Source organism: Emticicia sp. TH156, assembly GCF_002855535.1.
In the GTDB taxonomy this organism is placed as follows: domain Bacteria; phylum Bacteroidota; class Bacteroidia; order Cytophagales; family Spirosomataceae; genus Emticicia; species Emticicia fluvialis.
In genome coordinates, this window is the sequence record NZ_PKRS01000006.1 from 115,344 (window position 1) to 173,014 (window position 57,671).

Sequence of the window (57,671 nt, forward strand, 5' to 3'; positions counted from 1 at the left end):
TCGTAAAACCACCTAAAAACAAACAGTTGGATGAGCAGCACGAGCGCAAAGCTGATACCGATGTTCACCACCAAAAATATTTATCATAAAAAGGCATTATGTTACAGAAAAGATATAAAACAGTCATAAAGGTTTTTATATGCGGTTTCGCTCTTTTGCAGGGAACAAACAACCTCTTTGCACAGCAGCAGCTAACCCTTGCGCAAAGCAAAGAACTGGCATTAAAAAAAAATAACAGGATAGGCAAAGCCAAAGAAGACGTAATTGCCACCCAATCCGACAAGCTGATTGCGGATGTGGCAGGCAGGCCGAAACTGGATGCTTCGGCGACCGCCTTTTACTTTGGCGAGCCATTAAACACTATGCTGCCTGAATATGGGTTTGCACCAATGGTCAGCGTTACACAGCCGATTTACACAGGCGGTAAGATTAAGTACGGCAAGCAGATGGCAGAAACCAATATACAGATGAGCAACGCTCAACAGCGATTGGTAGAAGACGAAGTATTACTGGCTACCGAAACCGCTTACTGGCTTATGGTACAGGCTAAGGAAGAAATCAAATTGGAACAACAGGTTAAAAAACAACTGGCTTCTCATTACACATTTCTTAACAACCAGTTTGAGGCAGGATTGATTTACAAAAACGATGTATTGCGGGCAAAGGTGCTACAGAACGAAAACGAAGCCCGTTTGCAGGCTGCGGAGAACAAGCTCATCTTAGCAAAAAGAAGATTGAGCCAATTAATCGGGATGGAAGACCCCACTGGTATAGACATAATCGATACATTGAGTACGGGGGACTTTTCTAAGCAGAGCATCTTGGAGGCTCCAGATGCAAACCGTCCGGAAATTGAGTTGGCAACCAATAGCATTAAAATGAGCGAGCTTACCAAAAGTATGCTCAAAGCCGACCAGAAACCATCGGTAGGTTTGTCGCTGAACGGAATGGCTGCCTTTGGAAAAGAGGGCATCAACTTTGGCGACCCGACTAAAAACCATATGCTTACATACTTCGGTATGTTGAGCGTTAAAATCCCGGTTTTCGATTGGGGCAGCAGAAAGGAAAAAGTAAAACAGCAGGAAGCTAATATACGTTCGGCTGAATACGGACTGAAAGAACTGAAAAGTCAAATCACTGTGGAGATCGAGCAGGCAATGCTTAACCTGCAATTGCAGGCTAACAATATTGATTTGATGCAGGCATCATTAATTGAAGCTGACGAAAACCTTAAATTGAGCAATGACCGCTTTAAAGCCGGAACCATTACCGGGGAAGATGTGCTTAGAGCTGAAACACTTTGGCAAAGAGCATACAGCAATATGTTAGATGCGAAAGTACTTTACAAAATTGCTGAAGCTGTTTATCATAAAACCATTGGTCAGATGAAATAGCTTTTTTTTAAATTAGTTAATGCTATGGGAATTGATAATACTCAAAATGTAGGGGCATTAAAAAAGCCCCTGCTTTTTTAATTAATATTAAGATGTAATAATGAAAGAACTTTACTCCAGTGAAGAAAAGGGTTTGTTAATGATACCTGACATATCGGGCTTTACAGATTTCGTTATCAAATCAAATATGTTTGTTGGCAAATACATAACAGAAAGTTTACTTAAAACAATAATGGACAGCAATATTCTTTGTATGGAAATTTCGGAAATAGAGGGTGATGCCATACTGTTTTATAAGTACAAAAACCTACCCACATTTGAGGAAACTTTGGTACAAATAGAACACACATACAAAGATTTTCAAAAAGAGCTACAACGCTTATCTAAACAATTAGCAATTGAAATCCCGCTTTCTCTGAAGACAATCGTCCACTACGGCAATTTTGCTAAATATCAAATTGGCACTTTTGAAAAGCTTTATGGTGCACCTGTTGTGGAAGCACATAAAATGCTAAAAAATCATATTGCTGAATATCCTCCTTACGCTTTGTTTTCTGACGCATTTTTGAAAGCAAATTTCAAAGAGCCTGAACAATCAACTGTTGAATACGACAATTGTGAAGACTGTAAATATTTGCCTGAAATTGGTTACATACATTACCTATAAAGTACAAACAGTAAATATCACAAATCTATCAAAGGAAATTACAATACTTATACAAAAGAACATTTCTAATTTTACAATAGACTTAAATTCAGTAACAAATACTGATAGAAGTAAAATGAAAAGTTTAGAAGAAAAATTATTGAAAAGGGGCATAAAACCCACTTCGGTTAGGCTGTTAATCTTTACAACAATGTCTGGCTTACAAAAGGCTTTCAGCCTGACTGATTTGGAAACCGAGTTAGAAACCGTCAATAAATCTACTATTTTCAGGACATTGAGCCTATTCCATGAAAATTTGCTTATCCATAGTATTGATGACGGCTCAGGATCTATAAAGTATTCTATTTGCAGTGACACCTGTATGTGTACGGTTGGCGAGCTACACGTCCATTTCAATTGTAACCGCTGTAAGAATACGTATTGTCTTGAAAGTATTTCAATACCAGCAATTCAGCTCCCAGAAAAATTTCTTTTGGACAGTGTGAATTTCGTAATGAAAGGTATTTGTAAAGATTGCTCAAGGTTCGTTAAAACAAAATAATCATTTTCATTTTTAATTAAATTTTGAAGCAGCCCTTACCAAATAGGGTTGCTTTAAATTTGCAACCATGTTCCAAAAATTTACTAATAAATTTAGAGAATAAATTATCGAATTAACACTTTCGATATTATAGAAATACTAATATAAAATTAAAAATAAAACCTATGGAAAGTCAATTTGATGTAATTATCATTGGTTCAGGACCGGGAGGTTACGTCACAGCAATACGTTGTGCACAATTGGGATTAAAAACCGCAATAATAGAAAAGTATTCCGTACTTGGAGGTACTTGTCTGAATGTTGGATGTATTCCATCAAAGGCTATGCTGGATAGCTCTGAACGATACCATGAAATAAAGTATAGCAGTGTAAATCACGGTATTGATGTGGACAATACGAGGGTTGATTTAAAAAGAATGATTGCCCGAAAAGCAGACGTGGTTTCCAAAATCAACGGAGGAGTAAGCTACTTGATGAAAAAAAATAAAGTAGAGGTTTTCCAGGGCGTAGGTTCTTTTAAAAATAAGAATACCATCTTGATAAAGTCTGAAACCGCAGAAGAAACCATTACCGGGGCAAACGTAATTATTGCAACAGGCTCAAAACCGGCCTCGCTTCCCGGAATTGATATTGACAAAAAACGGATTATCAGTTCAACAGAAGCTTTGAACTTAAAGGAAATTCCCAAACACCTTGTTGTAGTTGGAGGCGGCGTTATCGGTATGGAATTAGGGTCAGTTTATGGAAGATTGGGAAGCAAAATTACCGTAATAGAGTATGCAGGGAGCATTCTCGCTAATATGGATAAAAAAATGGGGGCAGAACTTCAAAAATCACTAAAGAAAAATTTAGATTTTGAATTTTTACTTGGTTATAAGGTAACGGGAGCAACCAATACCGGTGATAGTATTGCTGTAACTGCTGAAGACAAAAATGGTGATATTGTCACATTGGAAAGCGATTATTGTTTAGTGGCAATTGGAAGAAAACCCTATACTACAGGATTAGGATTAGATAAAGTAGGAATTGAACTCAATTCGAGAGGACAGATTTCTACAGATAAAAATATGGAAACAAATGTAAAAGGAATTTATGCCATCGGCGATGTGGTAGAGGGACCAATGTTAGCACACAAAGCATCGGAAGAGGGTATCTTTGTAGCTGAAATTATTGCAGGACAAAAACCACATATTAATTACAATACTATTCCAAGCATTGTTTACACCAGTCCAGAGGTCGCCAGTGTTGGTAAGACCGAAGAAGAATTGAAAACTTCAGGAATAAAATATAAAGTTGGTCAGTTCCCTTTTTCTGCATCTGGAAGAGCCATTACCAGTGGTAAAACTGAGGGCGTGGCAAAAGTGTTAGCAGATGCAAAGACAGATGAAATTTTAGGTTTCCATATAATTGGAGAGCGAGCTTCTGATTTGATTGGAGAAGCTACGGTTTCAATGGCATATAGGGCAGCTGCTGAAGATATAGCCCGCATTTCTCACGGGCATCCGACTTACTATGAAAACCTGCGTGAAGCTTGTCTTGACGTCGAGAAAATTGCAATCCATATATGATTAAGCTTGAAAATATAACTTTTTAAAAACAGCCATATAACAATATGGCTGTTTTACATTTGCAACCAGGTTCCTAAAATCTACTGATAAATTTGCTGTGTAAATAAAACTTATTACAATGGCAAATAGAAATATTCATACCAGAAGTACCGACACGGCTTACAGAAGCGACCATCCGTTTGAAGTGATTGCATTTGAATGTGCCGTACCCGAAAAAGAAACAGTGGTTACTTACACGGCGGCATTACAATCTCATTCTGTACATCCAATAGCAGGCAGCATTATTAAATTTTTACCACGGATTAATTTGTCTGATTTCAAAATCGAAAAGTTTGAAGCAATACCTGGTTACGGTATCAAAGGTTTCGTAGACGGACACGAAATTATCATAGGCAATTTGGCTCTTATGAAATTGTACGATTTCTATTATGATGAAAGTTTGGACGAATTGCAAGAACCGGTAATAATCGTTATGATTGACGATAGATATTCCGGTTGTTTTATAATGATGGATAATTCAGCCGGATTGATATAGAAGACGAAAGAATTGTAGAGAACAATAAACATAATCAGCAAAGACATATATTTCAAACAGAACAAGTTTATCAGTATAGCAAATCTCATCATAATTGTATTTAGTAAATTCCCTAATTAATCTAATAGTTATTAACGGTATTGAAGTTTAAAATTTAACTGTGAAATTCTTAACATTCATATTTAGTGTCTATATGCTCGGAATGGCAATACTTCCTTGCAGTGATGCTTATTACCGATGTGCCACCAATAATGTATCAGACAGTGTAAATGTTTTGGAACATAACCACAAAACTGAACACAAAGATTTTTGCAGCCCTTTTTGTAGCTGCCAATGTTGCGGTACAATTAATGGAGTTACACTGGATTTTAGGCTACCTGAAATCAATGAACTTGAGTTTCAGTCCACTGATAAAAGAAAAGTCCCTTTAAGAAATATATATATCTTATCCCAATATAACGGGAACATATGGCAACCGCCTAAGATTAATGTTTAAGTAATAACTGCTTAATTCTTTCACAGCGTTTCGATGAAACCGTCTGTATCGTATTTATATGCTGTCATTTTTAGAAAATGGCATCATGCAAGTTTGTATAAACATTAATCATAAATTCAAATGTTAGATAGTATAATTAAATTCAGCATCAAGAACAAAATCGTCATTGGTATAATGACATTGGTTCTTATCATTTGGGGCGTATGGAGTGCCACCAAATTGCCGATAGATGCCGTACCGGATATTACCAATAATCAGGTACAGATTATTACTGCCTGTCCTACACTGGCGGGTCAGGAAGTGGAACAGTTGGTTACGTTTCCGATTGAACAGAGCATCGCCAACATTCCCGATTTAGAAGAAACAAGAAGTATATCCCGTTTCGGGCTTTCGGTGGTTACGGTAGTGTTCAAAGAAAATGTGGACATCTACTTTGCAAGGCAGTTGGTCAATGAAAAACTGAAAGAAGCCGAAGAAAAAATCCCGAAAGGTATCGGCACGCCTGAACTGGCTCCGGTTAGTACAGGGCTTGGAGAAGTCTATCAGTACATCATCCACCCCAAAAAAGGCAGCGAGCATAAATACAATGCCAAAGATCTGCGTACAATGCAGGATTGGATTGTTGCCCGTCAGTTGTACGGCACACCGGGCATTGCCGAAGTAAACAGCTTTGGCGGGGAATTAAAACAATACGAGGTTGCGGTAAACCCCGACCGATTAAGAGCAATGGGCGTAAGCATTCCCGATATATTTAACGCACTCGAACAAAACAATCAGAATACGGGCGGTGCGTATATCGACAAAAAACCGAACGCTTATTTTATCCGTGGTGTGGGCTTAGCTACAACTTTGGAAGACATTAAAAACATTCCCGTAAAAATCACGGGCCATACCCCTATTTTTATTAAAGACGTAGCAGATGTGCGCTACGGTAGTGCGGTGCGTTATGGCGCACTGACCTACAACGGCGAAGTAGATGCCGTGGGTGGTGTGGTTATGATGCTAAAAGGCGAAAACAGTAACGAGGTCGTAAAACGGATAAAAGAGAAATTACCGACCATTCAGAAATCTTTACCGGAAGATGTAACCATCGAGCCGTATTTAGACCGTACTGAATTAGTAGGCAGGGCAATGGGCACAGTGGAAAAGAACTTGATTGAGGGGGCTTTGATTGTAATTTTTGTGCTTGTTCTGTTCTTGGGCAACCTAAGAGCCGGACTAATCGTAGCATCTGCCATTCCATTAGCGATGCTGTTCGCATTGGGAATGATGAACGTATTTGGCGTTAGTGCCAACCTGATGAGCTTGGGAGCTATTGACTTCGGTTTGATTGTGGACGGAGCCGTTATTGTGGTGGAAGCAACCCTGCACCATTTGGGCTTGCGGAAATCCACCAATAAACTGACCCAAAGCGAAATGGACGAAGAAGTATTTTTGTCCGCTTCCAAAATCAGGACAAGTGCCGCATTCGGCGAAATCATTATCCTTATAGTATATATTCCAATCCTGACTTTAGTAGGTGTTGAGGGCAAAATGTTCACACCGATGGCGCAAACCGTAGGCTTTGCCATTTTCGGCGCATTGATTTTATCCCTGACCTATATCCCGATGATGTGTGCATTATTCCTGCCGAAAAAAGGACACGACAAGCCCAATTTCAGCGACAAGTTTATGGCAAAGCTGCAAGGCTTCTACCAACCTTTGTTGCAGAAAGCAATCAGGGTAAAATATTGGTTGGTGGGCATTACCACTGCTGTATTTGTAGTTACCGTTATCCTGTTCAGCAGAATGGGCGGCGAGTTCATCCCGCAGTTGCAGGAGGGAGATTTTGCCTTTCACTGTATTTTACCGCAGGGAAGTTCGCTCAACCAAAGTATAGAAACGTCGATGCAAGCATCCCGTATCCTTAAAGAATTTGACGAGGTTAAAATGGTGGTCGGAAAGACTGGAGCCGCCGAAGTACCTACCGACCCGATGCCGCCTGAAGCTACGGATATGATGATTATTCTTAAACCACAGGACGAATGGAAAAACAAGAAAAGCTACAACGAGTTAGGCGATGAAATGATGGAAAAGCTGTCCGTTATTCCGGGCGTTTTCTTCGAGAAGAACCAACCGATACAGATGCGTTTCAACGAGCTGATGACAGGTATTCGTCAGGATGTCGCCGTAAAGATTTTCGGGGAAAATATGGATACGTTGAGCGTGTACGCCAATAAGGTTAGCGAAGTGGTACAGCAGGTACAAGGCGCCACACCGCCACAGGTGGAAAAAGTAAATGGTCTGCCACAGATCAACATCGACTACGACCGTACCCGAATGGCTAATTACGGGTTGACGATACAACAGGTAAACGATATTGTAAGCACTGCATTTGCAGGTAAAGCCGCAGGTGTTATTTATGAGAACGAAAGACAGTTTGACCTGGTCGTTCGTTTAGATAGTGTACACCGAAGTAGCATCGAAGACGTAAGGAATTTGATGATACCAACTAATACAGGCTATCAAATACCATTATCACAGGTTGCTGAGATCAACTACAAATTAGATGCTGCGCAAATCAGCCGGGAAGCTGGGAAACGACGCATTGTTATTGGATTTAACGTAGCCGGACGTGATGTACAAAGTGTCGTTTCTGACATTCAGCAGCAACTTTCCGAAAAAGTGAAATTACCCACAGGTTACTATTTTACCTACGGTGGTCAGTTTGAAAACCTAAAAAAAGCCAGTAACCGCCTTATGATTGCCGTACCTGTATCACTGTTATTGATTTTCGCATTGCTTTATTTCACATTCCGTTCATTTAAGCAGGCAAGTCTGATTTTTACTGCTATCCCGATGAGTGCCATCGGTGGCGTCTTTGCTTTAATGCTTCGGGGAATGCCTTTCAGTATCAGTGCAGGTATCGGCTTTATCGCTTTGTTCGGCGTAGCCGTATTGAACGGTATCGTATTGATAGGCACATTCAACCAACTGAAAAAAGACGGTTGGGATGATGTCATTAAACGAACAATCGAGGGTACGAAAATCAGGTTACGTCCAGTATTGATGACGGCAACAGTGGCATCACTGGGGTTCCTACCTATGGCAATCAGCACCAGCGCTGGGGCAGAGGTACAAAAACCATTGGCTACGGTAGTAATTGGAGGATTAGTAACCGCTACATTCCTTACACTATTTGTACTGCCATTGCTCTATATCATATTCAATTCTAAATTTAATTTAAAAAGTAGTAAAAGTGTGAAAACAACCGTAATCGTTCTCTTACTGGGCATCGGTGGTATGACCACTGCAAATGCTCAGGAAAGGATAAACATAGATAATGCTATCAATACCGCATTGCAAAGCAATGGACAGGTTAACGTCAATAAGTCGGAGATTGATGCGGCTAAATACAATGTAAAGACCGCTAACGATATACCAATGACACAGGTATTTGTAGAAAATGAAGATTTAAGACCATCGGACAAAACGGGTATATGGAAAATCGGACTTACGCAAAGTATTGCGTGGCCCGGCTTATATGCTGCCCGCAAGGACTATTTAAAAGCACAGCTTAAATATTCCGAATTGAATACAGAGGTTATGAATGCAAATATTAGGAAAGACGTTAGAACGGCTTATTACCAGTTGTGGTTTTTGCAGGATAAAAACCTATTGCTGAAAAGCCTTGACAGCATTTATACAAACCTCTTCAATACAACGCAGGTTCGGGTTAGAACGGGCGACGTGGCAAAGCTCGACCAGATTGCTGCAGATGCCCAACTCAAACAGCTAAAAGCCTACGTGGAGCAGAACAATAAGGAAATCGTAATACAGCAGCAACAGTTAATGGTATTACTCAACCGTAATGAATGGATGCTCCCGGTAGATGAGCCGTTGCAGAAATTGGAAACAGGCTTGTATGATGAAAATAATGTGCACCCAATATTGCAGTTGCAGCAACAAAATGTAAGCGTTGCAGCGGCAAATATCAAAGTACAGAAGAACAGCAACCTGCCCGAATTTTCAGCAAGGGTATTCAGCCAGAGATTGTACGGCGTTTCAGATCCTTTTACGGGCTTTTCGGTTTCAATAGGTTTCCCGTTATTTGGCGCAGGGGCATATAAAAACAAAGTGAATGTAGCCAACAAGGAAAAGGAAGTACAGGAAAACCTATTGTCTTACCAAACGCAGGTAATGGCAACGGACAAGAAATCTGCCATCGCCGAAATGGAAAAGAATATGGCTTTGTTGAGCTTCTATGAAACATCGGGACTGCAACAGGCAAGGGATATTACCGAAGCGGCATCACAAAGCTACCGTTCGGGAGAAATCAGCTTTGCGGAGCTAAGCCAGTTCTTAACGCAGGCAATCAATATCCGCCAGAATTATCTGGACGTTCTGAACAGCTACAATCAATCATCAATTCAATACAATTACCTTAATAACAAATAAGATGAAAAATATATCGAAAATGTTTTTGGCAGCACTCTTTGCAGTTTCCCTGACCGCCTGCGGAGATAGTCAGAAAAAGGAAAGCGAAGACGGTCATAACCACGATCCCAAAACGGAAGAAAAAGCCGATACAGGGCACGGGGACGAGCACGGAGCCGAAGAGGGTTCCGCAACCGTTGCGGCACTTACGCCCGAGCAGATTGAAGCCGTAGGCATCAAATACGGTGTCGTGGAAATGAAAGAACTAACCGCCACCATTAAGGCGAATGGTATTTTAAGTTTACCCAACAGTAGCAAGGCAAACGCTACCTCTTTATACGGTGGCGTAATAAAGTCTATTAATGTGCAGATTGGGGATTATGTGCGCAAAGGACAGGTTATTGCCACCATTGCCAACCCGCAGTTTATCCAGTTGCAGGAAGAATACCTGACCATCAACAGCAAAATAACTTTTGCCGAACAGGAAATGCAAAGACAAAAGGAATTGAACACGGGCAATGCCGGAGCATTGAAAAACCTGCAAAACGCCACCGCCGAACTCAATGCGTTGAGAACACGGAAATCCTCTTTGCATCAGCAGATACAGCTAATGGGCATCAATCCAAATTCGGTCAGCAACAGCTCCCTTAAATCCTCGTTGGTGGTTACAAGCCCCATTAGCGGAGCTATCAGCAATGTGTACGGCAAAATCGGTAGCTATGTAGATGTTTCTTCGCCCGTGGCTGAAATAGTAGATAATAGTTCCCTGCATTTGCATTTGAACGTATTTGAAAAAGATTTGCCTATGATGAAAGCCGGGCAAACCATACATTTTACGTTGACCAATAACCCGGTAAACGAGTATGATGCGGTTATTTACGGTATCGGTTCCGCATTTGAAAACGATAGCAAGACCATTCCGGTACACGCCCGTGTAAAAGGCAATGTAAAAGGGCTGATTGACGGTATGAACATCACGGCAATCGTTAGCTTGGACAATGTGCTCTCCCCGTCAGTGCCGAATGATGCCATTGTAGATGCGGATGGCAAAAAATACATCTTTGTCATTACCGACAAAAAGCCGCAGGAAGCTGAAGAAGAAGAGGGACATGGCGGGCACGACCACGGCGATGAAAAAACAGCACATAAAGAGGAAGCGGCGAACACGGTAAATTTTGAAAAAATTGAAGTAGTAGCAGGCGTTTCCGAAATGGGATATACTGTTATAACTCCTGTAAATGAAGTTACCAAAGAAGCAAGAATAGTCATAAAAGGTGCATTTTTTATTAATGCTAAATTATCAGGTGGTGGCGGGCATGCCCATGCACATTAATAGATTTTCACTTTACTGATAGGTTGTCCTTCCTAACAACCTATCAGTTAAAATATTGCTTTAAATCAGATGATTACTTAATCTTTTTCATTCATTAAAGTTATTTGCATTTGCAACCAGGTTCCCAAAAGCTAAGGGTAATTTTGTTTTGTAAATAACACTAAACAATTAAAAAATATGTCAAAAATATGTTGTAGTACAGATAATAATCTGAACCTTGTAAAGAAAAAAGAGCACAAGCACAAATACGACAGTCATGGAAATCAGTTGTGTTGCGTCACAGAAGAAAAAGTTCATGAAAAAGCGGGAACAAAAGACCTGTTAAAAGACACAAACCATCAACAAAATGATGGGCATGGACATGGCGGAGCAAATTGTGGTGAGGATGACACTGGTGATTGTAAGGATGACGAAGACCATCACGGACACGACCATAGCGAACACGGTCATAAACACGACCATAAGAAAAAGGATAATCATGATCACGGGCACGACCACGGACACGATCACGGGCATGGACACGACCACGGTGACCACGACCACAGCCACGATATAGAGGGTAAAACGGCTTTTCAGCTATTTACACCCTCCGGTATTTCTTTGATTTTATTGCTGATTGCCATCGGGTTTGACAATTATTTTCCACAAGACTGGTTTACGGGTTGGGTAAGAATTGCCTGGTATGTTATTGCTTATGTACCCGTAGGTTTACCAGTAATCAAGGAAGCAATTGAAAGTATTCGTTTTAAGGATTTTTACTCGGAGTTCTTTTTAATGAGTATTGCTACCGTAGGTGCATTTGCTATAGGGGAATATCCTGAAGCGGTCGCAGTAATGTTATTCTACTCCGTAGGTGAGGTATTCCAGACGCTTGCGGTATCAAGAGCTAAAGGTAATATTAAAGCTCTTTTAGACCAACGCCCTGATGAGGTTACGATTTTGAAAGATGGCAAACCTGTTATCATTAAAGCTGAAGACGCAAACATTGGTGATATTATCCAGTTAAAGCCAGGGGAAAAATTAGGTTTAGATGGTGAACTTGTTTCGGAAAGTGCTTCATTCAACACAGCAGCACTAACAGGTGAAAGTAAACCAGACACAAAGGGCAAAGGTGAAACTGTATTGGCAGGTATGATTAATTTGAATACGGTAAGCCAGATAAGAGTAACAACAGACTATTCGGATAGTAAGTTGAGTAAGATTTTAGAACTTGTGCAGGATGCTACATCACAAAAAGCACCAACGGAATTATTTATCCGTAAATTTTCTAAGGTATATACACCAATAGTGGTATATCTATCTATCGCCATTACATTGCTGCCAATACTTTTTGTAGAAAATTATATCTTCAGCGAATGGCTGTATAGAGCTTTAGTATTCTTGGTTATCTCTTGTCCTTGCGCATTAGTTATTTCTATTCCCTTAGGTTACTTTGGAGGTATCGGGGCAGCGAGCCGTAACGGTATCTTATTCAAAGGTTCTAATTTCCTGGATATCCTTGCAAAAGTTCAGAATGTGGTAATGGATAAAACGGGAACATTAACCGAGGGAGTTTTTAAAGTACAGGAAGTGTTTATCAAACCTGAATATAACAAAGACGAAATACTAAACCTTGTTAACGTACTGGAAAGCCAAAGCACCCACCCTGTAGCAACAGCAATCCACAACTATTGGGGTGAAGTTGATACAAAAGTTAGCTTGGAAAATGTAGAAGAAATTGCGGGTCACGGTCTTAAAGCCACGGTCAATGGCAAAGAGCTATTAGCAGGGAATTTTAAATTGCTTGATAAATTCAATATAAGTCACGATGCTGATACAGCAAACATTGTATATACTGTTATTGCAATCGGCTATGGAGGTAAGTTTGTAGGTTATCTGACGATTTCTGACAGCATTAAAGTAGATGCTAAAATAGCGGTAGACAAACTGCATAAAATGGGCGTCAGAGCCACTATGCTAAGTGGCGATAAAAGTACGGTAGTACAACACGTTGCAGAGCAATTAGGAATTGACAGTGCTTATGGTGACTTATTGCCCGAAGACAAAGTGAACAAAGTAAAGGATATTAAATCCCGTAACGGAAGTGTAGCCTTTGTGGGCGACGGCGTGAACGATGCTCCTGTGATCGCATTGAGTGATGCAGGTATTGCAATGGGCGGTTTGGGAAGTGATGCAGCTATTGAAACTGCTGATGTAGTTATACAAGACGATATGCCGTCAAAAATACCAATGGCTATCAATATAGGCAAGCAAACAAAGAAAATCGTTTATCAAAATATTGTCCTTGCATTCGGAGTTAAGGCAATTGTATTAATTCTTGGTGCAGGAGGACTGGCAACAATGTGGGAAGCAGTATTTGCTGATGTGGGTGTAGCCTTATTAGCTATTCTGAATGCCGTGCGAATACAAAGAATGAAATTTTAATTGTTAGGTTGTTGAACTGCCGCCGGATTAATCTTGCGGCAGTTTTTATAAATACGTTTTTTCTAATGGCTAAAAATCAATCACAGGCTTCGTTAAGTGAAGTACACAGTTCCGTAGATACTACAGTTCCGGGCAAATCACGTTGGCGGAGGGTACTGGCGTTTTTCGGACCCGCTTATCTTGTTAGTGTCGGATATATGGACCCCGGCAACTGGGCAACGGGTTTAGCAGGTGGTAGCCAGTTCGGATATTCCCTACTATGGGTTTTGGTAATGAGCAGCATTATGGGTTTATTACTCCAGAGCTTATCCGCGAGGCTGGGCATTGTCCGAAATCGAGATTTGGCACAGGCAAACAGGGAAACTTACCCAAAGAAAATTAATTTTGTACTTTACATTCTTGCAGAGATTGCCATTGTAGCAACAGATCTTGCAGAAATTTTGGGAATGGCAATCGGTTTGCAACTACTCACCGGAATGCCTTTGATATGGGGCGTTGCCATCACAGCATTAGATACATTTCTACTGATGACCCTGCAAAAATGGGGAATGCGCAAGCTCGAAGCCTTCATTATTGGGTTGATATTCGTAATCGGTATGTCATTTCTGGTGCAGATATTAGTTGCAGATCCCAATACTGGGGAAATCGCTTCAGGGCTCATACCGCACATTCAGAACGACACGGCGCTGTATATTGCTATCGGTATCATAGGAGCAACGGTAATGCCCCACAATTTGTACCTGCATTCTGCATTAGTGCAAACACGAAAATTTAACCGGGACGATGCGAGCATCAAAAAAGCAATTAAACTGAATTTTTGGGATAGTGCCATTGCCTTAAATATGGCATTGCTTGTCAATGCCGCAATATTAATCCTTGCTGCAACAGTGTTTTATAAAACAGGGCGTTCTGATGTAGCGGAGCTAAAGCAGGCTTATGAATTGTTGCCACAGCATTTGGGCAGCGATTTTACCGCCAAACTCTTTGCTGTGGCTCTTATAGCCGCAGGACAAAGTAGCACCATTACGGGAACGCTTGCAGGTCAAATTGTAATGGAGGGTTATTTGCGGTTCCGAATGAACCCCTTATTACGCAGGCTCATCACAAGGTTGCTTGCTATAGTTCCGGCAGCTTTGGTAATCCTCATTAACGGGGAGGGAAAGGTAGATAGCTTGCTTATCTTTAGCCAGGTGGTATTGAGTATGCAGTTGGGTTTTGCGGTTATCCCGCTCATCCATTTTGTAAGTGATAAAAAGACTATGGGCAAGTTTGCCATTAAGCCACTGATAAAAATTTCCGCTTGGTTTATTACTATATTACTGGTTTACCTCAATTCAAAACTGTTGGTAGAGGAAGCGATAAATTTCTTTGACACTTCGGGCAATATCATCTGGAAAGGGTTGATAATTTTAGGAGGGATTGGTTTTGTAATCCTGATGGCTTATACCACGTTATACCCCTTGTTCAGCAGAAAGGCGTTTTGTGAAATTACGCCACACGACAAGCCGGAGCCTTTACAGCTACAACCATTCGTGCCGTACCGGAATATTGCGCTTACGGTGGATTTTAAAACCCTTGACCATAAGGTTATCAACCACGCCATTACGCAGGGCGGTAAAGACAGTAGGTACACGCTCATTCATATCGTGGAGAGTGTGGCATCCGCATCGCACTTTCACGACAGTACCGACGAGGAAACGCTAAAGGACAGGGAATTTTTGGACGAATATGCAAAGCAGTTACAGGACAACGGGTATTTTGCTGAAGCAAAACTGGGCTTTGGAAAAACCGCCGATGCCATTGCCGAAATTGTCAATCAGTCCGATGCTGAACTGGTGGTTATGGGTGCACACGGTCATAAGGGATTGAAAGATTTATTGTACGGCGCAACCATAAATCAGGTACGGCATTTGGTAAAAATTCCGGTACTGATTGTCAAAAACGAGGGAGAACAAAAACATTAACTCAATTAAATAATAGGTATTATGAATTATGATGTAATTTTTTTAGGCAGCGGTCCCGGAGGGTATGTTGCTGCCATTAGAGCCGCACAACTGGGGTTGAAAACAGCCATCGTAGAACGGGAAAGCCTGGGCGGTATTTGCCTTAATTGGGGCTGCATTCCCGCCAAAGCACTGATGAAATCGGCAGAAGTTTTTGAATACCTGATGCACGCACAAAACTACGGCGCAAAAGTTTCAGGTGTAGAAGCCGACTTTGAGGCAATTATAAAGCGAAGCCGTGGTGTGGCAGATAAAATGAGCAAAGGCGTTCAATTCCTCATGAAAAAAAATAAGATTGACGTAATTAAAGGCGTTGGTAGACTGAATGCCAGTAAAGCACTGGAGGTTACGGATGCGGATGGCAAAACCACTACCTACCAATCAAAGAACATCGTACTGGCAACAGGTGCTCGGAGCCGTGAACTGCCGAGCCTGCCCATTGACGGAAAGAAGATTATCGGCTACCGGGAAGCAATGGTATTGCCGGAGCAGCCCAAATCCATTATCATTGTGGGGAGCGGCGCAATCGGCGTTGAGTTTGCTTACTTTTTCAACAGCATTGGAACAAAGGTAACTATCGTTGAGTATCTTCCCCGTATAGTTCCGGTTGAAGATGAAGACATATCTAAAGAACTCGAAAAATCATTTAAGAAAAAAGGGATTGAAGTATTGACGGGTACTTCGGTTGAAAGCGCAGATATTAGTGGTAATGGTGTAAAAGCGATGATAAAAAAAGCCGATGGTAGCGGCGACCAGGTGTTGGAAGCTGACATTTTGTTGAGTGCAGTCGGCATAGTAGCGAACATTGAAAACATCGGGCTTGAAGCGTTGGGCATTAAAACAGAAAAAGGAAAAATCCTTGTTAACTCGTATTACGAAACCAATGTATCGGGTATTTATGCAATTGGAGATGCAGTTCCTGGTCCCGCATTGGCTCACGTTGCAATGAAAGAAGCTGTAATTTGTAGTGAAGTAATTGCCTATAAAGCCGGAAAATTCGACCGTCAACCCAATCCGTTGGATTATGGTAATATACCAAGTTGTACCTATTGCTCACCCGAAATCGCTTCAGCAGGTATGACCGAAAAACAGGCTAAAGAGGCGGGTTATGAAATTAAAGTGGGCAAGTTTCCTTTTTCCGCAAGTGGAAAAGCAAGTGCCGCCGGAGCGACAGACGGCTTTATAAAAGTGATTTTTGATAACCAGTACGGCGAATGGTTAGGTACGCATATGATTGGCTACAATGTTACCGAACTCATAGCCCAGACAACTACAGCCCGAAAACTGGAAACCACCTACCATGAACAGCTTGACACTATATTTCCACACCCGACAATGAGCGAGGCTGTAAAAGATGCTATTGAAGCGGCATTAGGTGAAGCGATACATCTATGATGAATTTTTAAATTAGACATAATGCTAAAAAGGGTGTTTCTCAATTGAAACACCCTCGTTAGTAAATATGGAAACTTAAAATGGATATTGTTTATCCCTTTCTTTACAAGCATTTATTGTTTTAGTTCAGCATTTAAAGAAATTTCTAAATTATATGCTTTTCCAACCGGACACATTTCTTTAGCCTGTTCAGCATATTTTTTGAAATCTACTTCGCTTATATTAGGGATTACTGCAATTACATCTAAATCAGAATTGGTAATGTCAAAACTTGTAGCCGTTATTGTGCAAGAAGTTTGTAAAGTTTCAACTTCTATACCATTACTTGTGAGAATGTAATTTAGTGTCATAGTGTAGCAAGCTGCATGTGCTGCTGCCATAAGCTCTTCAGGATTTGTAGCCGTATTTTCTTCTTCCTTTTTATTGTGTTTAAAGACACTTTTACCAATTGTGGAATGTACAGCATCAAAACTTCCACTTCCGCTTTTAAAATTACCCTGCCATTTAGCTGTGATTTTTGCTTTCATTTTTATTAAACTTTTAAATTACTTTGCAAAATTGCAATTCTAATTAAAAGCAGTCAATGCAGATAATTCGCTGTTTATAGCACATTTTTCCCATTTGCAGAGATTTGAGTTGCATTTCTGAAAGAAAGCGGAGAAACCCCAGTTTGCAATTTGAAAAACCGAACAAAATACGAGTAATCTTCATAACCGAGATACGCAGCAATCTCTTTGATACTGAATTGTGTATTAGCTAACATTCTTTTGGCTTGTAGAATAATCCTATTTTTTATAATTACATTCGGTGCGATTTGTCTTTCAGTTACTATTTTCCGGTTAAGGCTTTTCGGAGTAATATTAAGCATCAAAGCATAGTCTGATACATTATGCGCCGTACGGTAATGTAATTCTATCAATTGGCTAAACCTCCTTGTCAGATCCTTATCGTAAGATATTGCTTGATGAGTATCGTCATTTTTTTTTCCAAGTGTGCGTGTCGCTGAAATCACGATTTGCTTTATATATGTTTTAATCATCTCTTCAGCCCAAAAATCTTTCATTTTGATTTCCTTCTGAATAGAAATCAGAAGTTTTTGAAAATATTTTTCCTGACTTAAAGTAAGATCTATATAAGGAAGTTCGAAAACATTGTCAAAGAGAAGTCCATCGCACGCAAGTTCCTTATCATGGAAAGCAATGCAATAAAAATCTGGGCTAAAGTACACAAGACTTCCTTTAGAATTATCGCAGACTTTGAAATATTGCCCAATACTGAAAAAAAGCAAAGTGCTTTCCTCAAAATCATAATCTATAAAATCGACATTAATACGCCCACCCTTATTTATAAATACAATTTTATAGTACTTGTTAAACCAGCTTATGTCACTCTTGATTTCATTGGGCATTCCAAGAAGATCAAAATATCCAATCATTTTATCTCTATTAATATCGACCATTTTTTTGTACAACGATTAAAATAAAAAAAGTCCTAAACTAATTTTAGGACTTTGATAAAAATAAAAAAAATCTACAAGGTTCCTCTTCTTTCCTGCTCTCTTTCAATAGACTGGAACAATGCTTTAAAGTTTCCTGCTCCGAAACCTCTTGCACCCATTCTTTGGATGACCTCAAAGAAGAATGTTGGGCGGTCTTCAACCGGGCGGGTAAAGATTTGTAATAAATAGCCCTCTTCGTCCGCATCAATCAGAATACCCAACTCCTGCAATTCCTTAATATCTTCTTTAAAGCGGTGCATATGTGCTTTTAAACGTTCAGGAATGGCATCATAATATGCCTGTGGCGGTCTTGACAAAAATTCAACCCCTCTTGATTTAAGATTGTTTACGGTCTTTACAATATCGTCCGTAGTTACAGCAATATGCTGAACGCCCTCGCCCTCGTAAAATTCAAGGTATTCTTCAATCTGTGATTTCTTTTTGCCCTCTGCGGGTTCGTTTATCGGGAATTTTATTCTGCCGTTACCGTTTGCCATTACCTTAGACATCAGGGCAGAATATTCGGTAGAAACCTGCTTATCATCGAATGAAAGGAAGTTTTCAAATCCCATTACTTCCTCAAACCATTTTACCCAGGTGTCCATTTGGTTCCAGTCCACATTGCCCACCATATGGTCAATGTATTTCAGTCCCGCAGGCGCAGGGTTATATTCAGTTTCCCATTTTTCATAGCCCGGCATAAATACGCCGTTGTAGTTTTTGCGTTCGGTAAACATAAAAATCGTTTCTCCATACGCATAGATGCCCGATTGTACAACTTCTCCGTTTTCGTCGGTGGTTACGGTTGGTTCCATAAAGGCTTTTGCACCTCTTTTCGTGGTTTCTTCAAAGGCTTTGCGGGCATCTTCTACCCAAAGCCCCACTACTTTGATGCCGTCGCCGTGCTTCTTTACGTGTTCGTTGATTTCGGAATTAGAGCGCATCCCAGTCGTTAATACCAGTCTTACTTTATCCTGCTTTACCACATAGGAAGCCCTGTCCTGTAAGCCCGTTTCCAGTCCGGCATACGCCAAAGACTGGAACCCGAAAGCGGATTTGTAATAGTGGGCAGCTTGTTTGGCATTGCCTACATAAAATTCCACGTAGTCCGTTCCTAAAATCGGTAAAAAGTCCTGTGCACCCTCGAATATCTTATCCAAGCCGTATTCGACGTTCTTTAAATCGTTTGTCATTATAAAGATTTTTAAAAATTATATTATGTGTGATTTTGCAATAAAGGTTGTTGCACAAAGAGGATTTGTGCAATCGTGTTGGGGTTGAGAACCCGGAGCTACAACATAGCCCGATGCAAAACCGAGAGAAAGGTTTTGATAGCCATTTTATAAACAGTTAGCGTTATTCGGTAGTAAATGTATTCCGCTTATTCTGAATGGGCACTATAATCAGTAAAAGTCACAAAACAAAACCGAAATATTACAAGTCGAAGCTATTTTGAAGTACAATCAGTAAATATCATAAATCAAACAAGGAATTTCACAAACAGTATAGCGCATTCTGTCCCGAAATTTGTACTAACAAAAACAATATAAAAGTTCAAGACAATGGAAAGCAAAAATCTTCAATTCAAGACAAACCTTAATTGCAGTAACTGTGTATCAAAAGTGCAGGCAGATTTAGATAACGCAGGCGGTATCTGCGAATGGAACGTTGATACTACGAACACCGATAAAATACTTACTGTAAAAGCAGAGGGTATTACCGAAGACGAGATTGTCGCCATCATCAAGAAAAAAGGGTTTAAAGCTGAACCCATTTCACAATAATATAATCAGCCATTCACTAATCATTAAAAAGGATAAAAATGAAAAATCTAATAGTAGCAATGACCGTAATGTTGTTTGGAGTTTCTGCTTATGCACAGAATACAGGCAACCTGTTGAACAACTACATCAGCGTAAAAAATGCTTTAGTAAGCAGCGATAGCAAAGCGGCAAGCACCGCCATTACCGCACTGAATGAAGCCGTAAAAAGTGAGGGCAATTTTGCACAGAAAGCAGAATTGCAGAAAGCCACAGACAAGTTAAGCAAAGCAGGTAATAACCTTGAAAAGCAAAGAGCCGCTTTCAACGATGTATCTACCGTACTGTGGAAATTGGTAAAAGGTTCTGACAAAGTCACCCAACCTGTTTACTACCAATATTGCCCGATGAAAAAAGCATATTGGTTGAGCAAAGAAAAGGAAATTAAAAATCCTTACTACGGTTCCTCTATGCTTACCTGTGGTAAGGTTGCCGAAACTAAATAATAACCCAGTAAGGCATTGCTCATTGGGCAATGCCTTTTAACTTTTATAACCAATGCGATTTTTAAAATGGATAATCAAAAAAATTTTTACAAAAAGCTGTTGCCGCTAACCCTGTTGGCACTCTTCATATCACAAGTCAGCATTGCCCAAAAGGTAGTTCATTACGACCTGTATGTAAAAGATACGGTGGTAAACTTTGCAGGCAAGGAGAAGAGGGCAATCGCTATAAACGGGCAAATCCCGATGCCCACACTTGAATTTACAGAGGGCGACACGGCGGAAATCGTAGTGCATAACCAGTTAAAAGAAAGTACATCCCTGCACTGGCACGGCTTGTTCCTGCCCAACAAAGAAGACGGCGTACCCTTCTTAACACAAATGCCGATTGAGCCGGGCACAACCTATACTTACCGTTTCCCGATTATCCAGACAGGAACGCATTGGTATCATTCCCATTCAGGTTTACAGGAGCAAATTGGTATGTACGGCAGCTTTATAATGCACAAAAGGGCTAATGATAAAACATTCAGAAAAGGAATTGACGATTTGCCGGAAATCCCCATTATGCTAAGCGAATGGACGAACCTCAATCCCAACAATGTACACCGTATGTTGCACGCTGCAAGTGATTGGTTTGCGATAAGGAAAGGCGCAACACAAAGCTACGCCGAAGCCATTAGAAGCGGTAAATTCAAAACCAAGCTGACCAACGAATGGAAGCGTATGTTGGCAATGGACGTGAGCGATGTGTATTACGACCGTGTAATGATGAATGGTAATCATCATACCGATTTAAAAAGCATTGACGGCAAGCCCTTAAAAGCAGGTGATAAAGTACGCTTGCGCATTTCCAATGGCGGTGCATCGTCTTACTTTTGGCTACGCTACGCAGGCGGTAAAATTACCGTAGTGGCAAGTGATGGTAACGATGTGGAGCCTGTTGAGGTGGACAGACTGATAATTGCTGTATCTGAAACTTACGATGTGGTCGTTACCATTCCCGAAGACGGTAAAGCGTTTGAGTTTATGGCAACCACTGAAGACCGCACCCAATCCACAAGTTATTTTATTGGAAACGGTAAAAAACAGTTAGTAGGGGAAATGCCACGCCTGAAATATTTTGAGGGTATGCAGATGATGAACGATATGATGAAGATGAACGGCGACCTTGACGATATGGGAATGAATATGAGCCTGAACCAAATGGATATGAACGTAGTAATGTACCCGGAGATTACAGGCGAAGAAAAAAGTAAGAAAAGTAAGGATAAAGAGCCAGCTATGGAGCATCACGGCGACCATAATATGAGCAAGGACGAAGACCCCAACCGCTATAATGCCAATGCGTTGAGCGATATTAAAACACTGAATTACTCAATGTTGAAATCGCCGCATAATACCACGCTTCCGGCAGATGCCCCGGTCAAGGAACTGAAATTTACTTTAACGGGAAATATGAACCGTTACGTTTGGAGTATGGATAATAAGGTTTTGACAGAAACGGATAAGATACCTGTTAAAAAAGGCGAAGTATTAAGGATTACGATTTACAATAACTCAATGATGCGCCACCCGATACACCTGCACGGTTTTGATTTCAGGGTACTGAATGAGCACGGCGAAAATGCACCGATGAAAAACATCATCGACATTATGCCGATGGAAACCGATACCATAGAGTTCCTTGCCAATACCGAGGGCGATTGGTTTTTTCATTGTCATATCCTGTATCATATGATGGCGGGAATGAACAGGGTGTTTGCAGTGGACGATTATAAAAATCCTGAATTGCCCAACAAGGCTAAAGCCTACAAGATGTTACAGCGTGAAAGCAATATGCCGCACCTGATGGCGCAGAGCGATTTTGCTACCAACGGTATAGACGGGGAAGCAATGCTGATGAATGCCCGTTACAGCTTAGGCACGGAGTGGCGTTTGGGTTACAACGATATGCACGGTTACGAAGTTGAAACCCATTTAGGGCGTTACATCGGTAAAATGCAATGGCTGATGCCTTTTGTCGGCTTCGACTGGCGATACCGCAGAATGGGAATGGACGAGCACGAGAAAAACCTCTTCGGACAGGTTAATAAAAAGGACAACAGGGCTGCTGTGAGCTTAGGGGTAATGTACACCTTACCGATGTTGGTTAATGTACAGGCAGAAGTTTACCACGATGGTATTTTCAGGGTTTCATTGATGCGGGAGGATATACCTATCTCCAGACGGTTAAGAGCCGGGTTTATGGTCAATACCGATTTGGAGTATATGGCAGACCTGCGGTACATCCTGACAAGGCATATCGGTATCAGGGCGCACTATGATAGTGATATGGGCTTTGGTGCAGGGCTTTCGCTCAATTACTAAAAGAACTATTCAAAGAACAAGTAAAGGTTGTAGCGATTATGCTATGACCTTTTTGCATTTACAATACCGGGCTAAATCAGTAAACCTCACAAATCAAACAAGAAATATCACAATAGACAGCCCGAAGCAAATTGCCAATTTTGTATCATAAATTTTAAGATTATGACAGCAAAAATAAAATGGAACAACGTGTATCTTCTGTTTACCTCGCAGGCGCTGTTTCAGACTGCATCCATATTGGTAATTACGCTTTCGGGTGTGGTAGGCTTACAAATGGCTCCCGATAAAAACCTGGCGACCTTGCCATTGGCAATGATTACCGTAGGTACGGCAGGTATGATGATACCCGCATCCCTCATCATTAGAAAATTAGGTCAGCGCAATGCCTTTATGATAGGTACGCTGATAGGCGTTTTGTCGGGTTTGGTTTCGTGGTACGCCATTATCCAAAATTCCTTTTGGCTGTTTTCAGTAGGTAATATGCTCATTGGTGCTTATCAGGGCTTTTCGCAATACTACCGTTTTGCGGCGGCAGATGCCGTTCCCGACAATGCGAAAAGCAAGGCAATTTCTTTCGTTATTGCGGGTGGCGTTGTTGCGGCTTTCGCCGGACCCAACTTAGCGAGGTTTACACAACATTTAGGGGCGGTTCCTTACGCTTATTCCTACTTTTCCATTATCCTGTTAAGTGTGGTCGCTTTGGGCGTTGTTTCCTTTCTAAAGCTGCAAAGAACATCTGCGGTACAAACCAAGGAAGCAGTTAAGAAAGGTCGCCCGTTAAAAGAAATCATTAAGAATAAAGATACCATCCTTGCAATACTGGCATCATCTACCGCATTTGCCGTAATGGGAATGTCAATGACCGTTACACCGATAGCGATGCATAGTGTAGGACATTCGTCAGATAGTTCAGCAACGGTTATCCAATGGCACGTATTAGGTATGTTCCTGCCTTCGTTCTTTACAGGTATGCTCATTCAGAAATTCGGTGTTTACCGTATCATTATTTCAGGCTTGGCGATTTTGTCCCTGTACATCGTTATTGCCCTGATGGGAACAGGCTTTGTACATTTCGTTTCTGCATTGTTTATTGTGGGCTTAGGTTGGAACTTCCTGTTTATCGGTGGTTCATCCTTGCTAACCAAAGTGTACAGACCTGAAGAGAAAGAAAAAACGCAGGCTTTCCACGATTTCACGGTTTTTGCAGTAATCAGTATAGCGAGCTTCTTCGCAGGCAGCTTGTTTAATTACTGGGGTTGGAACGGCGTAAACATTGCATTGATACCGATGCTTATCATCACATTGATAGTCGTTACCAGGATTGTTATGAGCCAAAAGAACAGCGTTAGCAATCAGTAAAAATCGTAAATCAAACAAAGAATATCACAATAGATACAACCCATTTAATGCGGAAATTTGTATTGTAGTAAGAGAGATAGATAAGTGAATAATTTAAAAACCATATTGCTAAGCACGTTTGTTTCACTGGCAGCCTTATCTGCCTGTAACAATTCGGAAAGTAATAATAAAAAATCAGAGGATATGAATACACATCAGCACGCAAATCACGACAGCGCATACGTTTGTCCGATGCACCCGGAAGTAACAGGAAACAAAGGCGATAAATGCCCTAAATGTGGTATGGCTTTGACACCTGTTAACAATCAGAAAAGCCAGTTTGACGTAAAAGTGGCTGCCGACCCGCAAAATGTCGAAACAGGCAAACCGACAAACTTATCCATTGCCGTTACAGAACACGGTAAAAATGTACCGTTGGAAGTAGTGCACGAAATGAAAATGCACGTTTTGGTAGTGAATGAGGAGCTGACCTGGTTTGACCATATTCACCCCGAAGAACAGGCAGACGGTTCTTATAAGGTTTCAGAAACATTCCCGGCAGCAGGCAAATACCTGTTATTTACGGACTACAAACCGAACGGAGCCGAGGGAGAGGTCAATAAGCAAACCATTGAGGTAAAAGGTACGGCATCAGCCCAAACCACCGAGTTAAAAACAAAGTTGGTTTCAACCGTAGATGGTTTTACGGTAACGCTGCTTAACGGCGAGGATTTCAAAACAAACAGAAATCAGGGCTTGCAGTTTTCAGTAGAAAAGGAGGGCAAGAAATTAGCTGAAGAGGTTATGCAGAACTATCTCGGAGCGACTGCCCATATCGTAATGATAAGCAAAGCCGATAAGGATTTTCTACATATACACCCCGTTTCAAAAGAGAATTTCCCAATCTATGCCGAAACGCTTATCAAAAAAGCGGGGCTTTACAGAGTATGGGTACAATTCAAAATAGACAACGTGGTGCATACGGCAGATTTCACGATTACCGTATCAGAGGGAGAAAAATCGGAAGAAGACCACAGCCATCACGCCCACAAACATTTATAGTCCGCAAAACAGTAAATGTCACAAATTAAACCCAGAATATCACAATAGCAGGCTTAGGGATTATGTTGAATTTTGTGGCAGTTCAAAAAATATTAAATAAAGTTTAAAAATATGGAAAATACAGAATTTCAGTTCAAGACCAATCTTAATTGTGGTGGTTGTGTATCAAAGGTAAAAGCGGATTTGGATAGTGCGGACGGTATCTGCGAATGGAATGTAGATACAGCTAACAATGACAAAATTCTAACCGTAAAATCAGAGGGCATAACACAAGATGAAATAGTTGCCATCGTTAAGAAAAAAGGCTTTAAAGCAGAACCATTAGCGGTTTAATCTCTTAGCCCTATCCTGTTTCTAATAAAGGATAGGGCTTTCTCATACCCTTTCAGTACATATTAAAATGAGGCAATTTATTGTGGGCTATCTGCAATTGCTGCCTCATTTTATACTTTTTAATTGGTTTCACACTTTAAATTCCGGTTCCGATGATAGATTATTGCCAAACTATAATAAGCGAATTAGACGATAGAATAAATGAATTGACCTATGAGCCGAGTAATTCACTGGTATCGTATGAAAATGCTATTGGACTGGTCTTACAGAAACTTGAAGAGATAAAGAAATACATTAAGAAAAATGGCTTTAAAGATGATGAAGAGGAAATACTATTTTTCAAGCAGTTAAAACCGCAGTTGGTTTCTAAGCTCATCTACTTCAATTCGATTTACAAGATTGAAACTAAAAGACCACGTGGAGGGGATAAAACCATCAAGAAATATCTTAATGTAGAGCTTTCCAAAATCAAACGATATTTCGATGCCAATCTGGAATTTTACAAGTATTATAGAACCAACAGCACCCACCTCGACAATAAATTCTTTTTGCGTGGCAAGCACGATATAAAGTTAAGTTTAGACACGTATTATTTTGAAGCCGACCATAATTTCACAACATCCCACGATTACAAGGTTGCCAAGATTATTGCCAACGATTTGATACAGGTTTATCTTGAAGACCAGTTGAGTAATAACAATCAGAGAAAGCTATTTGAAACCACACCTTTGAACTGGACGGGCAGCAAAACTTCACTCATTGAATTGATTTATTCACTGCATTCGCAGGGTTCCATTGACAACGGGAATGCCGACATTAAAATCATTGCCAAGACCTTTGAGAATATGTTTAATATTGACTTAGGGGATTTCTACCATTCCTATTTGGAACTGAAAGGCAGGAAGATAAACCGAACGAAGTTCCTTGATAGTCTTCGGGATGCACTTATCAAAAGAATGGACGAGCAAGACGAAAAATAAAGGTAAAGTTTCAATGCTTTACCTTTATTTTTTATAAATTTGCAATAATGATTTACAAGGTAATTGAATGAAAGCAAGTGCAGTAAGCACCATTACTAAATCGTTACCGATAACTCTTTCGGTTCTTGTAAACTACTCTTTATTAGTCAGTTTTGACTAAATTAATCTTTTTTTGATAAAATAGTTAATCAAGTGTGGTATCATAAATCAAATAATCAATGGAAAATATTTTTCGATTACCATAATTGTCAAGGTGGACAAATTTGTATACTAGGTGAACTAAGAAAAGTTACATTTGTTAAAAAAGTAGCTATTAGAGGGACAACTATTTATAATTTCTTTTTGAAACCTATCAATAGTAAGCAATCTCATAAATCATCATACTTTCTTGATTTAAAAAAAGGAGTTGTTTTTATTAAATCATCTTCGGGAAAAGTATTAATAAGAACAGATTATTTAAATGTTAAATTAACAAATGATGAAGTTAGTTTACTTTAAAGGTACCAAATGCTTTTGAGATCGTGTTATAAATCGTTAGACTTTTTTGCTAAAAAAAGCAGTAAATGGAAAGAGAAAAGAAAGGGGGTAACCGATAATATCTTGCTGGGTGGTGTAAACTAAACTGTGTCAAGTAAAAAGTTTCAGCAAATTTATAACTTTACTTAAACACAGTTTAATTTTTGGTCTCATACTTACTTACCTATCAGCGCATTGATATCTGAAATGGCCAGAATGTAAGCCAGTCTGGCTGAATACACATCGGCTTCTGCTTTGGCTGCCAATGCACGGGTGTTTAGTACATCTGTTTTTAAATTCATACCGGCAGCCAGCCTGTCGTTTTGTAGTTTCAGTTCTTCTCTGCGGTATTGAAGCGCTTTCTCTGCTACATTTACCAATGCCTTACTTTGCCTCGCCTTCCGGTAGGCTTTTTCTATATCATAGGCAAGTTGATGCCGGGTGTTCATTATGTTTTCTTCTGCCTGCTTTAATTGATATGTTCTTTGTTGTAGCACCTGCTTGTTGGCATACAGGTCCTGAATATTCCATTTCAGGCTTAGGCCTACAAAGGGGTTATTCATAGGCATAATGGGGTTTCCACCCTGTACCACATACCCTGCCACCAAACCCACATCCGGTCTGTTGCTTTGTTTGGCTGCTTTAATACCCAGCTCGGTTCTGGCTCTGGTAAGTTCTGTCAGTTGCAAGTCGGGGTTATTGGGTATCTCGCTTGCAAAAGAATCCATAGTGGGCAGGTCGGGTAAAGTATCCGAAATGCCGTCAACATTAAAATCTTCCGCCTTTATACCGGTCAGCTTTGCCATATCGGCCTTGTAATTCTGAATCTGAAAGTCCAATTTCAGCATATTCTGCTCTTCATCAGCAATACCGGCCATCAGGCCTGCCTTGTTTACATCAATGGTTTTTCCGCTTAGCAGGGCATTTTCAACATCTGCCAGCCTTGCCTGTGCCAATGCCAGTTTAGCCTGCGCCTCTTCCATCTGTTTCTGGCTTATCAATATGCCAAAATACAGTTGCTCAATGCCATGCTTTATCTGCAAAGCTATCTTCTGTTTTTCTTTTTCTGATACGCTCACATCCAGCTTACTTAACTCAATGCCTGTTTTAATTTTTGCCTGCTGAGAAATCGGCTGATAAACAGCGGCGCCGCCATTATACGTACTTTTTTCGCCTACTTTAAATGTCCGGTCTTCGTTAGGTAAAAGCACCTGATTGGTGGCGCTTAAGGGTATTACACCTATTGTTCCTGCCGGGATAGTTATATCGGCCAGATTCAGGTTATACTGATACGTTCCGCTCAGGCTCACAACAGGCAGACGTTTTATCTCGTCTTCTTTAATTTTAGCTTTCTTCTCCTCTACCTGCCATTGCTTAATGGCCAGTATATGGTTGTTCTTTAAGGCGGCATCAGTCAACTGCTGAATAGAGTAAGTTTTCGCGTTTTGTGCTGAAACCAACTGAATACCTACTAAAAAGCCTACAAATACACTCGTTGATATTTTGAAAGTTTTCATATTTCAGGGCTTTATTTTTTCGTTAACACATCTTTTTTATCGCCTGGATTAATCCAGCCGATGTAGAGAATCGGCACTGTCAATAAGGCCATAATCATGCTCCAGACCACCCCGAAAGCCAGCACACTGGCCAATGGCGCCCACATGGGCGACCCTGAGATAATCATGGGCAGTACACCTATGGCGGCTGCCATGGCGGTCAGGAAAATCGGGCGCAGACGTCTCTTTCCACTCTCAATAGCGGCCGTTCTGATATCCATACCATGTTTCAACAGTTCGTTGGTGTGGTCTACTAATATAATGGCGTTTCTGACCACAATACCCGACAAAGCAATGAGCCCTATAAAAGCCGTGAAGCTAAAGTTATTGCCGGTTACAAATAAGCCCAGAATTGCGCCAAACAAACTCAAGGGGATGGTCAGCATCACAATGGTCGTTTCTTTCAGGTTTTTAAACTGAAACAGCAGAATAAAGAAAATAAGTACCAGACTAACCACCATAGCCGTTACCATTTCACTCAGGGTTTCTTCCTTGTTTCCATGTTCGCCACCATATTCTATATGGTACCCATTCGGCAAAGCCAGTTTATCAATGGTGGGTTGCACCTGTTCAAGCAGTTCGGCAGGTAGCATGTTATCTGATAAATCAGATTGAACCGTTAAGGTGCGAACACCATTTCTATGCATAATTTTACCTGTCTGCCATTGCGGAATAATATCGGCAATTTGTCTTAATGGCACGTTGACACCTGTAACCGGCGACTTCAGGTAGACTTTTTGAAGGTCGTCTGTATTTTGTCGTTTTACATCGTCCAGCCTCAACACTATACCAATCTGGTTGTTGCCTTCGTACATGGTAGAAATTGATGCTCCGGTAAAACCGGTATAAACCGTTTGCGAAATACTGGTGGTAGTAAAGCCTAATCTGCCGGCTTCGGGTTTCAGGTTAATACCTATGCCGTAGTAGTCTTCGGCAAAATCGCTGCGCACATACCTGCTGCCTTTGGTATTTCTAATTATGCCGGCTACCTTATTGCCAATGTCTTTCAGTTTCACAATGTCATCACCAACTATTCTTACTTCAACCGGCGCTTTCAACGGCGAGCCCTGCTGCATCAGTTTCACAAAAGTGGTGCCTTCGGGTATGGCGGCGTCTACTTTCCGGCTCAGTTCTTCAGCCAGTTCTTCGGCAGTTTTGTCGGTGGTTGTATTCACCAGAATCTGTGCGTAATTAGTAGTTGGAAATTCAGGCGAAAAGTTATAATAAAATCTGGGTGCAGCGGTACCGGTAAATGTAGCATAAGAGCTCACGCGCTCATCACTCTTCACCAGGTTTTCAGCCTTCTGAATCGCCAGTCTGGTTTTCTCAAGTTTGGTGCCTGTTGGTAACCATACCTCAATTACAAACTGGTTTCTTTCGGCAGTAGGAAAAAACAATTGTCGAACACCCTTCGTCAACAATAGCCCTGCCAGTGCAATAGGAATCAAACTGGCCAATATGGTGGTCTTCGGATATTTTACACAAACTTCAAGCAATCGGTTATAGCCCGTCTGCATGTAGTCGAGCAACGATTTACGCTTTCTACCCTTGTTTTCTTCTGCTTCAGCCTGGTGCAGCCCTTTCTTAATAAAAGTGTAACACAGCATAGGCGTAAGCAGCATGGCTACCACAAAAGACGACAATAAGGCTATTGCCACAGTAATAGGCAGGGCAAAGATAAACTCGCCTATGCTGCCATCTAACAATACCATGGGCATAAAGGAGGCAATAATGGTTACGGTGGCCACCAGCACAGGCATAACCAGGTCGCTGGCACTTCTCCATGCGGCCGTCCATCGGTCAACACCTTCATCCAGTAGCTCTACATAATTATCTGCTATCACAATGGCATCATCTACCACCATTCCCAGAACCAGAATCAAAGCGGCCAGTGAAACCTGATGTAACTCTATACCCAGGGTGTGCATGGTAGCAAAGGTAACTGCCACCGTAACCGGAATGGCCGTAGCTGCCACGGCAGCAATGCGAAAAGGAAGCAATAAGATAACTACTATAATTACCGAAACAATTGCCAGAAAAAACTCTTTGATAAAATGCGAGATGTTTTCCTGCACCAGGTGTGGCTGGTTAACAACGGTAGTAATTTTGACATTACTGGGAATAACCCCTCTGGCCTGCTCAATTTTTTGCTCAATTGCGTCACCAAAATGAACAATATTATTACCCTCATGCATTTGTATGGCAAGCAGAATAGCAGGGTGGCTGTTTACGGTAATTATACTTTGGGGTTCGGCATACTCACGTTTAAGAGTGGCAATATCGCCCAGCTTAATTACTGAACCCGTAGACGACGTACCTACAATCTGGTTAGCGAGGTCTTTTTCTGTGTTATAGTACCCGTTGGTGTATAGCGGCGCTTCGCTGTTGGCTGTTTTAATGTCTCCGGTTGGGTTAATGGCATTTTGTGACTGCAGCACCTTTACAACCTGCTGCATGCTGATACCATACTGCGATAACTTTTCTGAGCTGGACGAAACCACAATTTCTTCTTTCTGCTCACCGATGCGCTTAACTTTTGAGGTAGCCGGTATGGCACGTAAATAATCTTCCAGCTTCTGCGCGTAATTTTTAAGCTCGGTTGGTGAGGCGGTCTCGCTTTCAAGCGCAATTACCATAGCCTCCGTATCGCCAAAATCTGAATTCACTATCGGCCCCATTACGCCTTCAGGCAAATCTATCTGCCTGGCCACCAATAACTGGTTCCGCAGCTTGCTCCAGAATATATCCGGCTGTTTTACTGACTCTGTCAGTTCTACATTAATTACCACTACGCCGTCTTTGGTGGTCGAAAAAGTTTTGGCTTTGTTTACCTCTTCATATTGAAACAGATACTGCTCCAGCTTTTTGGTGAGCTGGTCTTCTACCTGAACAGAATTAGCGCCGGGATAATAGGCTATTACCAGACCCGTGCGGACCACAATTTTGGGGTCTTCGCGACGTGGCATATTCAGAAGCGACTGAATACCCACTGCAAATAGCATTAACAATACCGATAACGATATTTGCTTATATTTTAATGATGCCTGAATAATGTTCATGTCGGTAATTATTTATAAATGACAGCAGTGCCATCGGTTATTTTATTCTGACCGGCCACAACCACCAGGTCTCCTTTGTTCAGCCCGTTGATGATTTCAATTTTGTTTTCAATCATTTTGCCGATATTTACTTCTCTTCTGTAGGCCTTGTTTCGGGCTTTATCTACCACATATACATAGGTTTGGTTATTGATGTCATGATTGATGGCCTCAGCGCTTAAAACAATGGCCTCTGTGGTGGTATCAGCGTCAATTTTAGCCTCGGCTATCATACCCGGCCTGATAACAAGCCCCGGGTTGTTTACTTCAATTTTAATGGTAAAAGCTCTGGTCGACGGGTCAGCTGCCGACCCTACCTCTATTACTTTACCGCTGAAGGTTTTGGCAAGCGCAGAAATGGTAATGCTGGCAGGCTGCCCAATTCTGATATAATGCAGTTCACCTTCGGGTATATACGCCAGCACTTTTACTTTACTGATATCAGACACCACAAATGCGGGCATACCAACACCCACCATTTCGCCGGTTTCACTCATTTTCTTGAGCAATACCCCGCCAATTGGCGTGTATAGTTTGCAATCTGCCTCATTTTTTTGCTGAAGCTGCAGTTGTAACCTGGCCTGTTGTAATGAAAAACTAACTTTCGAAAAATCGCTGTCGGTTACGCTTCCACGCTCATGGAGGGTTTTCAAACGGTTGTATTCATCGGTTACGGCATTTACCTGTACCTCTGCCAATTGTCTGGCTATGGCATAACTGCTGGGGTCCAGGCTGGCCAGTAACTGCCCCTTCCTGATGGTTTGTCCCTCCCGGGCGGTTATCAGATTAACCTTACCTCCTACCATAAAACCCAGCCTTACAGTAGTGTTACCCTCAATATTCCCACTTACAGAAACATCATTGCTGAGGGCCGTGGTTGATATTTCTTCAACACTTACAGGTATGGCTGTGGTAGTGGCGGTGGTGGCCTCCGTACTTTTTGTATTGCATCCTGCCAGACCTACAAGCAGCGTCAGCAGAATATAAATGCCTGATTTTTTCATTTTAGAATTAGTTATTTTTAAAAAATTGTTCTTGGAAGACTATTTCTTTGATATCCAGAAATTGCAGGGTTTCTTCTATCACCAGGTTAAACTCTTCGCAGCCTGAAACCAAAAACCTGATTTCACGACTGGTATTGGCATTAATCACGTTTTCAATAATGGTGGTATCAAGCTCAAAATCGCTGGCGGCTAATCCAACCTCATAAAATGCTATAAACTTACCCGGATAATGATACTTTAAAATTTCAATCTCTTTACTGAAACTAAATTCATTGTTCCATGAGTAATAAACCAGCGTAATAAACGAGATTGCTTCTTCATGAAACATATCTTTCAGATTCGGAAAAACAGAAGCTATTCCGGCATTGTCTGCCACTATTACCCAATGTATGCCATTTGTTTCCATTATTTTGGTGTATTAATATGGCACAAAAGTAGAGGGGATGTTTTTGTATATTTTTAAGATAGATTAAAAAATGCAGGCATCAGTTAAGAATAAAAACATTTAAAAACCCAGTCGAACTATATAGCTTAAATACTTGGGTAAATTATGAAACCGGGTGTGGATGGTTGAGAAGCTGGCAACGCTGCGGCGTTAGTTTATCACGGCAAAGAAAAAACAAACCAATTGAACAACACCAAGAAAAACGTATGCTCAGAGCTGCGCTCTTATTACGCTGAGTGTCTGTTGGGTAATACCCAGATAAGAGGCCACATGACCCAAAGGCGCACGTAATAAAATATTCGGGTATTCTTTAATCATTCGTTCGTAACGCTCTTTGGCCGAATGAAACTTCAGATAATAATTGTTGTCAGATAATTTCTTTACCACATTATACAATACCAGTTTTTCAAGCTGATTGATTTCAGTGTTTTGACTACTGAGCCGGGCAAAATCATTAAAATTACAGGTCGTAATGGTACTTGTTTCAAGCACTTCAATGCTGTAGCGCGACGGCCGTCCGAAAAGAGCGCTTTCTATCGTGGCCGTTACGCTTTGTTCTGGAAAGAAATCTTCAGTTACATCTTTATCATCTTTCATGTAATAAGACCTGATCAGGCCGGTTTCTACATAAAATACCCGGTAAGAATGTTCACCTTCTGTTACCAACGTATGGCCTTTGGGGTAAACCTTGGTTTTTGTGCTGTTATTCAGCCAATCGGTTATGGAGTCTGTCTCAATTGACTGAGACCTGAGATAAGTTGATAAATTCATACGCCTGATAAGAAAACTGGCTTAATGTAAATATTATTTGGGCAATTTGCAACAAATGCCATTCGGGGAAAGGCTGATTACCTGCTGAAAACATAGATTTCAACTATGCACCTGCCAACACGTATAGACAAGACCGATATACGCTGACTAAACAACAATTGTGGACTTTTATGTGCCTGAATGCCGCTTGAATGCAGAAGTAGATGATAAATGGCGACCGTATTTTTCGTGTACAGGTGTGGCCGCCTGCAAGACACAGGCGGCATGAAGAGAACACAGGCCACCAATAAGCATCAAGCCTTTGTGATAAGCCCTGTGGATAATAATACCCTTATGGGAGTTCAAACCTGATGGTGATGTTATCAGAACCTAAAACCTCCGCAAGTTCTGAAGCATCATTGATTCGCCCTATCCGTGTATAACTGTATGATGTTGAAAATGTCTTGTAAAATAATACAAGCGTATTTGACCCGAACAACATGAGGTCTCCGTTTTGGATTATCGGAGGAACTGCCGGATTAACCGGCAGATTCTTTGACAACCTGTAAAACTTTTCATTGGCGTTCAGTTCTGTCATACTTATTTCAAGTGGCAGCATGGCTCTGAATGCCCCCGCTGTTGGGCTGTCGGCCAAGGTGCCACCGAAAGTTCTGCCTCCTGCTTTTATAATTATTTGGGTTTTCATGGCTATAGCTGAGTTATAAATTTTATCAGGTTTTACCTCCTGATAAACAAATATGTCTTTTGTACACGAAGCCGAACCGGCCATACAGACAAGCACGGACAGTTCAGAAAGTACGCATCATTCGTATTGCATTTAGCCAGATGTGCCGGCATTGCAAAACTAATACACCTGTATAAGACAAATCTTATACATTTTACGGTATTGCTTACCAATTTCAACGGCAGCGATATATTTTTAGAAATTTCAGGGTATTTTTGATTAGTAAAACATGACCAGCCAATGCTCATCTACGACACCATCAGGAAATACAGTGTAATGTTCAACAACCCGATATTACATCCGCTAATTAATGTGGTTGATCTAAGCAAGTCTCCCCTACTGCCTAAAACCAGATTTATGTTAGCTTTTTATGCGGTTATCATCAAAGAAACCAGATGCGGCGATATCAGGTATGGTAATCAGTACTACGATTATGACAACGGAACCATTGTCTTTTTTGGCCCGGGTCAGGTAATTACCCATGAGCCAGAAGGGGAAATGCACCAGCCTTATGGCACAGCACTTATTTTTCATCCGGATTTAATCAGAGGTACTTCACTGGTAAAGTACCTGCACCAGTACTCGTTTTTTAGCTATCAAACAAATGAGGCATTACACGTCTCAGAAAAAGAAAGAACCTTAATAGATGGCTGTCTGGCTAATATAGAGGCTGAGATAAGCCAGAATCTTGATAAACACAGCCGAACCCTTATCGTTGCCAATATTGAATTACTACTGAAATATTGTTCAAGGTTTTATGACCGGCAGTTTTATACCCGCGAAAATGTAAATCGTGGCCTTATAGGTAAATTTGAGCAGCTACTGGCCGACTACCTGACAGGCGAAAAACTGAAAACCAAAGGCTTGCCTTCTGTAGCCTATTTTGCAGATTTGCTCCATCTTTCGCCTAATTACTTTGGAGACCTGGTAAAAAAAGAAACCGGAAAAACAGCGCTTGAATTTATTCAGTTGCGCCTGCTTGAAGTAGCCAAAGAACGAATACTTGACCACGGCAAATCGCTCAGTGAAATTTCTTATGAGCTGGGGTTCAGGTATCCGCAGCATTTTACCCGTTTTTTCAAACAAAAAACAGGTGTAACCCCTATTCAGTACCGGATGCATTGATATCAAACCCTCCCCCTGTCAACCGGCAGGTGGCAATAGTTTTCTGCCTGCCGCCTGGCATCTGATCTGTATTAAGAAATCGCTTTTTCAGTACTATAGAGTTACAAATGGCCCCTTTGCTGATATAAATGCACATATCGGTAATGAAATAATTTTCCTGAATCCTGAAAATGAACGGCCTTCCTATGATGAAAACCCTTTTAACTGACCAGCAAAATCCAATTAAGGTTCTTTTGGCAGAGGACGATGAAGACGACCAATTCTTTTTTTCCAATGTGTTGTCTGAATTACCATTTGCCACAGAACTCACAATAGTGAATAATGGTGAGGCTGCCGTTGAAAAATTAAAATGCCCCGAAAGCCAACCAGACATCATCTTCCTGGACCTTAACATGCCCAAAATGAGTGGCAAAGAGTGCCTGAAAATGATAAAAACCAACAATTTATACAAAACCATTCCCTGCGTCATTCTCAGCACTTCTTCTTCAGGAGCAGAGATTGAAGAAACCTATTGCGCCGGTGCCAACCTTTACCTGCTTAAACCCAATGAGGTAAGCAACCTTCTTAAAATGGTTGATACGGTGCTGAAAATTGATTGGAAAGAATACATAACCCCTAAAAGAGAATTGTATTTTCTATCAGAACGCTCACTTCAAAGAGCCTGAATTACATCACATGTTATTTATATTTCTGGTACCAGCTTAGACTATCCGCCGTGCTTACGGCTCGTCGGGCAGCAAATGTCTGAGCACTTGCTTACTGTTGACGCCTCATTGAATTGAGTGGATGAAGATTCTGAAACAGGTTACCCCGTTGGTGCATAGGTTTTCCATAATCTGTTTCTGAATCAGATTTATGGAAACGCATTAGCGTTTACTGTTAGATTCGTTCATTTTGAATTAATGATTAAACCTCAGGTTTTCATGTAGGTTATTCTGCGCTTTTTATCTAATAACTTACCCTAACGATTGCTTAACCATTTTGTGGTGATTTTCTTACCCGTCAGTTGAACAATTAATGAAATCTTTTGCCAGCTTAAAAGTACTCCCCTGCCCTTTCTACCTATGGAATGGTTATTTGCTTATACTATTCAGTATTATCAACTAAATCTTTTACACAATGAAAACTTCAAAATCGAAACGTAGTGTTGATGTTTCTGAAAAGGAAAGTGAAAAGCTGAAAGAGCTTTTTACAGATGGCCTGAAAGATATTTACTGGGCAGAGAAAAATCTGACAAAGGCTCTGGGCAAAATGGCAAAGGCCGCCACTTCTGAAGAGTTGAAAATGGCCTTTGAAACGCATTTGACAGAAACAGAAGGACAGATTGCCAAAGTTGAGCAGGTGTTTGAAATGATTGGCGAAAAAGCCAAAGCCAAGCACTGCCCGGCCATGGAAGGACTTATTAAAGAAGGGGAAGAAATAATTGAATCAACCGAAAAGGGCACTTTCGTTCGTGACTGCGGCTTAATTCTGGCAGCCCAGAAAGTAGAACACTATGAGATAGGTTCTTACGGTGGGTTGAGAAGCCTTGCCCAGACTTTAGGATACGTAGAGGCAGCAGGTTTATTACAGGAGATTCTGGACGAAGAAGGTGCGACCGATAAAAAGCTGACCGAACTGGCAGAAGCTACCATTAATGTGGAAGCTGCGCAGGAATAAGGTTTATTAGAAATGATAAAGGTAGTATAGGCATCTGCCAGATGGCCATATACTACCTTTATGTTATTCACGAGCTGTAAGTCTTTAATCTATTTAAGTTAAAGTATTGTTGGATGTCTCTTGGTAATACTTGCAACCTTTGCAAAACTTGTTCCACTAAAGATTGAGACTTAAACAGCTGGTAAAGTATCTGGTTTTATCTATACAATTACCAATATATTTACGCTTGATGTCAAGATACACTGGCAGAAATGGTTGTGTCTTTCTTAGACATTAGCGTAAACTTTTTATGAACGACCGGGCTGCTCGGTAACCGCACATACCGTGCACACCACCCCCGGGCGGAGTAGAACCGCTGCATATATAAATCTTTGGATTCGGTGTTGAATAAGGATTTAGCCTTGCCACCGGCCTTGTAAATAGTTGTGTTAGGTCTGCTGCGCCTCCGGCAATAGTGCCGCCGAAAAAATTCCTGTTATAATTATAAAACTGAGTAGTATTGATAGTTTTTCTTTCCAGAATGGTGTCTCTGAAACCCGGGGCAAATCTTTCAATCTGTTTTTCAATCGCAAGTGTCATGTCTTTTGTGCTTCCGTTAGGCACATGGCAATAAGCATATCCGGTTTGCATACCTGACGGAGCCCGGCTGAAATCAAACTCACTTTGCTGGCATACCATAACAAATGGCGACTCGCTATGCCTGCCATTCCAGGCATCTTTTTCGCTTTGCGCAATTTCCGGTAATGTTCCGCCAACATGTACCGTCGATGCTTTTAGGCAGTTGGCATCTTTCCAGGGGATGGATGAACGCAATGCCCAATCAATTTTAAATACCCCCGGGCCAAAATTGAATTTCCTTAACCTGTTTATGTAGTTGGCCGGCAAATGCTTTTCAGCAATATCTGAAAGCTGAAGTGGGTCGGTATCAAAAAAGTAGTAATCTGCTTTGGGTAAATCTTCCATACAGCTTATAAAGCAGTTAGTAATAATTTTACCCCCAGCCTTAATAAAATAAGAAGCCAATGCATTGGTTATGGCTATTGAGCCTCCTTTTGCAACGGGCCAATCAACTACATGGCCTGAAATGGCAAATACCAGACCAACTGCCGACGAGAAGCTCATGTCTAAAGGCAATATGCTGTGCGTTGAGCAACCTGCAAATAAAGCCTTTGCCCTGGTGTGGCTAAACAAACTACTGGCAAGATAACTGGCAGGAAGCATTCCTTTTAAGCCAAAATTTGCTAAGGTGAATGGCGCATCAGGCCAACCCAAAGGCCCCAGAATATCTTTAAAAAGTACATCTGCCTTTTTTACAAAAGGTGTTAATGTTTTCTCCCACTTAACTCCATCTCTACCCCCAATTGAAAGCTTTGTATCTTCAATTGACCGATATTGAATCACTGCAGGTTCATTATCAAGCGGATGCGCAATTGAAGCCTTCGGAAACGCCCACTCAAGGCCATGTTCCTGCAATGACAGACTCTGAAAAAAAGGTGACAGATAGCCCATTGGATGAACCGCCGAACAATGATCATGATTAAAACCTGGCAAGGTAAGTTCTGATGTACGGGTTCCACCACCAATGGTATCAGCCCCTTCAACTATTACAACCTGCAAACCATTTTTTTGTAATTCAATAGCGGCTGCAAGACCATTCGGCCCAGAACCGATTACTACAACATCCGGATTACCCATTTTGCGCAATCCTGTTTATTAATTTTTCAAAACCTGATTTTGCTCCTGCTACTTTACTTCTAAGATTCTCTATCATTGAGGTATAATCCAATAAAAGAAAAAGTAAAAGCATGTTTTCAAGAAAAAGAATATTCATTAGCAGATATATACCTAAATGAAACAGAAAAAGTAAAACCACAAACCCCAAACGTAGCTTATTACTTGCAAATAAAGCAAAAGGTGCAATGATTTCAAGAACAGTTGAGACAGGCAGCATTGGCGCTACTAAATAATTCAGCCACGGATAATCTAACACCATTTTACCATATTCAAATCCCCATTCGCTAGGGTTATAAGCATGAAAAACTAACCATTGGCGCATAATATCAGGATGAAACGTGATTGGGAAGCCTTTGGCAACTCGGGCAATTCCGATAACCGCGTAATCAAAAGTAATTATAATACCCAAAGCGAGCATTCCTGCCTGGTAAACCGACTGAGGCTTGTCGCTTTTGCCATTTTTGGTATCATAACATGGTAAAAGCAACAATAAATAAGTACAATATAGCAAGGTAAGCTCACGGTGATTGACATGATTGCCCCATCCGCGAATATACCCCATATAAAATGTCAGCAATACAGCTGCAATAAAAATGTTCCATTTAGACCTGTTAATTCCAAAAATAACTGCAACTATAAAATACAGAGTTACACATTTAACTGTGAGCATCACACCCGGAGATATAGCCCTCAGAAAATCATCACTTAACATATTCATCAGGCCATGCTTAAAGAAAATGCTATATTCGGCATTAGCAACCAGATAGCTGCTATCTGTAGAAACCCATATAAACCAGATAAAAAATATCCATATTCTCGCAAAAGAAAGCGTATCTGCATTTGCACCGTTGTGTATAGTTAACTTCATTGCTTAAAGGGATTTTTAACAGACATTTGATAATCTTTAGATACTGCGTCTTTTGTAGTTTTAGTTAAGTCTATATTCACAATTTGAAAATCTAAGCTGTCGGGTAAATCTTTCCCCTGAAATTGAAGCACATTATAAATTGATTTGCCATACTTACCTATCTCTGCTTTTGCCCAGGAAACTTTTTCCGAATCTCCAGAGCTTAGAGCCGATAAGATGATATTATTTATTTTAGTAGACATCGTTGAAACTCCCGCTCCTCTAAGAATATCTGAAGGTGCATAGTATTCTGTTCTACCATCTGAAAACCTTCCGGCAAATTCGTAGGTTTGAACAGTTTGTATTCTGCCACCTCCTTCAAACATAGCGAATCTCGCAATCGGAAAAAACTCAACCTTCTTATCAGGGAATTGATATTGCCAGCGGTCAATAAGCTGTACAAACATCCAGAATCCAAAAAATAACATAAAAATACCCAGTTTAAATGCACCCAGGCTTCTTAAGGCATTTAGTACCCTTAATCTTAAAAAAATTACATAAAGTAATCCAATTAAGAATACTGCTTCAAAAACTATACGTAGATATTGGACCATCGTTTTTTGGTAAGTAGTTCAAATAAAAAACTAAAAACCAATGCCACATCTGCTTATTACTGTTATTCTGTCTTAATTGAAACCAATTTCATAAAGTGTTTAATTAATCAAAGAAAGTGCTGAAATTATATAGGAAATTTTTCCCATATAATTTGAATATATAGTAAGTAATTCTACTCATGTAGAATTATAACCACGATAATTTAAAATTTGATTTTTTGGCAATAAAACGCAATTATTATGCATTAATGGCGCATAAGCATACTAGGCAAAGCTATTTTAAAAGAAGGATTTAAGATTAAAAACACATCTTGTGTATTTACTGTCAGTGGCACAATCATTTACTTACTTCAGCCCACTTTAATCAGCCCGGCAAGTCAATTTTCCGATTTTAAACCTTAAATAGTTTTGATAAAGCATGAACTACAAGCTACCATTTAATAAATTGAGAATGCCCATCAGGTTTAACTGACTCATGCACCAAATACTTTTACAGGCCGACCTGTATTCTAAAAAAAAGCCAACCGCAACAGCAGACTACTGTAGGGGTTGGCTTGTGATTTCATAGAGACTTTCAAACCGCTTGAAATGCCTTGTGAGTTATAATACTAATTAGACCACCGAGGGTCAGACACTATTTAATCACATTTAAAATAAGTACAAGCGTGGTTACTATACCTGTAAATATTGGAATCAACTGAATGGTCTGTATTCTCTGATCGGTATAAGTAACTTTACCTTTACTGATGTCAATATAAATTACATCGTTGTTTTTAATGTAATAATACGGCGAATTAAAAAAGTCTCTTTTGGTTAGGTCCAACTTAACTATCTCGCGTTTTTCACCTGTTGTTCTAATCAACATTACATTCTTACGCAAACCGTAAATTGTTAAATCACCAGCCATACCAATTGCGTCTGGCAAGGTGGTATGGTCATCCAGAAGATTGAAAACAGACGGTCTGTTCACTTCACCAATAATTGTAAACTTATGGTTTAGGAAACGAACATTTACAGTAGGCTCTTTTAAAAATGTAAGGAGTTTTGCCTTTATACTATCACCGGCCTCTTTCAAGGTTAGACCCTCTAACTTTACACTTCCAACCAGTGGCATGTCAATATTGCCCTGCGGATTAACCAAATAACCAAGTGGTTGATTTCTTGCCATACCTCCACCTGTTGACCCCGGAAAGTTAGTAGTTGTAAGGGCATTAACGTTCGGGAAATTAAAAATAACGTTAGACTCTTCACTTAAGCTGCTCACGGTTACGGCCAGGATGTCATCTGCCTGAATGCGGGTTACAGTGGGAAGGTTGGGAGGTAGTACCTGATTGGACACCGAATCTGTGCCTTGAAAATAGGTAATATCTTTTGTATTTACCCGCACACACGAGGACGCAACAAACACGATACCAGATAGACAAAGCAAAGCTCTGTATAATTTCATTAACTTCTTGGGGCTATTGTTAAACATAAAATAATAGATAAAAATTGCTGATAGTTATGGCTAGTTAATTAAACTTCAATAATGTCATAAAAGTATTTAATTGCTATATTTCTTGTGCAAATTCACTGTATTATCCTTCTCCGGTTCTTATCACGCTTCTTAAGTTCTCATTTAATTAATCAACCAGCAATACTCAAAAAATTAACAACAAAGAACTGCTGTGAGAATACTTAAAATAAGACCTGAAAATATCGATTGGATTTGTGCACACGGTAGGCAGGTAAAGGGCTGTTCATTTTCTTTGTTTGCTACTCAAAAAATACATTTTTAATATCATGCCAAACTTTAACCGAAACAAGGAAAAACTAAGCTAGTAAAAGTACGTAAAAATTTAAATTCTGTTTTCAATCAAAGCTTTATTTACATCAGGCACTTCAAACTTTAAGTTAATCTCAATTTAAATTAAACCCAAGTGAAGCATTCAATTTTAAAGAATAGACCAGATATTTAAGAATCCTAAAACGGAAAAACTTTTTTCTTAAAATTGTACCCTACAAAAATAAAAGAAAGTTTTAGAATTTAAACAGTATATTTTAATGCCAAACCGTATTTTTTAGTTTTTTATAGAATCTTCATATAAAAGTATTTAGAAATACAATAAAAAATCATTTGATGCCAGTAACCCTCTAAACCAGATTAATAAAATATTGAAGGCCTGTTTACCATTTATAGTGCCTGACCCAATGAACATAAAAATTTGAAACGCATACCGGAGGGGCTTTGTTGTTTAACTAATCATTACCCGACAGCCCGTTTTTTAATCTTTAACAGGTAAAATATGAGATTACGAGTTTCTGTCGTAATTTTGTTTAAATTCTCTAACGTACAAGCTAGTAATTATCTAAATTGATTGGCATTTACTAAAAAGGTATAGTGCTTCAAGAAAAACGATAAGTTAAAACACAATTCTTATGCTCTCAATTTTTAATTGGAAAAAACCTGCTGCTGATACACTTTCATTCTTAAAAACCGATATTCATTCTCATCTGCTTCCGGGAATAGACGACGGCTCAACGGATATGGAACGAACCATTAACTATATTGAAGAGCTTCATAAACTAGGTTATAAAAAGTTTATTACAACACCTCATGTTAAGGCCGGCATTTTTCCTAATACACCAGCTATCATTAACAATGCGCTCAATGAAGTAAGAGAAGCGATAAAGCCGCTTAACCTTGATATAGAAATTGAAGCCGCTGCTGAATATCTGCTGGATGAAGAGTTTGAAAGCATCCTGCAAAGAAATGAGTTATTAAGCTTCGGTACAAAGCGTTACCTGCTCATTGAAATGTCGTTCATTTCTCCGCCACCCAACTTATCTCAGCTTATATTTAAACTAAAAACCAGTGGTTATTCGCCTGTTATGGCTCACCCTGAGCGTTATCCTTATTGGTGGGAAAGTCTTGATAAAATAGCTGATTTGAAACAGGCAGGGTGCCTGCTTCAGCTTAACTTGTTGTCGTTAGCAGGCTACTACGGTAAAAAGACTAAACAAGTGGCAACCAAATTGCTGGAATCCGGCATCATTGATTTTGTTGGAACCGACCTGCACCATGAAAGGCACCTGGCCGATATCCAGTTATTAACGAAGGATTCGAAGTTGATGAAGCTATTAAAAAATAAAGCATTTCTTAACGAAATGCTTTAGTAGAAATTCTTTTGATTTGCTTCAGATGTAGACTGATTAATAGGCCATTTTTTCGCCTTTCACCATATTATAAACAGTAGCAACTATTATTTTTATATCCAGCCATATACTCCAATGGCTGATATACCAGATATCAAATTTCACACGTTTTTTCATCAAAGAAATATCCTTGGTCTCACCTCTGTATCCATTTACCTGAGCCCAACCTGTAATACCCGGTTTAACCCAGTGTCTGATCAGATAATTATCAATCTGCTCTTTACTTTCTATGTTGTGCTGCACAGCGTGAGGTCTTGGCCCTACAACTGACATATCGCCAAACAATACATTGAAAAACTGTGGCAATTCATCCAGGTTAGTTTTACGCAAAAACCTTCCTACTTTGGTAATTCTTGGATCATCTTTTTCAGTTTGCCAGAAACCACCATCTTTTTTGCGGGTAGAACTGTCTGAATACATGGACCTGAATTTAAAACACACAATTTTCTTATTGTTTTTTCCCCAACGTTCCTGAAGGAAGAAAATAGGGCCTTTTGAATCAATTCTGATAATTAATGCCAGAATAGGTATCAACCATGAAAACACTAATACTATCACTACAAGGCTGAAAACTATATCAAAAACACGTTTCAGGACTCTGAAATGCCATTCTTCTAACGGATTTTTCCGCAAAGTAAGAATAGGGTTACCGCCAAAGAGTTCAAGTTTATATTGTTTTAAACCATATTGCGAGTACTCAGGTATAATTCTGGTTTTTATTCCCTCTTTTTCAGTTACCTGAATAATCTTCTCAACATACTCTTTGTCAAAAGAAGGCAAGGCAACTATTACTTCTTCAATACGGCTTTTTTTGATGACACTCTCAAGATTGGCCAGATTACCCTTATACTGTCCATTCAGATATTGCGGCTTCGATTCATCAATAAAACCTGCTACTTTATATCCAAACTGAGGGGTATCGCTAAATATTTTATAAAAAGACATGGCGCTGTCGCCCGTACCTACTATTAGAATATTCTTTATTTTATATCCTCTTTCATACAACAACAGACTTATCTTCTTGAACAGATACTTCTGTATTGTCATCACAACAAAAACAAAAATGATGTTGAGCAGCACCAGCGTTCTTGAATAGAAGCTATCGTTAGATAGAAAAAGATATACCATTAAGGCTACCCCCTGGGCAATTATATTGGGAATGAGCACAAGAAACTCATCTACGTACTTTACCGTACGAAATTCGTCGTACAATTCAGTATAACGGCTGGTAAAGTACCAGATTACCAATAGAAGAAACATTAAAAATATATCACTATTGCGAAAAACCCGGCCACTTAATATCTGTGCTATGCTATAGCAAAATATTAAACAGAGAGAATCTGTCAATAATCTTATATGATATACCTTTTTTAGATTTGAGACCATATAATTTAAAAACTAGAACTGTAATTATATGCTATGTTTGAATATAGAATTCGAAGCAACTACTTTTTGGGTATAATTTCTCCGTGACACGCTTATGCTAACTTAAAGCCTACTGACAGTTTAGTACTGTGCTTAAAAGAGAGATAACTGGCAATAACTCAACATTATATTTTGCAGCAAACAAAATAAAAAACAACCTACGCAAAAGTAAATTTTCACCTATCATTAGCAATAATCGTTGTGTAAATCTTCAATTATATCTACAATTATTGTAATCATGTTTTTAACAGCAGCGTTTCCTGTTACAAACTTAGAAAATATAATTTACTTATAATAGCGGAGGGCGTGAAAAATGCAAGAAGTCCTTTTTAAGTTTATATAAATACAGTTAATTTTTTACTTCTGACATCCGCGCAACTCACTATACGTATATATACCATAGAATACGTACCGATGTTGCAAATCTTACAAGCCTCTTTTTAGCTGGTTATCCCAGTAACTGCTATGATAAGTCCTTAACTTTTCATCCAGTTGGTAACCTGTTCTGTATCGCTCGGCAATCTGATACCCTTTTACATATAAGTATTCCCACCTGAACTCATCTGCTGTTCTAAGCCGGACACGCTTGCCCTGCATGATAACACCGGGCGGAATTGGTATAGCAAAATTGAAACCTACTGATGTGCCATTGGTAGTTTTTAATGCGTAGAACCCGATTTCTACATTTGAGAACTGGCGTATAAAATCAAACCTTACGCCTCTATCTTTATACAGGAATTGCCCCCCCGAAAGTTTTAAGGTTATATCATTCTTAAAAATACGGTAGCTCACATCACCTAACACCATAAGATGCCTAATGGACTGGTATTCAAAATAATCGCCTGATATTCTGTAATAGCCGCTATAAGAACCCTCCAACCCGAACGACCAAGGACTGTTCACATCAAAATACCTGTACTGCGCATTGAGGCCGTACTGGTCTTTATAAAACAATCCGGCAGAAAGGCTCATAAAGTTAAATTTTCTGAATGTCAGAAATTTATTAATAAAGGTAGGAGCCAGGCGCAACCTCAACGATTGCTGGTCTAAATCATTCACAATCGGTATAGTAAGACCAGTTGTAAGAGCAAGGCCTCGTCCTAAAATAAGCTGAGTATTAAGAGCTACACTAAACTTGGCCTCTACAGGGTTATCAAAGTTACCGAACTTAGCTGTAAGGAGGGGAAGTAAAGAAAAGTCAAGTTTATAATCTTTCTGCGGAAACCATTTGTTAACCCCAACTTGCCGGGAAGCTGATGCAGAAAGCGGTTTGGAATAAATACCCGAACCTATTTTCTGGTAGGATGCGATAGGCACTCCCTGAAACAACGGAATATACCTCTGGTTACTGGTGTCTGAAAGAGAATAGCGCAACTCAACGAACCCGTTAAACGGATTCCGGTAAATGCGCTGTTCATAACTAACCCCGAGGCTATCTTTATTTACACGCTCATAGGTAAGAAGTGTCTTCTCCTTCTTACCAGACTGCGCATAACCCAAACCGGTTATGCACAAAAAGCATAGTAAACTATTAATTAAGTGTTTCATCCAGCTTGGCAATGCTTTTCTTTGGTTTAAGCAGTTGAAAATGAATTGAAGAACCAAATATGAACCTGTCTCCGTTAAGTAGGCCGCCCTGAACAGTCCATGTCTTCCAGAGTGTTAAATAGGCTCCAACATTCAGATGCTGCGAGTCCCACTCGGTCATCAGTCCGGCTTTATTCCGGTATCCTAACTTAACGCCTGCAAAAGGCCCAACAAGGTAACCGTTATTGAAGATGAAATCACTTTTTTTCTGAAACTTTAAATTTGAAAAAATATTCGAATTCGCAAGATTCAGTTTGAAATCGCCTTCTCTTGAAAGAATATACGGGCTACCATACCCGGCTGTTGTTTCCAGTTTCAGGTCTTTGTTCAGATTGAAGTGCTTGGTAGCCACTAAAACATTGGTCAGCATGGCTGTTTCAATCATAAACGGCGAAGAAATAATAACAGCCACTGAAGGAACCCTGGGTTTTTCTTTTATCAGAAGATAGCTTATATCCAGTTGCCTGTCTCCCAGGCCCTCACGTATTTTTGTATCGGTTGTAACCGGTTGTAGCAGGCTTAAGGTAATGGTAAGGCGCGGCAGTAAGGTAAGATTGGCAAATAAAACACGCTCGGCATTTCTTTGCTTACTTCGCAACGAATATTTAAGCGGATTGTAGTTGTAGCCGAAGCTGAGGCTGGCGTCTTCGTAGGCAGTTGCATTAGGTATATACATCAGGCCCGATTTGCCAGACAGATTCACCTGCGCCCAAACAGATTGCGAAGCAAAAACAAAAAGGCAGACTGCTACGGTGGAGCGAAAAATCAAAAAAGAGCTACCCTTACATCTCCTTTTAAAAGAAATAAACGATAGCGCTTTTTTGATTTTCATATTTTTAAAAGACGTTTGAATTAAAATTAACCCTGGCCCTGGTCATGACAAGTCTGGAAAGACGCCGTCAGAGTGGCCTGCATATTAGTAATGGTTGTATTATAAGCGGTAGCAATAGCGGCAAGGTCAGTATCTCGCGCTGAAGCTGCAGCGGCTATTGTAGCTGTAGTTGTTAAATTACAAGCATTTACTTCTGCTGCATATAAATTACCTGACAACTCAATAGTCTGAACAAAATTAACATATAAAAGTACAGTTAGCAAATTATAATTTGCTTCTCCTAGTGTATCTTTTACAGAAGCCAAAGCAGTAAGGCCCGCCTGAAGCAAATTGTTGGCAGTTGTGTTTCTGGTACTAAACGATGTACCTGCGGTGGCAATACATGCCGCACTGTTGGCTGCCGCAACACGGCTGGCATAAGTAGCATTTACAGTTTGCTCCTGGGTTGCTCTGGCTGCATCTATGGTTGCTTTGGCACGATTAAACGCCAACTGCGCCGAGTCGGTACAAGCGCTGTTTACTGCGGCCAGTGCATAATCAGGAAACTTGATTAATGGCTCATTTTTTGTAATGGAAGACTCCTTTACAAGACCCGTTACAACTGTACCGTTAACCGATGGCAGGGTAATCTTTGGGAGATAGGCGGCCAGCGCCGGATTCAAAGCAATCGCTTGTACTGACGCTTTCAAATCTGCCGGTAAAGTACCTGTAGACACCAGATTGCTGACTACCGCCGGAGTGAAAGCAGCGGAGATTTTGCCTGCTTCCGAGGGCGCAATCACCTTCTCCACATTGGCAGCAGCTGTAGTAACATCAGATGTAACTGTTCCGGTGGCCAGAGCAGTGGCCACCGCCGTTGTTGTGGCTGATGCAGTCACTGAACCCTGCGTAGTGGTTACGGCTGCTGGTGTAGTTGGCTTTACATCTGGCAGTTTTACATCTTTGTACTTTTCCTCAAATTTAGGAATCTCAGGCTCTGCGTCTTTCGACTTACAGTTGTACATACTAACTGCCAACGCCATAACCAAACTCAGGCTGGCAAACTTAAATTTTCTTCCAGTTTTCATGATAATTTAAATTAATAAGAAAAATTGTATTGGGGATTTACTTAATTACGCTGCTAAAAAAACCAAGATTTCTTGTCTTAAGACCTTGAATTGTACTAAATCAATTCAAATTGCCTATAAAACATAAAGAAATCTTGTGATTCCTGACAAATTATCCTTTAAGGTAGTGGCGAACTTTTAGTGTTGCAGTAAAAAAGATGTAAAACGAAGGGCGGCCCAGAAACAAATCAAACGAGCTCAACAATAGCAAACTTACAAAAGACACATAATCTGTATGAGGCGAATTAGGATAATAAACCTCTGATGTAACAACTTAACCGAAACAACAACTCTAAAATATTGGTAAATGCAATTATTACCAAACAATATTCAAACTTTTTGGCATATTACCTCTAAAAAAGCAAAGTTTCTTTGTTATAGACAATTCTATGCAAAGTAAATCCAAAAATACCTGACCAATAATTAGGTATAATTTGGTGCCTATGCCCTCATATACCTAATTATTAACCAGTAATAAAGTGATTGTTACTTGCCTTTGCTAAACAAAGCCACATCTGCCTGCATCATATCTTTTACCAATGCCGGTAAATCATATTTAGGCACCCAACCCAATTTGGTTTTAGATTTTGTTGGGTCTCCTATCAACAATTCAACCTCTGTTGGTCTGAAATATCTTGGATCTACAAAAACAACTTCTTTACCGATTGGCAATTGATAATCAGGATTGCTACATGCAGTTACATATCCGATTTCATCTACGCCTTCACCTTTAAATTCTACCGAGATTCCCACTTCAGCAAAAGACATTCTTACAAATTCTCTAACGCGGGTAGTGATTCCCGTTGCAATTACGTAATCTTCCGGTACATCTTGTTGTAGAATTAACCACATGGCTTCTACGTAGTCTTTGGCATGCCCCCAGTCGCGTTGTGCATCCAGATTACCCAGATACAAAGCGTCTTGTTGACCTAATGCAATCTGAGACACTGCACGGGTAATTTTTCTGGTAACAAATGTTTCTCCACGTAGTGGCGACTCATGGTTAAACAAAATACCGTTTACGGCAAACATATTGTAGGCCTCTCTGTAGTTGACTGTAATCCAGTAGCCATACAATTTGGCAACTGCATAAGGAGAACGCGGATAGAAAGGCGTAGTTTCTGATTGAGGCACTGCCTGTACCAAACCATATAGTTCAGAAGTTGAGGCCTGATAGATTTTAGTTTTCTCGATTAATCCTAAAAGCCGAACAGCTTCCAGAACTCTAAGCGTACCAATACCATCTACCTGTGCAGTATATTCAGGCTCGTCAAAAGAAACTTTCACATGAGACATTGCACCCAGGTTATAGATTTCGTCTGGTTGAACTTCCTGAATAATTCTGATGATATTGGTAGAGTCAGACAAGTCACCATAGTGCATTATAAATTTAACACCTCTTTCGTGTAGGTCTTCATACAAATGGTCTACCCTTTGAGTATTGATTAACGAACTTCTGCGCTTAATACCATGAACTTCGTAGCCTTTATTTAATAAAAAATCTGCCAAGTAGGCTCCGTCTTGACCTGTGATACCTGTTATCAGTGCTTTTTTCATTGAGTAACAATCTTTGGTTTATAATAAGTGTATAATGATATTTAATATGTCAACTAAAATATAAGTTTTACTTTCCGGGCTTTTCAAGAATGTTACCAAACTGTCTTAATTTGTACCCAAACGGAGCGTGTCATGATGCTCCAGGAAATCCTGATAAGCCAGCCCTATACCTTCTTCCAACTCTATGGTATGTTTCCAACCACAATTATGCAATTTTGAAACATCCATCAGTTTTCTCGGTGTTCCATCCGGTTTACTTGTATCCCAGATTAACTCACCCTCAAAACCAACAATTTTCTTTACTGTTTCTGCCAACTCCTTAATGGTAACATCCACTCCGGTTCCTACATTGATTAATTCAGGCTCGCTGTATTGTTCCATTAAATAAAGGCAGGCTGCTGCCAGATCATCGGCATGCAAAAACTCTCTCATCGGAGACCCCGTACCCCATAGGGTTACCGTGGCCAAATGATTGGTTTTAGCCTCATGAAACTTCCGAATCATGGCCGGCAAAACGTGAGAATTCTGTAAATCATAATTATCATTAGGCCCATACAAATTGGTTGGCATGGCCGATATAAAATCACAACCATATTGGCTTCTGTAAGCCTCACACATCTTAATGCCAGCAATTTTAGCAATAGCGTATGGCTCATTGGTAGGTTCAAGATAGCCGCTCAAAAGATATTCTTCCTTAAGAGGCTGAGGCGCCAGTTTTGGATAAATACAAGAAGAACCTAAAAACAGTAATTTTTTAACACCTGTTTTATATGAACTATGAATAATATTATTCTGAATTGCCAGATTTTCATACAAAAAATCTGCTCGGTAGGTATTATTGGCAATAATACCACCCACTTTGGCAGCAGCCAGAAATACATATTCAGGTTTTTCGGTCTGAAAAAAGTCTTCGACCGCCTGTTGGTTTCTTAAGTCTAATTCTTTTGACGTGCGAAGTACAAAATTGGTATAACCATCCTTTTGTAACTTCCTTAAAATTGCCGAGCCAACCATTCCCCGGTGACCAGCGACGTATATTTTGGAATCCTTGTGCATTTAATCAGTTATAGAATTTAAATTTTAAAGGTCAGCTTTAATTTTTCTTTGGTTAGCAAGTAGATATAGTAACTGTTGGTTACAAAATACCTTTTAAACAAACGCTTGGGGTCTTGCATTAGGCGATACAGCCACTCCAGCATATTTTTCTGCATCCAGAGCGGAGCTCTTTTCTCCTCTCCCACTAACATCGGGAACGCCCCCCCTACTCCAATCATGACCGCATTTATTCTGCCTTTCATAGCTGCCATCCAGCGTTCCTGTTTCGGGCAGCCCAGTGCCACAAAAACCACATGCGCACCTGATTGATTAATTATTTGGACATCCTGCTCGATTTCCTCATCAGATAATTTCCTGAATGGAGGAGAAACAGAGCCGGCAATAGTAAGCCCAGGAAAGTTATCTTTGCACCACCCGTTCAGTTTTTCTAAAACCCCAGGAGTAGACCCGTAAAAAAACGCAGCCAGATTTTGCCTTTCCATTTCTTTTAGCAGAGAAGGCATCAGATCAGGACCAGAAACCTTATCCTGCTGTATTCCATACAACCACTTTAACCCTTTTACGAGCGGCATTCCGTCAGGCGTAACAATATCTGCATTATTAACTACCTCTGAAAAATCTTTAAAGCGAAACGCTTCTATACAAACATGCACATTTGAAACGCAAACATAAGAAGACGTATGGTTCTTGCCCAAACCAAGTATATTATCAACAAACTCCTGATATTTACCAAGAGAAATGTTAATACTTATGAGCTTTTTTTTGTGCATCTTACTGATTAGATTTTTTTTCAACTACATCATTATAAATATTCAGAAGCTGTCTCTCGTTCGTCTCTTTAGAATACTTTTCTAAATAAGATTGATACGCATTCTTGCCGAACTCTTCAAATTTTCCTTCCTCCTGAATTTTAGAAATTGCTTCTCTTAATGCCATTGGATTATTAGCTTCAAAATGCAGTCCGTTTATCTCATGTTCTATAATAGATGCCATTGCACCCATCTTACTCGCTATAACCGGAGTGCCTACTGAAAAGGCCTCAATAATCACCAGACCAAATGGCTCGTGCCAAATAGAGGGCATTATTAAAGCTTTAGCGGTTTGCATATACTCTCTTACTTTCGGCGCTTGTGCTATTCCGATATACTCTATATTAGAGTATTTCTCACTATATCTTATAACTTCACTTGCTAAAGGCCCATCACCGATGATTTTTAGAGGCGTGGATAAATTCTCAAATGCCTTCAGTAATACTAAAACTCCTTTCTCTTCTGTCAATCGGCCCACAAAAAGAAAAAAAGCACCCTTTTCATTTTCTGTTATATCAAGCTTTGTTACAAAATTGGGCTTAACCGTAATTTGTTTTTCGTTCAAACCTAATGAAGATGACAAAAACAATTCCTTTGCAAATTCCGAAAGAGCTATATAACTATCTACTTTTGCCCAGGTACCTAAAAAACGGTGAAACCATACAACAAATGCTAACCAAAATGTAAGTTGAAATGAATTTCTATAAACTTTACGCTTTACTGCCTCCCATGGAAAATTTTGCTGTAAACTAGCAGTGAATAATTTATCACGATACATCAAACTACCAGAAGGGCAAAGTAATCTATAATTATGTAATGTAAGCACTACCGGGACTCCCAGTTTTTTTGCTGTTCTTATAATAATCGGACCAGAACCAAAGTGCCAGTTATGAATATGTAAAACATCCGGATTAAAACGTTTTATAACTTTCTTAAGCTTCCATGCGGCTCCTATATTCCATACTGAAAACAAAAACTGGAATAATCCTTTAAAACTACTACCATTTCTAAATACTAACGATTCAACATTATTCTGTTCTGAAAGCAATGCTTTTTCCTGCTCAAACACCACATCTTCGCCGCCTCTACTTAAATAATACGAGTGAACAATTAAAATTTTCACCAAATTAGAATTTAGATTAGTAAATTTTACAACATAATAAAAACTCCTTTGAAATCAACAGCTATACTTTTTTTCGTATTTTTCTAATAACATAAGAAAATATATGCGGAATACTATTCTCTCTGAATAATCTTAATAGCCTGCTGAGCGAATGGCTAAAAGTATTTTCAAAGGTATAATTATCTGCTTTTTTATTAATTTCTACCTTGGCAGGATGAACCAGAGGGAACTCTATAGACTCCAACTTCAAGCCAGACTTATAAGAGTCTTCTAAAAAAAAGTGAGTTGAATTATTTTGAAAACCAAGATTAATTACCAGATTTTTTGCCGGGGTTATAGAAATACCCTTATTCTTCCATATGGCATATGTAATCTGGTAATCCCAGGTATTCTTTTCACCAGCACTTGTAGATTCAAATACTTTCTTCCAATATTGCTCTTCTGATTTGGAATTCAAGCTTGGTAAAATACTTGTTTCAAATAAATTGTTATTATAATCGGCCATCTCTACATCGTATAATTCCCAAACACGCCTCCAGCTGGCCCACCCCCAAATATGTGGATATTTTGAAAAATAATAACTATCGTTCCCATTAACAGGCTCTTTAAGAAAACAGTTACCACTTATAAATGTAATGGACTTATTAGATCTATATTTTTCTAAAAGCTCTTCACAAAAACGGAAAAAACTTAGATCAGGTAAGCAATCATCCTCTAAAATAATCCCTTCTTCAACTTGACTAAAGAACCAGGAAATGCCGGAACTAACCGCATATTTGCATCCTAAATTTTTCTCCCGAAACAAAGTAACAACATTACAATCCCAATCAACTTGATTTATAATTTCTCTGGTTGCATCTGTCTTTTCTTTTTCATTAGGCACATGCTCACGTGGGCCATCAGCAGCAACATAAAGATACTTAGGTTTAATTCTTCTAATTTGATTAAAAACGCTCTTAGTAGTATCAGGCCTATTGAAAATCAAAAATAGAATGGGGGTATTAAGAGTGTAACTCATAACTGAATAATTTTCATTAAGTATTTCTTAAATTAATACAGATATTAAACCTTTCAACTTATTCAGAACTTTAAAGCTTATCGTTGATCTTTCTCAATTCTCCTTTCAAGATTCTATTACTTAATCTCATGAATCTTTCAATTTTAAACCAAAAGAACAAAGATGTCTTCGGAAAATTACTAGTAATCCACTTTAAGTTAGGATGGATTTGTTGTATGATTATTATTACCTCCTCATGATAACGTTTTTGTGCTTTTGTATGCATTCCCTGAGAAGATTTGCTATCCGTATGCCATCTAAATTTAGCTATATCCTTATCAATAATATGAACCGGGTACTTTTGGGCAATTCTACTATACCATTCTAAATCCATTGTCATATGGAAATCTTCACGGAGAAATCCTATGGTAGTTAAAACCGACCTTCTCAAAAAAACATTAGGCTGATAAAGCGACATCATAGCATTTTTTTCAAGCCAACGAGATGTATTAGGATGTTTCCTAATATATGTTTGTCCTTCCTGATTCATAAATAATTCACTTCCTGCCACCCACATACAATCCGGATAATTTTTAAAATAATCTGCAACTGTATGAAACGCCCCTTCACAATAAACATCATCACTATTTATCCAGGCAATTATATCACCGGTTGCCATAGCGAAACCCTGATTTATGGCATCTGTTTGACCTTTATCTTTTTCACTTTTCCAGAAGCTAATTCCACTTTTATATTTTTCTATAATTTCAACAGTATTGTCTGATGACCCTCCATCCATTATTATGTATTCAAGGTTATCATATCCTTGATTCAATACTGATAAAATTGTTTCTTCAATGAATCTACCTTGATTATATGATGGAGTTATTATTGAAATTTTTAAATCTTGCATTTTTCTTGAATTTATATTAATTCTCTTATTACTCTACATGGATTTCCTGCAGCGATAACATTTGCGGGAATACTCTTGGTAACAACACTACCGGCTCCAATAACTGAGTTTTCTCCAATTGTTACTCCTTTTAATATAATAGAATGTGCTCCAATAAATACATCGTTCTTTATAAGAATTGGCTTTGTTTTTTTATTTTCTCTATCTAATTTACTATCCCGTCTGAATTCATGATTTAAAGAATGAAAATCTGTATCAAAAACATGTACACCAACACCAATATTCACATTATCTTCTATTGTTATTTGTTCATGACATATTATGGTTGTAAGTGTCAACCCTACTGAATTTCCTATTCGTAGGACGGCTCCATTCCTCACTTCAATTTTACACTTACCTTGTAGCCCCGATACATAGCTATCTCTAGAGTTACCTAAAACAAAATTCTTTCCGGCTTCAAAAACTCCATTTCGAGATATATGTATAACTGGGATACCACTTGAATGAACCGAGCTAAATTTAGCCCCATTCAGCTTAAGCAGTATTTTGGTAAATAAGGTTGTAATTGGTGGCCAAATGTGATACTTTAATTCTCTTATTGATTTAAAAGCCAGTATCAGAATCTTATTAAGCATTCCAGAATTAAATTGATTAATTTAAATAATTCTCTTAGGGTATATAATTCAAAACTCTAAAACAAATAAATTAAAAGTTATTCTGTAAATTATTAGCCTTATCCATAACTTCATTATATGTTAATATAAGTGAATTTACTATTTCTACAGGGTCATGACGCTTATGAGCTTTTTCTTGAGCTTTCCTGGCAAATTGAAATATATTAGCAGGGTCGTTGATTAAACTTACGATTGTTCCTGCATAAGAATACGGGTCCCCATCCTGTATTAATATCCCTTCACTCTGATTCTTCAACATTGAGTCTGTTCCACCAGCAAAACTAGCGATGATTGGCATACCCAGTAACATAGCTTCACAAACACTATTAGGGCTATTTTCTATATGACTTACCTGACAGTAAATGTCAGACTTGATGAGAATATCTACAATCTGACTTTCATTCTTACTTCCAACAAAGTTTATATTCAATTTTTTATAATCTGCCTTGAGCCATCGCTTTACAATCTTCGGGAAAATATCAGTTTCTTTTTGACCAATAATAGTCCAAGTAAAGTTTAGATTATTATATTCATTTAAAACACCAGCCGTTTTAATAATAGTTTCCAACCCTTTATATAAGCCGCTGCTCATAATAGTAACAATCTGTAACGGGTCAGAAAATTCTGATTTATTCCATTGATTTTTATAAAAGGATTTACGAAGAATTTCATTATTCACAAAATATTTAGCATTTGGCGCGAGAATTCCTGATATACGTTTATCCCAATTAGTTCTACCAAATACATTTCGTGCTTGAGATAATATTTTCCTCTCACGGACCGCATTTCTCTTAATTCTTTTAGCTAATAATAATTCAGAATTAAACAATATTTTCTTCTTAAGTCCCTCAAACAAAAAGGCTGATATAGCAGGAATCCCTGAAAAGTATTTCTCCGCATACGGTGAAAGAATGCCTTGTAAAGAAATCATTACAGGCACTTGTGTAAATGCTTGAATCAAACCAAAATTTTCTTCAGTTCCGTGAATATGAATAACATCAGGGGCAACTTCTCCTATTACTTTTAGAAGTTCCTTTATATTCTTATCATCTTCTGTATAATTAAATATTCTATTAGCAATGTAATAATATATCGAACGATGAACTGGATAATACGATGTACCTTTATGTTTAAACGGGGGAATATCCTCTTTCCAATAAAAGCAAACACTTAATTCTATACCTTCCCTCTGCACTAACTGCTCTTCTAATGATCTAAGCCATCCCCCCAAATTCATTTCTGGACTTAAAATCTCAGCTGCCCCACACGGGGTATTAGCAAACCAAAGTACTTTCATATTGCAGTTTTTTTAGTAGAATCCTTAGGGATAAAAACTCTCTTTATTGCTTGATCATTAATGGATCTAAATTTACTAGATTGACAAAATGCAATAAAAATCCATAATACAACATATTCGAAGCTAAATGATGGTAAACCGAAAGGAATCAATGCAATAAATCTCATAAAAATATAAAATGCCATTGCTCTAGTCATAGTATTCTTTGACTTGAAAAAACCCAAATACATCGAAAAAAGCAAAAACAATATAAAAGTTAAAAGATAAATAAGTCCTCCTTTTAAAATCATATGTAAATAGCCTGTTTCTATTACATCCCTATTTGGGTTTCTAAAAATTGGACAATAATATGTCCCATTTATTCCACGGCCAACAAGCCAATCTAATTCTT

Annotated in this window: 50 protein-coding genes (2 of these 50 cut by a window edge); 24 read left to right on the forward strand and 26 right to left on the reverse strand. The window is 39.5% G+C overall.

From position 1 onward, the window contains the following. From C0V77_RS12605 to lpdA (C0V77_RS12655), 12 genes are all read left to right on the forward strand, one after another. A protein-coding gene (locus C0V77_RS12605; RefSeq protein WP_051230734.1) for an efflux RND transporter permease subunit crosses the window boundary here: on the forward strand, nt 1-89 show its final stretch. It extends 3,043 nt beyond the left edge of the window; only the last 89 of its 3,132 coding nucleotides appear in the window; its start codon lies off the left edge, out of view; the stop codon is at nt 87-89. A 9-nt stretch (nt 90-98) separates the two neighbouring features. Next, entirely contained in the window at nt 99-1,394 is a 1,296-nt protein-coding gene (locus C0V77_RS12610) for a TolC family protein (RefSeq protein ID WP_027384321.1), read from the forward strand. Between the two features lie 100 nt (nt 1,395-1,494). Then, nucleotides 1,495-2,061, forward strand: coding sequence for a DUF2652 domain-containing protein (locus tag C0V77_RS12615; RefSeq protein WP_027384322.1), 567 nt, complete (start codon nt 1,495-1,497; stop codon nt 2,059-2,061). A 115-nt stretch (nt 2,062-2,176) separates the two neighbouring features. After that, a complete protein-coding gene (locus tag C0V77_RS23590; protein ID WP_027384323.1) occupies nt 2,177-2,602 on the forward strand; it encodes a Fur family transcriptional regulator in 426 nt (141 codons plus the stop codon). Between the two features lie 164 nt (nt 2,603-2,766). After that, nucleotides 2,767-4,170 carry a dihydrolipoyl dehydrogenase gene (gene lpdA, locus C0V77_RS12625; protein WP_034671907.1) on the forward strand — a complete coding sequence of 468 codons (1,404 nt, stop codon included), beginning with the start codon at nt 2,767-2,769 and terminating at the stop codon, nt 4,168-4,170. Nucleotides 4,171-4,288: 118 nt separating this feature from the next. Continuing rightward, entirely contained in the window at nt 4,289-4,705 is a 417-nt protein-coding gene (locus tag C0V77_RS12630; protein WP_027384325.1) for a hypothetical protein, read from the forward strand. A gap of 160 nt (nt 4,706-4,865) precedes the next feature. Beyond that, the gene (locus tag C0V77_RS23595) at nt 4,866-5,201 is read left to right on the forward strand and encodes a DUF6660 family protein (protein WP_394330690.1); all 336 of its coding nucleotides are present in this window, start codon (nt 4,866-4,868) and stop codon (nt 5,199-5,201) included. Nucleotides 5,202-5,321: 120 nt separating this feature from the next. Further along, nucleotides 5,322-9,638 carry a CusA/CzcA family heavy metal efflux RND transporter gene (locus C0V77_RS12635; RefSeq protein ID WP_091520422.1) on the forward strand — a complete coding sequence of 1,439 codons (4,317 nt, stop codon included), beginning with the start codon at nt 5,322-5,324 and terminating at the stop codon, nt 9,636-9,638. A gap of 1 nt (nt 9,639) precedes the next feature. Then, nucleotides 9,640-10,950, forward strand: a complete 1,311-nt coding sequence (locus tag C0V77_RS12640; RefSeq protein ID WP_027384837.1) for an efflux RND transporter periplasmic adaptor subunit — start codon at nt 9,640-9,642, stop codon at nt 10,948-10,950. A 177-nt stretch (nt 10,951-11,127) separates the two neighbouring features. After that, a complete protein-coding gene (locus C0V77_RS12645; RefSeq protein WP_051230782.1) occupies nt 11,128-13,374 on the forward strand; it encodes a heavy metal translocating P-type ATPase in 2,247 nt (748 codons plus the stop codon). A gap of 65 nt (nt 13,375-13,439) precedes the next feature. Then, complete coding sequence (locus tag C0V77_RS12650; RefSeq protein WP_027384835.1) at nt 13,440-15,338, forward strand: Nramp family divalent metal transporter; 1,899 nt, start codon at nt 13,440-13,442, stop codon at nt 15,336-15,338. A gap of 21 nt (nt 15,339-15,359) precedes the next feature. Then, nucleotides 15,360-16,772, forward strand: coding sequence for a dihydrolipoyl dehydrogenase (lpdA, locus tag C0V77_RS12655; protein ID WP_034672041.1), 1,413 nt, complete (start codon nt 15,360-15,362; stop codon nt 16,770-16,772). Between the two features lie 113 nt (nt 16,773-16,885). On the opposite strand, the gene C0V77_RS12660 is transcribed toward lpdA (C0V77_RS12655), so the two are convergent. From C0V77_RS12660 to hppD, 3 genes are all read right to left on the reverse strand, one after another. After that, entirely contained in the window at nt 16,886-17,299 is a 414-nt protein-coding gene (locus C0V77_RS12660) for an OsmC family peroxiredoxin (protein WP_027384833.1), read from the reverse strand. A gap of 74 nt (nt 17,300-17,373) precedes the next feature. Next, complete coding sequence (locus C0V77_RS12665) at nt 17,374-18,231, reverse strand: AraC family transcriptional regulator (protein ID WP_051230781.1); 858 nt, start codon at nt 18,229-18,231, stop codon at nt 17,374-17,376. Nucleotides 18,232-18,302: 71 nt separating this feature from the next. Next, nucleotides 18,303-19,463 carry a 4-hydroxyphenylpyruvate dioxygenase gene (gene hppD, locus C0V77_RS12670; RefSeq protein WP_027384831.1) on the reverse strand — a complete coding sequence of 387 codons (1,161 nt, stop codon included), beginning with the start codon at nt 19,461-19,463 and terminating at the stop codon, nt 18,303-18,305. A 369-nt stretch (nt 19,464-19,832) separates the two neighbouring features. Here hppD and C0V77_RS12675 point away from each other — a divergent pair, with 369 nt between their 5' ends. From C0V77_RS12675 to C0V77_RS23175, 8 genes are all read left to right on the forward strand, one after another. After that, nucleotides 19,833-20,054: a heavy-metal-associated domain-containing protein gene (locus C0V77_RS12675; protein WP_095073082.1), complete on the forward strand. Its 222-nt coding sequence runs from the start codon at nt 19,833-19,835 to the stop codon at nt 20,052-20,054. 38 nt (nt 20,055-20,092) lie between these two features. Beyond that, nucleotides 20,093-20,536, forward strand: a complete 444-nt coding sequence (locus tag C0V77_RS12680) for a DUF3347 domain-containing protein (protein ID WP_091520433.1) — start codon at nt 20,093-20,095, stop codon at nt 20,534-20,536. 66 nt (nt 20,537-20,602) lie between these two features. Further along, nucleotides 20,603-22,903 (forward strand): multicopper oxidase family protein, encoded by a 2,301-nt coding sequence (locus C0V77_RS12685; protein WP_095073080.1) that lies wholly within the window; start codon nt 20,603-20,605, stop codon nt 22,901-22,903. A gap of 162 nt (nt 22,904-23,065) precedes the next feature. Beyond that, nucleotides 23,066-24,262 (forward strand): MFS transporter, encoded by a 1,197-nt coding sequence (locus C0V77_RS12690; RefSeq protein ID WP_101726716.1) that lies wholly within the window; start codon nt 23,066-23,068, stop codon nt 24,260-24,262. A 183-nt stretch (nt 24,263-24,445) separates the two neighbouring features. Then, complete coding sequence (locus tag C0V77_RS12695; RefSeq protein WP_216824435.1) at nt 24,446-25,303, forward strand: heavy metal-binding domain-containing protein; 858 nt, start codon at nt 24,446-24,448, stop codon at nt 25,301-25,303. Between the two features lie 111 nt (nt 25,304-25,414). Then, nucleotides 25,415-25,636 (forward strand): heavy-metal-associated domain-containing protein, encoded by a 222-nt coding sequence (locus tag C0V77_RS12700; RefSeq protein WP_091520439.1) that lies wholly within the window; start codon nt 25,415-25,417, stop codon nt 25,634-25,636. 152 nt (nt 25,637-25,788) lie between these two features. Then, the gene (locus C0V77_RS12705) at nt 25,789-26,616 is read left to right on the forward strand and encodes an RteC domain-containing protein (RefSeq protein WP_095073077.1); all 828 of its coding nucleotides are present in this window, start codon (nt 25,789-25,791) and stop codon (nt 26,614-26,616) included. A 192-nt stretch (nt 26,617-26,808) separates the two neighbouring features. Then, nucleotides 26,809-27,114 carry a hypothetical protein gene (locus C0V77_RS23175; RefSeq protein WP_101726717.1) on the forward strand — a complete coding sequence of 102 codons (306 nt, stop codon included), beginning with the start codon at nt 26,809-26,811 and terminating at the stop codon, nt 27,112-27,114. 194 nt (nt 27,115-27,308) lie between these two features. On the opposite strand, the gene C0V77_RS12715 is transcribed toward C0V77_RS23175, so the two are convergent. The 6 genes from C0V77_RS12715 to C0V77_RS12740 form a co-directional block, all read right to left on the reverse strand. Next, the gene (locus C0V77_RS12715; protein ID WP_101726718.1) at nt 27,309-28,649 is read right to left on the reverse strand and encodes a TolC family protein; all 1,341 of its coding nucleotides are present in this window, start codon (nt 28,647-28,649) and stop codon (nt 27,309-27,311) included. Between the two features lie 11 nt (nt 28,650-28,660). After that, a complete protein-coding gene (locus tag C0V77_RS12720) occupies nt 28,661-31,747 on the reverse strand; it encodes an efflux RND transporter permease subunit (RefSeq protein WP_101726719.1) in 3,087 nt (1,028 codons plus the stop codon). 8 nt (nt 31,748-31,755) lie between these two features. Next, nucleotides 31,756-32,790: an efflux RND transporter periplasmic adaptor subunit gene (locus tag C0V77_RS12725; protein ID WP_101726720.1), complete on the reverse strand. Its 1,035-nt coding sequence runs from the start codon at nt 32,788-32,790 to the stop codon at nt 31,756-31,758. A 7-nt stretch (nt 32,791-32,797) separates the two neighbouring features. Then, on the reverse strand, nt 32,798-33,196 hold the full coding sequence (locus C0V77_RS12730) for a hypothetical protein (RefSeq protein WP_101726721.1): 399 nt from the start codon (nt 33,194-33,196) through the stop codon (nt 32,798-32,800). A gap of 249 nt (nt 33,197-33,445) precedes the next feature. Further along, nucleotides 33,446-34,006, reverse strand: a complete 561-nt coding sequence (locus tag C0V77_RS12735; RefSeq protein WP_101726722.1) for a Crp/Fnr family transcriptional regulator — start codon at nt 34,004-34,006, stop codon at nt 33,446-33,448. Nucleotides 34,007-34,337: 331 nt separating this feature from the next. Further along, nucleotides 34,338-34,691 carry a cyclophilin-like fold protein gene (locus C0V77_RS12740; protein WP_143706087.1) on the reverse strand — a complete coding sequence of 118 codons (354 nt, stop codon included), beginning with the start codon at nt 34,689-34,691 and terminating at the stop codon, nt 34,338-34,340. A 279-nt stretch (nt 34,692-34,970) separates the two neighbouring features. Between C0V77_RS12740 and C0V77_RS12745 the strand changes: the two genes are divergently transcribed. The 3 genes from C0V77_RS12745 (at nt 34,971) to C0V77_RS12755 (ending at nt 37,514) form a co-directional block, all read left to right on the forward strand. Next, on the forward strand, nt 34,971-35,855 hold the full coding sequence (locus C0V77_RS12745) for an AraC family transcriptional regulator (protein ID WP_101726724.1): 885 nt from the start codon (nt 34,971-34,973) through the stop codon (nt 35,853-35,855). 185 nt (nt 35,856-36,040) lie between these two features. Beyond that, nucleotides 36,041-36,520: a response regulator gene (locus tag C0V77_RS12750; protein WP_158237953.1), complete on the forward strand. Its 480-nt coding sequence runs from the start codon at nt 36,041-36,043 to the stop codon at nt 36,518-36,520. A gap of 454 nt (nt 36,521-36,974) precedes the next feature. Next, nucleotides 36,975-37,514, forward strand: coding sequence for a ferritin-like domain-containing protein (locus tag C0V77_RS12755; RefSeq protein ID WP_101726726.1), 540 nt, complete (start codon nt 36,975-36,977; stop codon nt 37,512-37,514). A gap of 273 nt (nt 37,515-37,787) precedes the next feature. Here C0V77_RS12755 and C0V77_RS12760 read toward each other — a convergent pair whose 3' ends face one another. The 4 genes from C0V77_RS12760 to C0V77_RS12775 form a co-directional block, all read right to left on the reverse strand. Beyond that, a complete protein-coding gene (locus C0V77_RS12760; protein ID WP_101726727.1) occupies nt 37,788-39,209 on the reverse strand; it encodes an NAD(P)/FAD-dependent oxidoreductase in 1,422 nt (473 codons plus the stop codon). Continuing rightward, complete coding sequence (locus tag C0V77_RS12765) at nt 39,202-40,116, reverse strand: hypothetical protein (RefSeq protein WP_101726728.1); 915 nt, start codon at nt 40,114-40,116, stop codon at nt 39,202-39,204. The genes C0V77_RS12760 and C0V77_RS12765 overlap by 8 nt, the downstream gene beginning before the upstream one ends. Further along, nucleotides 40,113-40,709, reverse strand: a complete 597-nt coding sequence (locus C0V77_RS12770; protein ID WP_101726729.1) for a hypothetical protein — start codon at nt 40,707-40,709, stop codon at nt 40,113-40,115. Before C0V77_RS12770 ends, C0V77_RS12765 begins: the two co-directional genes overlap by 4 nt. Nucleotides 40,710-41,343: 634 nt before the next feature. Further along, nucleotides 41,344-42,156: a polysaccharide biosynthesis/export family protein gene (locus tag C0V77_RS12775; protein WP_101726891.1), complete on the reverse strand. Its 813-nt coding sequence runs from the start codon at nt 42,154-42,156 to the stop codon at nt 41,344-41,346. A 971-nt stretch (nt 42,157-43,127) separates the two neighbouring features. Here C0V77_RS12775 and C0V77_RS12780 point away from each other — a divergent pair. Then, complete coding sequence (locus C0V77_RS12780) at nt 43,128-43,865, forward strand: tyrosine-protein phosphatase (protein WP_101726730.1); 738 nt, start codon at nt 43,128-43,130, stop codon at nt 43,863-43,865. A gap of 36 nt (nt 43,866-43,901) precedes the next feature. On the opposite strand, the gene C0V77_RS12785 is transcribed toward C0V77_RS12780, so the two are convergent. The 13 genes from C0V77_RS12785 to C0V77_RS12845 form a co-directional block, all read right to left on the reverse strand. After that, on the reverse strand, nt 43,902-45,290 hold the full coding sequence (locus tag C0V77_RS12785; RefSeq protein ID WP_101726731.1) for an undecaprenyl-phosphate glucose phosphotransferase: 1,389 nt from the start codon (nt 45,288-45,290) through the stop codon (nt 43,902-43,904). Between the two features lie 465 nt (nt 45,291-45,755). Then, nucleotides 45,756-46,877, reverse strand: a complete 1,122-nt coding sequence (locus C0V77_RS12790; protein WP_229236273.1) for a YjbH domain-containing protein — start codon at nt 46,875-46,877, stop codon at nt 45,756-45,758. After that, nucleotides 46,861-47,748: a YjbH domain-containing protein gene (locus C0V77_RS12795; RefSeq protein WP_101726733.1), complete on the reverse strand. Its 888-nt coding sequence runs from the start codon at nt 47,746-47,748 to the stop codon at nt 46,861-46,863. Before C0V77_RS12795 ends, C0V77_RS12790 begins: the two co-directional genes overlap by 17 nt. Nucleotides 47,749-47,774: 26 nt before the next feature. Beyond that, nucleotides 47,775-48,815, reverse strand: coding sequence for a hypothetical protein (locus tag C0V77_RS12800; protein ID WP_101726734.1), 1,041 nt, complete (start codon nt 48,813-48,815; stop codon nt 47,775-47,777). A gap of 525 nt (nt 48,816-49,340) precedes the next feature. Continuing rightward, entirely contained in the window at nt 49,341-50,411 is a 1,071-nt protein-coding gene (gmd, locus tag C0V77_RS12805; RefSeq protein WP_101726735.1) for a GDP-mannose 4,6-dehydratase, read from the reverse strand. Between the two features lie 105 nt (nt 50,412-50,516). Beyond that, nucleotides 50,517-51,467, reverse strand: a complete 951-nt coding sequence (locus C0V77_RS12810; protein ID WP_101726736.1) for a GDP-L-fucose synthase — start codon at nt 51,465-51,467, stop codon at nt 50,517-50,519. Nucleotides 51,468-51,484: 17 nt separating this feature from the next. Then, the gene (locus tag C0V77_RS12815; RefSeq protein ID WP_101726737.1) at nt 51,485-52,237 is read right to left on the reverse strand and encodes a WecB/TagA/CpsF family glycosyltransferase; all 753 of its coding nucleotides are present in this window, start codon (nt 52,235-52,237) and stop codon (nt 51,485-51,487) included. Nucleotide 52,238: 1 nt separating this feature from the next. Continuing rightward, the gene (locus tag C0V77_RS12820) at nt 52,239-53,399 is read right to left on the reverse strand and encodes a glycosyltransferase (RefSeq protein ID WP_158237954.1); all 1,161 of its coding nucleotides are present in this window, start codon (nt 53,397-53,399) and stop codon (nt 52,239-52,241) included. A gap of 61 nt (nt 53,400-53,460) precedes the next feature. Next, a complete protein-coding gene (locus C0V77_RS12825) occupies nt 53,461-54,417 on the reverse strand; it encodes a hypothetical protein (protein ID WP_101726739.1) in 957 nt (318 codons plus the stop codon). A 70-nt stretch (nt 54,418-54,487) separates the two neighbouring features. Next, nucleotides 54,488-55,309, reverse strand: coding sequence for a glycosyltransferase family 2 protein (locus tag C0V77_RS12830; protein ID WP_101726740.1), 822 nt, complete (start codon nt 55,307-55,309; stop codon nt 54,488-54,490). Between the two features lie 11 nt (nt 55,310-55,320). Further along, the gene (locus C0V77_RS23515; protein ID WP_101726741.1) at nt 55,321-55,944 is read right to left on the reverse strand and encodes a DapH/DapD/GlmU-related protein; all 624 of its coding nucleotides are present in this window, start codon (nt 55,942-55,944) and stop codon (nt 55,321-55,323) included. 70 nt (nt 55,945-56,014) lie between these two features. Beyond that, entirely contained in the window at nt 56,015-57,280 is a 1,266-nt protein-coding gene (locus C0V77_RS12840; protein WP_101726742.1) for a glycosyltransferase family 4 protein, read from the reverse strand. Further along, on the reverse strand, nt 57,277-57,671 hold the end of the coding sequence (locus C0V77_RS12845; RefSeq protein ID WP_101726743.1) for a hypothetical protein. It continues 853 nt past the right edge of the window; only the last 395 of its 1,248 coding nucleotides appear in the window; its start codon lies beyond the right edge, outside the window — the gene reads right to left on this strand; the stop codon is at nt 57,277-57,279. Before C0V77_RS12845 ends, C0V77_RS12840 begins: the two co-directional genes overlap by 4 nt.

Bases quoted from the DNA above. Each gene is read 5' to 3' on its own strand.
- C0V77_RS12705 (WP_095073077.1), top strand. From the start codon at position 25,789: ATGATAGATTATTGCCAAACTATAATAAGCGAATTAGACGATAGAATA.
- C0V77_RS12750 (WP_158237953.1), top strand. From the start codon at position 36,041: ATGATGAAAACCCTTTTAACTGACCAGCAAAATCCAATTAAGGTTCTT.
- C0V77_RS12725 (WP_101726720.1), bottom strand. From the start codon at position 32,790: ATGAAAAAATCAGGCATTTATATTCTGCTGACGCTGCTTGTAGGTCTG.
- C0V77_RS12635 (WP_091520422.1), top strand. From the start codon at position 5,322: ATGTTAGATAGTATAATTAAATTCAGCATCAAGAACAAAATCGTCATT.
- C0V77_RS12780 (WP_101726730.1), top strand. From the start codon at position 43,128: ATGCTCTCAATTTTTAATTGGAAAAAACCTGCTGCTGATACACTTTCA.
- gmd (WP_101726735.1), bottom strand. From the start codon at position 50,411: ATGAAAAAAGCACTGATAACAGGTATCACAGGTCAAGACGGAGCCTAC.
- C0V77_RS12665 (WP_051230781.1), bottom strand. From the start codon at position 18,231: ATGGTCGATATTAATAGAGATAAAATGATTGGATATTTTGATCTTCTT.
- C0V77_RS12775 (WP_101726891.1), bottom strand. From the start codon at position 42,156: ATGAAATTATACAGAGCTTTGCTTTGTCTATCTGGTATCGTGTTTGTT.
- C0V77_RS12790 (WP_229236273.1), bottom strand. From the start codon at position 46,877: ATGAAACACTTAATTAATAGTTTACTATGCTTTTTGTGCATAACCGGT.
- C0V77_RS12630 (WP_027384325.1), top strand. From the start codon at position 4,289: ATGGCAAATAGAAATATTCATACCAGAAGTACCGACACGGCTTACAGA.
- C0V77_RS12830 (WP_101726740.1), bottom strand. From the start codon at position 55,309: ATGCAAGATTTAAAAATTTCAATAATAACTCCATCATATAATCAAGGT.
- C0V77_RS12770 (WP_101726729.1), bottom strand. From the start codon at position 40,709: ATGGTCCAATATCTACGTATAGTTTTTGAAGCAGTATTCTTAATTGGA.
- lpdA (WP_034671907.1), top strand. From the start codon at position 2,767: ATGGAAAGTCAATTTGATGTAATTATCATTGGTTCAGGACCGGGAGGT.
- C0V77_RS12800 (WP_101726734.1), bottom strand. From the start codon at position 48,815: ATGAAAACTGGAAGAAAATTTAAGTTTGCCAGCCTGAGTTTGGTTATG.
- C0V77_RS12680 (WP_091520433.1), top strand. From the start codon at position 20,093: ATGAAAAATCTAATAGTAGCAATGACCGTAATGTTGTTTGGAGTTTCT.
- C0V77_RS12715 (WP_101726718.1), bottom strand. From the start codon at position 28,649: ATGAAAACTTTCAAAATATCAACGAGTGTATTTGTAGGCTTTTTAGTA.
- C0V77_RS12650 (WP_027384835.1), top strand. From the start codon at position 13,440: ATGGCTAAAAATCAATCACAGGCTTCGTTAAGTGAAGTACACAGTTCC.
- C0V77_RS12755 (WP_101726726.1), top strand. From the start codon at position 36,975: ATGAAAACTTCAAAATCGAAACGTAGTGTTGATGTTTCTGAAAAGGAA.
- C0V77_RS12840 (WP_101726742.1), bottom strand. From the start codon at position 57,280: ATGAAAGTACTTTGGTTTGCTAATACCCCGTGTGGGGCAGCTGAGATT.
- C0V77_RS12795 (WP_101726733.1), bottom strand. From the start codon at position 47,748: ATGAAAATCAAAAAAGCGCTATCGTTTATTTCTTTTAAAAGGAGATGT.
- C0V77_RS12810 (WP_101726736.1), bottom strand. From the start codon at position 51,467: ATGCACAAGGATTCCAAAATATACGTCGCTGGTCACCGGGGAATGGTT.
- C0V77_RS12675 (WP_095073082.1), top strand. From the start codon at position 19,833: ATGGAAAGCAAAAATCTTCAATTCAAGACAAACCTTAATTGCAGTAAC.
- C0V77_RS12690 (WP_101726716.1), top strand. From the start codon at position 23,066: ATGACAGCAAAAATAAAATGGAACAACGTGTATCTTCTGTTTACCTCG.
- C0V77_RS12740 (WP_143706087.1), bottom strand. From the start codon at position 34,691: ATGAAAACCCAAATAATTATAAAAGCAGGAGGCAGAACTTTCGGTGGC.
- C0V77_RS12760 (WP_101726727.1), bottom strand. From the start codon at position 39,209: ATGGGTAATCCGGATGTTGTAGTAATCGGTTCTGGGCCGAATGGTCTT.
- C0V77_RS12645 (WP_051230782.1), top strand. From the start codon at position 11,128: ATGTCAAAAATATGTTGTAGTACAGATAATAATCTGAACCTTGTAAAG.
- hppD (WP_027384831.1), bottom strand. From the start codon at position 19,463: ATGACAAACGATTTAAAGAACGTCGAATACGGCTTGGATAAGATATTC.
- C0V77_RS12730 (WP_101726721.1), bottom strand. From the start codon at position 33,196: ATGGAAACAAATGGCATACATTGGGTAATAGTGGCAGACAATGCCGGA.
- C0V77_RS23590 (WP_027384323.1), top strand. From the start codon at position 2,177: ATGAAAAGTTTAGAAGAAAAATTATTGAAAAGGGGCATAAAACCCACT.
- C0V77_RS12745 (WP_101726724.1), top strand. From the start codon at position 34,971: ATGCTCATCTACGACACCATCAGGAAATACAGTGTAATGTTCAACAAC.
- C0V77_RS12610 (WP_027384321.1), top strand. From the start codon at position 99: ATGTTACAGAAAAGATATAAAACAGTCATAAAGGTTTTTATATGCGGT.
- C0V77_RS12615 (WP_027384322.1), top strand. From the start codon at position 1,495: ATGAAAGAACTTTACTCCAGTGAAGAAAAGGGTTTGTTAATGATACCT.
- C0V77_RS12660 (WP_027384833.1), bottom strand. From the start codon at position 17,299: ATGAAAGCAAAAATCACAGCTAAATGGCAGGGTAATTTTAAAAGCGGA.
- C0V77_RS12720 (WP_101726719.1), bottom strand. From the start codon at position 31,747: ATGAACATTATTCAGGCATCATTAAAATATAAGCAAATATCGTTATCG.
- C0V77_RS12695 (WP_216824435.1), top strand. From the start codon at position 24,446: ATGAATACACATCAGCACGCAAATCACGACAGCGCATACGTTTGTCCG.
- lpdA (WP_034672041.1), top strand. From the start codon at position 15,360: ATGAATTATGATGTAATTTTTTTAGGCAGCGGTCCCGGAGGGTATGTT.
- C0V77_RS12785 (WP_101726731.1), bottom strand. From the start codon at position 45,290: ATGGTCTCAAATCTAAAAAAGGTATATCATATAAGATTATTGACAGAT.
- C0V77_RS12685 (WP_095073080.1), top strand. From the start codon at position 20,603: ATGGATAATCAAAAAAATTTTTACAAAAAGCTGTTGCCGCTAACCCTG.
- C0V77_RS23515 (WP_101726741.1), bottom strand. From the start codon at position 55,944: ATGCTTAATAAGATTCTGATACTGGCTTTTAAATCAATAAGAGAATTA.
- C0V77_RS12815 (WP_101726737.1), bottom strand. From the start codon at position 52,237: ATGCACAAAAAAAAGCTCATAAGTATTAACATTTCTCTTGGTAAATAT.
- C0V77_RS12825 (WP_101726739.1), bottom strand. From the start codon at position 54,417: ATGAGTTACACTCTTAATACCCCCATTCTATTTTTGATTTTCAATAGG.
- C0V77_RS12640 (WP_027384837.1), top strand. From the start codon at position 9,640: ATGAAAAATATATCGAAAATGTTTTTGGCAGCACTCTTTGCAGTTTCC.
- C0V77_RS12765 (WP_101726728.1), bottom strand. From the start codon at position 40,116: ATGAAGTTAACTATACACAACGGTGCAAATGCAGATACGCTTTCTTTT.
- C0V77_RS12700 (WP_091520439.1), top strand. From the start codon at position 25,415: ATGGAAAATACAGAATTTCAGTTCAAGACCAATCTTAATTGTGGTGGT.
- C0V77_RS12735 (WP_101726722.1), bottom strand. From the start codon at position 34,006: ATGAATTTATCAACTTATCTCAGGTCTCAGTCAATTGAGACAGACTCC.